Annotated in this window: 52 protein-coding genes and 1 pseudogene (2 of these 53 only partly in view); 22 read left to right on the forward strand and 31 right to left on the reverse strand. The window is 65.9% G+C overall.

Annotated elements, in window-relative coordinates; all coding sequences use genetic code 11:
- Positions 1-895: the 5' portion of an ethanolamine permease gene (gene eat / locus AC1DFE_RS07350; protein WP_476905241.1), read on the reverse strand. The gene continues 545 nt to the left of window position 1, outside the view; the window shows 895 of its 1,440 coding nt (coding positions 1-895); it begins with the start codon at positions 893-895; the stop codon falls past the left edge of the window.
- A gap of 181 nt (positions 896-1,076) precedes the next feature.
- On the opposite strand from eat, the gene AC1DFE_RS07355 reads away from it, so the two are divergent.
- Positions 1,077-1,832 carry a FadR/GntR family transcriptional regulator gene (locus AC1DFE_RS07355; RefSeq protein ID WP_476905242.1) on the forward strand — a complete coding sequence of 252 codons (756 nt, stop codon included), beginning with the start codon at positions 1,077-1,079 and terminating at the stop codon, positions 1,830-1,832.
- Positions 1,833-1,841: 9 nt separating this feature from the next.
- On the opposite strand, the gene AC1DFE_RS07360 is transcribed toward AC1DFE_RS07355, so the two are convergent.
- The gene (locus AC1DFE_RS07360; RefSeq protein WP_476905243.1) at positions 1,842-2,624 is read right to left on the reverse strand and encodes a GntR family transcriptional regulator; all 783 of its coding nucleotides are present in this window, start codon (positions 2,622-2,624) and stop codon (positions 1,842-1,844) included.
- A 380-nt stretch (positions 2,625-3,004) separates the two neighbouring features.
- On the opposite strand from AC1DFE_RS07360, the gene AC1DFE_RS07365 reads away from it, so the two are divergent.
- A complete protein-coding gene (locus AC1DFE_RS07365; protein ID WP_476905244.1) occupies positions 3,005-3,373 on the forward strand; it encodes a hypothetical protein in 369 nt (122 codons plus the stop codon).
- Between the two features lie 102 nt (positions 3,374-3,475).
- Here AC1DFE_RS07365 and xylB read toward each other — a convergent pair.
- Positions 3,476-4,874: pseudogene (gene xylB, locus AC1DFE_RS07370) on the reverse strand (xylulokinase).
- Positions 4,871-5,821 carry a sugar-binding transcriptional regulator gene (locus tag AC1DFE_RS07375; protein WP_476905245.1) on the reverse strand — a complete coding sequence of 317 codons (951 nt, stop codon included), beginning with the start codon at positions 5,819-5,821 and terminating at the stop codon, positions 4,871-4,873. Before AC1DFE_RS07375 ends, xylB begins: the two are co-directional and overlap by 4 nt.
- Before the next feature lie 210 nt (positions 5,822-6,031).
- Here AC1DFE_RS07375 and AC1DFE_RS07380 point away from each other — a divergent pair, with 210 nt between their 5' ends.
- The 5 genes from AC1DFE_RS07380 to AC1DFE_RS07400 are packed head-to-tail and all read left to right on the forward strand — an operon-like array spanning position 6,032 to position 11,942.
- Positions 6,032-7,378 (forward strand): ABC transporter substrate-binding protein, encoded by a 1,347-nt coding sequence (locus AC1DFE_RS07380; RefSeq protein ID WP_476905246.1) that lies wholly within the window; start codon positions 6,032-6,034, stop codon positions 7,376-7,378.
- 26 nt (positions 7,379-7,404) lie between these two features.
- Complete coding sequence (locus tag AC1DFE_RS07385; protein ID WP_476905247.1) at positions 7,405-8,373, forward strand: carbohydrate ABC transporter permease; 969 nt, start codon at positions 7,405-7,407, stop codon at positions 8,371-8,373.
- Positions 8,370-9,305 carry a carbohydrate ABC transporter permease gene (locus tag AC1DFE_RS07390; RefSeq protein WP_476905248.1) on the forward strand — a complete coding sequence of 312 codons (936 nt, stop codon included), beginning with the start codon at positions 8,370-8,372 and terminating at the stop codon, positions 9,303-9,305. Before AC1DFE_RS07385 ends, AC1DFE_RS07390 begins: the two co-directional genes overlap by 4 nt.
- 57 nt (positions 9,306-9,362) lie before the next feature.
- The gene (locus tag AC1DFE_RS07395; protein WP_476905249.1) at positions 9,363-10,442 is read left to right on the forward strand and encodes an NAD(P)-dependent alcohol dehydrogenase; all 1,080 of its coding nucleotides are present in this window, start codon (positions 9,363-9,365) and stop codon (positions 10,440-10,442) included.
- 27 nt (positions 10,443-10,469) lie between these two features.
- Positions 10,470-11,942, forward strand: a complete 1,473-nt coding sequence (locus tag AC1DFE_RS07400; RefSeq protein WP_476905250.1) for a mannitol dehydrogenase family protein — start codon at positions 10,470-10,472, stop codon at positions 11,940-11,942.
- 104 nt (positions 11,943-12,046) lie between these two features.
- Here the strand turns inward: AC1DFE_RS07400 and AC1DFE_RS07405 are convergent, their stop codons facing one another.
- The 6 genes from AC1DFE_RS07405 to AC1DFE_RS07430 all read right to left on the reverse strand — a co-directional run bounded on the left by AC1DFE_RS07405 (position 12,047) and on the right by AC1DFE_RS07430 (position 21,162).
- Positions 12,047-13,006, reverse strand: a complete 960-nt coding sequence (locus AC1DFE_RS07405; protein ID WP_476905251.1) for a 2-hydroxyacid dehydrogenase — start codon at positions 13,004-13,006, stop codon at positions 12,047-12,049.
- Entirely contained in the window at positions 13,003-14,202 is a 1,200-nt protein-coding gene (locus AC1DFE_RS07410) for a pyridoxal phosphate-dependent aminotransferase (protein WP_476905252.1), read from the reverse strand. Before AC1DFE_RS07410 ends, AC1DFE_RS07405 begins: the two co-directional genes overlap by 4 nt.
- Positions 14,203-14,434: 232 nt before the next feature.
- Positions 14,435-15,694, reverse strand: a complete 1,260-nt coding sequence (locus AC1DFE_RS07415; protein WP_476905253.1) for a Wadjet anti-phage system protein JetD domain-containing protein — start codon at positions 15,692-15,694, stop codon at positions 14,435-14,437.
- Positions 15,684-19,079, reverse strand: coding sequence for an ATP-binding protein (locus AC1DFE_RS07420; protein WP_476905254.1), 3,396 nt, complete (start codon positions 19,077-19,079; stop codon positions 15,684-15,686). Before AC1DFE_RS07420 ends, AC1DFE_RS07415 begins: the two co-directional genes overlap by 11 nt.
- Complete coding sequence (locus AC1DFE_RS07425) at positions 19,076-19,720, reverse strand: DUF4194 domain-containing protein (RefSeq protein WP_476905255.1); 645 nt, start codon at positions 19,718-19,720, stop codon at positions 19,076-19,078. Before AC1DFE_RS07425 ends, AC1DFE_RS07420 begins: the two co-directional genes overlap by 4 nt.
- A complete protein-coding gene (locus AC1DFE_RS07430) occupies positions 19,717-21,162 on the reverse strand; it encodes a DUF3375 domain-containing protein (protein WP_476905256.1) in 1,446 nt (481 codons plus the stop codon). Before AC1DFE_RS07430 ends, AC1DFE_RS07425 begins: the two co-directional genes overlap by 4 nt.
- Positions 21,163-21,405: 243 nt before the next feature.
- On the opposite strand from AC1DFE_RS07430, the gene AC1DFE_RS07435 reads away from it, so the two are divergent.
- A complete protein-coding gene (locus AC1DFE_RS07435; RefSeq protein ID WP_476905257.1) occupies positions 21,406-21,834 on the forward strand; it encodes a YybH family protein in 429 nt (142 codons plus the stop codon).
- 83 nt (positions 21,835-21,917) lie between these two features.
- On the opposite strand, the gene AC1DFE_RS07440 is transcribed toward AC1DFE_RS07435, so the two are convergent.
- The 5 genes from AC1DFE_RS07440 to AC1DFE_RS07460 form a co-directional block, all read right to left on the reverse strand.
- A complete protein-coding gene (locus AC1DFE_RS07440; protein WP_476905258.1) occupies positions 21,918-22,532 on the reverse strand; it encodes a hypothetical protein in 615 nt (204 codons plus the stop codon).
- Between the two features lie 432 nt (positions 22,533-22,964).
- Positions 22,965-25,142 carry an amylo-alpha-1,6-glucosidase gene (locus AC1DFE_RS07445; RefSeq protein ID WP_476905259.1) on the reverse strand — a complete coding sequence of 726 codons (2,178 nt, stop codon included), beginning with the start codon at positions 25,140-25,142 and terminating at the stop codon, positions 22,965-22,967.
- A gap of 201 nt (positions 25,143-25,343) precedes the next feature.
- On the reverse strand, positions 25,344-26,072 hold the full coding sequence (locus AC1DFE_RS07450; RefSeq protein ID WP_476905260.1) for an SDR family oxidoreductase: 729 nt from the start codon (positions 26,070-26,072) through the stop codon (positions 25,344-25,346).
- A 98-nt stretch (positions 26,073-26,170) separates the two neighbouring features.
- Positions 26,171-26,845 carry a nitroreductase gene (locus AC1DFE_RS07455; RefSeq protein ID WP_476905261.1) on the reverse strand — a complete coding sequence of 225 codons (675 nt, stop codon included), beginning with the start codon at positions 26,843-26,845 and terminating at the stop codon, positions 26,171-26,173.
- A 402-nt stretch (positions 26,846-27,247) separates the two neighbouring features.
- Positions 27,248-27,733 carry a MarR family winged helix-turn-helix transcriptional regulator gene (locus AC1DFE_RS07460; RefSeq protein ID WP_476905262.1) on the reverse strand — a complete coding sequence of 162 codons (486 nt, stop codon included), beginning with the start codon at positions 27,731-27,733 and terminating at the stop codon, positions 27,248-27,250.
- Positions 27,734-27,928: 195 nt separating this feature from the next.
- Here AC1DFE_RS07460 and AC1DFE_RS07465 point away from each other — a divergent pair, with 195 nt between their 5' ends.
- Complete coding sequence (locus tag AC1DFE_RS07465; RefSeq protein ID WP_476905263.1) at positions 27,929-28,435, forward strand: hypothetical protein; 507 nt, start codon at positions 27,929-27,931, stop codon at positions 28,433-28,435.
- Positions 28,436-28,463: 28 nt separating this feature from the next.
- On the opposite strand, the gene AC1DFE_RS07470 is transcribed toward AC1DFE_RS07465, so the two are convergent.
- The 8 genes from AC1DFE_RS07470 to AC1DFE_RS07505 all read right to left on the reverse strand — a co-directional run bounded on the left by AC1DFE_RS07470 (position 28,464) and on the right by AC1DFE_RS07505 (position 36,879).
- Positions 28,464-29,042 carry a hypothetical protein gene (locus AC1DFE_RS07470; protein ID WP_476905264.1) on the reverse strand — a complete coding sequence of 193 codons (579 nt, stop codon included), beginning with the start codon at positions 29,040-29,042 and terminating at the stop codon, positions 28,464-28,466.
- A 2-nt stretch (positions 29,043-29,044) separates the two neighbouring features.
- Positions 29,045-29,758 carry a hypothetical protein gene (locus AC1DFE_RS07475; RefSeq protein WP_476905265.1) on the reverse strand — a complete coding sequence of 238 codons (714 nt, stop codon included), beginning with the start codon at positions 29,756-29,758 and terminating at the stop codon, positions 29,045-29,047.
- Between the two features lie 259 nt (positions 29,759-30,017).
- A complete protein-coding gene (locus AC1DFE_RS07480) occupies positions 30,018-31,532 on the reverse strand; it encodes a multicopper oxidase family protein (protein WP_476905266.1) in 1,515 nt (504 codons plus the stop codon).
- Positions 31,533-32,003: 471 nt separating this feature from the next.
- Complete coding sequence (locus AC1DFE_RS07485) at positions 32,004-32,171, reverse strand: hypothetical protein (RefSeq protein ID WP_476905267.1); 168 nt, start codon at positions 32,169-32,171, stop codon at positions 32,004-32,006.
- Between the two features lie 487 nt (positions 32,172-32,658).
- A complete protein-coding gene (locus AC1DFE_RS07490) occupies positions 32,659-34,494 on the reverse strand; it encodes a glycoside hydrolase family 15 protein (protein ID WP_476905268.1) in 1,836 nt (611 codons plus the stop codon).
- A gap of 28 nt (positions 34,495-34,522) precedes the next feature.
- Entirely contained in the window at positions 34,523-34,999 is a 477-nt protein-coding gene (locus AC1DFE_RS07495) for a hypothetical protein (protein ID WP_476905269.1), read from the reverse strand.
- A gap of 189 nt (positions 35,000-35,188) precedes the next feature.
- Complete coding sequence (locus AC1DFE_RS07500) at positions 35,189-36,490, reverse strand: flavin-containing monooxygenase (RefSeq protein ID WP_476905270.1); 1,302 nt, start codon at positions 36,488-36,490, stop codon at positions 35,189-35,191.
- Between the two features lie 2 nt (positions 36,491-36,492).
- Positions 36,493-36,879: a TfoX/Sxy family protein gene (locus AC1DFE_RS07505; protein WP_476905271.1), complete on the reverse strand. Its 387-nt coding sequence runs from the start codon at positions 36,877-36,879 to the stop codon at positions 36,493-36,495.
- A gap of 309 nt (positions 36,880-37,188) precedes the next feature.
- On the opposite strand from AC1DFE_RS07505, the gene AC1DFE_RS07510 reads away from it, so the two are divergent.
- From AC1DFE_RS07510 to AC1DFE_RS07535, 6 genes are all read left to right on the forward strand, one after another.
- Positions 37,189-37,635 carry a hypothetical protein gene (locus AC1DFE_RS07510; RefSeq protein WP_476905272.1) on the forward strand — a complete coding sequence of 149 codons (447 nt, stop codon included), beginning with the start codon at positions 37,189-37,191 and terminating at the stop codon, positions 37,633-37,635.
- Positions 37,632-38,858, forward strand: a complete 1,227-nt coding sequence (locus AC1DFE_RS07515) for an Nramp family divalent metal transporter (RefSeq protein ID WP_476905273.1) — start codon at positions 37,632-37,634, stop codon at positions 38,856-38,858. The genes AC1DFE_RS07510 and AC1DFE_RS07515 overlap by 4 nt, the downstream gene beginning before the upstream one ends.
- The gene (locus tag AC1DFE_RS07520; protein ID WP_476905274.1) at positions 38,855-39,286 is read left to right on the forward strand and encodes a hypothetical protein; all 432 of its coding nucleotides are present in this window, start codon (positions 38,855-38,857) and stop codon (positions 39,284-39,286) included. The genes AC1DFE_RS07515 and AC1DFE_RS07520 overlap by 4 nt, the downstream gene beginning before the upstream one ends.
- On the forward strand, positions 39,273-39,620 hold the full coding sequence (locus tag AC1DFE_RS07525; protein ID WP_476905275.1) for a PRC-barrel domain-containing protein: 348 nt from the start codon (positions 39,273-39,275) through the stop codon (positions 39,618-39,620). Before AC1DFE_RS07520 ends, AC1DFE_RS07525 begins: the two co-directional genes overlap by 14 nt.
- Positions 39,621-39,851: 231 nt before the next feature.
- Positions 39,852-40,055: a cold-shock protein gene (locus tag AC1DFE_RS07530; protein WP_190606256.1), complete on the forward strand. Its 204-nt coding sequence runs from the start codon at positions 39,852-39,854 to the stop codon at positions 40,053-40,055.
- A gap of 150 nt (positions 40,056-40,205) precedes the next feature.
- Entirely contained in the window at positions 40,206-41,462 is a 1,257-nt protein-coding gene (locus tag AC1DFE_RS07535) for a plasmid pRiA4b ORF-3 family protein (RefSeq protein ID WP_476905276.1), read from the forward strand.
- 98 nt (positions 41,463-41,560) lie between these two features.
- Here AC1DFE_RS07535 and AC1DFE_RS07540 read toward each other — a convergent pair whose 3' ends face one another.
- A complete protein-coding gene (locus tag AC1DFE_RS07540; RefSeq protein WP_476905277.1) occupies positions 41,561-43,390 on the reverse strand; it encodes an AfsR/SARP family transcriptional regulator in 1,830 nt (609 codons plus the stop codon).
- 118 nt (positions 43,391-43,508) lie between these two features.
- Between AC1DFE_RS07540 and AC1DFE_RS07545 the strand changes: the two genes are divergently transcribed.
- A complete protein-coding gene (locus tag AC1DFE_RS07545; protein WP_476905278.1) occupies positions 43,509-43,676 on the forward strand; it encodes a hypothetical protein in 168 nt (55 codons plus the stop codon).
- 90 nt (positions 43,677-43,766) lie between these two features.
- Here the strand turns inward: AC1DFE_RS07545 and AC1DFE_RS07550 are convergent, their stop codons facing one another.
- Positions 43,767-44,501, reverse strand: a complete 735-nt coding sequence (locus tag AC1DFE_RS07550) for a FadR/GntR family transcriptional regulator (RefSeq protein WP_476905279.1) — start codon at positions 44,499-44,501, stop codon at positions 43,767-43,769.
- A gap of 189 nt (positions 44,502-44,690) precedes the next feature.
- Between AC1DFE_RS07550 and AC1DFE_RS07555 the strand changes: the two genes are divergently transcribed.
- The 3 genes from AC1DFE_RS07555 (at position 44,691) to AC1DFE_RS07565 (ending at position 47,186) form a co-directional block, all read left to right on the forward strand.
- Positions 44,691-45,254: a gluconokinase gene (locus tag AC1DFE_RS07555; RefSeq protein ID WP_476905280.1), complete on the forward strand. Its 564-nt coding sequence runs from the start codon at positions 44,691-44,693 to the stop codon at positions 45,252-45,254.
- 122 nt (positions 45,255-45,376) lie between these two features.
- Complete coding sequence (locus AC1DFE_RS07560; RefSeq protein WP_476905281.1) at positions 45,377-46,780, forward strand: GntP family permease; 1,404 nt, start codon at positions 45,377-45,379, stop codon at positions 46,778-46,780.
- A gap of 124 nt (positions 46,781-46,904) precedes the next feature.
- On the forward strand, positions 46,905-47,186 hold the full coding sequence (locus tag AC1DFE_RS07565; RefSeq protein ID WP_476905282.1) for a hypothetical protein: 282 nt from the start codon (positions 46,905-46,907) through the stop codon (positions 47,184-47,186).
- A gap of 85 nt (positions 47,187-47,271) precedes the next feature.
- Here the strand turns inward: AC1DFE_RS07565 and AC1DFE_RS07570 are convergent, their stop codons facing one another.
- Together AC1DFE_RS07570 and AC1DFE_RS07575 are read right to left on the reverse strand one after the other, a co-directional pair.
- Entirely contained in the window at positions 47,272-48,006 is a 735-nt protein-coding gene (locus AC1DFE_RS07570; RefSeq protein WP_476905283.1) for a type 1 glutamine amidotransferase domain-containing protein, read from the reverse strand.
- A 59-nt stretch (positions 48,007-48,065) separates the two neighbouring features.
- Entirely contained in the window at positions 48,066-49,382 is a 1,317-nt protein-coding gene (locus AC1DFE_RS07575; protein ID WP_476905284.1) for a class I SAM-dependent methyltransferase, read from the reverse strand.
- 226 nt (positions 49,383-49,608) lie between these two features.
- On the opposite strand from AC1DFE_RS07575, the gene AC1DFE_RS07580 reads away from it, so the two are divergent.
- Positions 49,609-50,076: a hypothetical protein gene (locus tag AC1DFE_RS07580; protein WP_476905285.1), complete on the forward strand. Its 468-nt coding sequence runs from the start codon at positions 49,609-49,611 to the stop codon at positions 50,074-50,076.
- 79 nt (positions 50,077-50,155) lie between these two features.
- Here the strand turns inward: AC1DFE_RS07580 and AC1DFE_RS07585 are convergent, their stop codons facing one another.
- Positions 50,156-50,641 (reverse strand): hypothetical protein, encoded by a 486-nt coding sequence (locus AC1DFE_RS07585; protein WP_476905286.1) that lies wholly within the window; start codon positions 50,639-50,641, stop codon positions 50,156-50,158.
- A gap of 376 nt (positions 50,642-51,017) precedes the next feature.
- On the opposite strand from AC1DFE_RS07585, the gene AC1DFE_RS07590 reads away from it, so the two are divergent.
- A complete protein-coding gene (locus AC1DFE_RS07590) occupies positions 51,018-52,895 on the forward strand; it encodes an alkaline phosphatase D family protein (RefSeq protein WP_476905287.1) in 1,878 nt (625 codons plus the stop codon).
- 359 nt (positions 52,896-53,254) lie between these two features.
- On the opposite strand, the gene AC1DFE_RS07595 is transcribed toward AC1DFE_RS07590, so the two are convergent.
- Positions 53,255-53,518: a hypothetical protein gene (locus AC1DFE_RS07595; protein WP_476905288.1), complete on the reverse strand. Its 264-nt coding sequence runs from the start codon at positions 53,516-53,518 to the stop codon at positions 53,255-53,257.
- A gap of 273 nt (positions 53,519-53,791) precedes the next feature.
- Between AC1DFE_RS07595 and AC1DFE_RS07600 the strand changes: the two genes are divergently transcribed.
- Positions 53,792-54,856, forward strand: a complete 1,065-nt coding sequence (locus AC1DFE_RS07600; RefSeq protein WP_476905289.1) for an exonuclease domain-containing protein — start codon at positions 53,792-53,794, stop codon at positions 54,854-54,856.
- A 176-nt stretch (positions 54,857-55,032) separates the two neighbouring features.
- Here the strand turns inward: AC1DFE_RS07600 and AC1DFE_RS07605 are convergent, their stop codons facing one another.
- Complete coding sequence (locus AC1DFE_RS07605; RefSeq protein ID WP_476905290.1) at positions 55,033-55,395, reverse strand: hypothetical protein; 363 nt, start codon at positions 55,393-55,395, stop codon at positions 55,033-55,035.
- Positions 55,396-55,412: 17 nt separating this feature from the next.
- Positions 55,413-55,980 carry the 3' portion of a multicopper oxidase domain-containing protein gene (locus AC1DFE_RS07610; RefSeq protein WP_476905291.1) on the reverse strand. 902 nt of this gene lie beyond the right edge of the window, so 568 of the gene's 1,470 nt are visible here — the last part of the coding sequence; the start codon falls outside the window, past its right edge; the stop codon is at positions 55,413-55,415.

A 55,980-nucleotide genomic window follows, 5' to 3' on the forward strand; every position in this document is an offset into this window, starting at 1 on the left:
GGACAGTATTACCCCCGTACGCCAGGCGGAGTGCTTCCGGAAGTGGATTATTGGAGACACCCATGGCCTCGGATCCGGCTGCGCCGGGAACCAGGACAAGCATCAGTGCTCCGAAGACCACGAGAATCACAACCGCCACGATGATGCCGCGGGGCATGTCCTTCTTGGGGTCCGCTGTCTCTTCGGCGGCCAGCGGAACACCTTCGACTGCCAGAAAAAACCAGATGGCGTATACGAGAGCTGCCACCACGCCGCCGATGCCCATGGGGAGGAAAGCAGTGGAGGTCGGGGAACCATCAGGCACGACATCGAAGAGGTTTGCCGCGTTGAAATGCGGTACGAGCCCGATGACGACGGCGGCCAATGCGATGACGGCGATTGCTGTGATCGCAAAAATCATTTTCAGCGCTTCGCCAACTCCGCGCAGATGGATTCCGACGAAGACAGCGAAGGTCACGAGATAGACGGGCCAGGAGTTGGTGAGGCCGAACAAGCCCAGGGCCTCAATGTAGCCGCCGATGAAGGTCGCGATGGCTGCGGGTGCGACGGCGTACTCGATGAGTACGGCTACGCCGGTGGCAAAGCCTCCAAGTGGGCCGAGCGCCCTGCGTGCGAAGCCGTAACCGGCACCCGTGGTCGGAAGCGCTGAGGACAGTTCGGCCAGTCCGAACACCATGCACGTGTACATGATGCCCATCAGAATGAAGGCAATGAGGAGTCCGCCCCAGCCGCCCTGGGCCAGGCCAAGGTTCCAGCCAGCGAAATCTCCTGAGATGACATAGGCGACGCCGAGGCCCGCCAGCAGGATCCAACCAGCCGCTCCACGTTTGAGTTGACGGTGATGGAGGTAGCCCTCGTCGTCGTTGACGGGGTGCTCCGGGGGACGTGATGACATGGGATTTCCCTTCTTTCAAGGGGCTTAATGGTCTGTAATTAGTCCAAAAGTCTTTAGCCAGTGTGGGGTACGTCACCGGACTTCGTCAATAGAACGCTGGTTTCTTGTAGAAATGGCTCCAGTTTTCGCCCGCTGCCCGGCAGTTCATAGGCATATTTTCAAACCAGACTAGGATGGAGTGATGGAAGAGGCATCACTTGAGGTCCCCACGAGGCTGATACGCCCGGTACGCCACGGAAACGCCTTCGAGGAAACCATCGAACGGCTGCTTCAGCACATCAAGCTGGGACTTTTTGGCGTAGGCCAGAAGTTGCCTGCCGAGCGGGAGCTCTCAGACTTGCTGGGCGTCTCGCGGACCACGCTGCGCGATGCCCTGGCGGAGCTTCAAAAAGCTGGATATGTGGAAGTTCGGCGCGGCAGGTCCGGCGGGACCTACGTCGCAGAACGCAGGCTCGCCGGGCGCGGGGGCTCAGCCGATCTTGATCCTGCTGAAGTGACCGACGTTCTCACCTTCCGTGCCGTGCTGGAACCGGCGGCTGCTTCTCTCGCAGCCAAAGCCGCCCTGTCTCCAAGGCAGCGCCGACATTTGCTGGATTCCCTGGCCGATGTTGCGGCGGCCCCAGTCGAGCTGTACAGGCCGAAGGATGCCCGGTTCCATGTGGCCATTGCAGAAGTGTGCGGATCGCCGAGCCTCGTCGCCGCCGTGGCGGATACCCGCGCCCGAGTCAGCGATCTTCTCGATCGCATCCCGTTCCTGGAACCCAACCTTGAGCATTCCAACCGGCAGCATCAGGAGATTGTCGACGCGATACTCCGCGGTGATGCGGAAGGCGCCTATCAGACCACGCTGGATCACCTGCAGGGAACGGCCTCGCTGCTTCATGGATTCCTGGTCTCGCCCGAGGACTCTTCGGCAGCAGCACCCGGCGCTCCCTGACCCCACCGCCTAGGACTGGAGTGACTGCATCACTGAGAGGTGCCCGGCGCGGTCGGCGATGAGGCACTTGGCCAGGTAGAAGGGCCGGTTCGCGTGCCGCACGTACTGCGTGAGCACGAGGACCGGGTCCGACGCGCGCAGGTCCAGCAGCTTGGCGCGGCTCGGGCCCACCTGGCTCAGGCTGATCTGGCACTCGCCCGGTCCCAGTCCCCGGCCCGCCGCCTTGTTGAGCGCCGTGAGCAAGGTGGTGCCGCCGTCGTCCTTTACCTCCAAAGGCGCCGCGGCGCCGCCGACGAAGCTGACGGGGAGGGCGGAGATGTTTTCCTGGAGGTGGGCGATGGGCTCGCCGTCGCGGCTCAGGACGGACTCCCAGAGCCAGACCTCGGTGCCCGGTTCGACGCCGACGCCCGGGGCGACGAATTCGGAGGCCGGCTGCTTTTCGACTTGGATGCGCTTGATCTGGACCTGGTGTCCGGATCCGCCGAGCACCTCCTCGAAGGGGCGGATGCGTTCGATGCCGATGCGGGGGAGGGTGTCGGAGACGAACCGGCCGACGCCGCGGCGGGCGCGGATGAGGCCGTCCTCCTCGAGCAGCATCAGGGCCTCGCGGACCACGGTGCGGCTGACCTTCATGTCTGTACCCAGCTCGGTCTCGGTGGGGAGCATGGAGCCGGGCCGCAGCAGACTGTTGCGGATGGCTTCGGCGATCCGTGAGTAGACGGCGACCCGGAGCGGTGAGCCGGGCTGGGCCTTAACCGGCTGGGACAGGAACCGGACGGCGTCGTCGTGCACGTTATGCCTCGCTTGCGTTTGGTTGGGGGAGTCCCAGCGTAGCAAGTGGTACGCGCTTGTTGGACAAGCCCCAATGGTAAAAGGGAAAGGCTGTGGCGAGACAACTCGACAGATAACGGGAGCTACTCATACGACGGCTTCCTCCGAAGCTACCGGCTCGCACGAACTGGTTCAGAGGCTCTGAGTTACGAGCCCTAGGGGGGGCCTGTGTGGCGGATAGCGGACCAAGCAATCTCCGCATCTCCTCAGCCAGCGGATTGGCTAGCGTCGCCACCAAGATCTATGGTCCATGACCCTAATCTCATCCGCACAATGCCACTAGTCATCGGGGGGCATCGTAATTTTCGTGATTATGGTGGGGGGGCGTTAGTATTCACGGAATGGGCGGAATCGACATCGATCCGCTAACCGAAATGGGGGAAACTGTGGCAGCTGATTTTAAACTTGGGGAGCTCAAAGGTCTTCTAAACCATTCGGTTCCTCTTTCTCGTCCGGCTGTTGCCGTTGCAATCGGAGTTCCGTTCGCTCTGGTGTTGATAGGTGCGGTTCTCTTCCTCGTCAACAATGACCTGGCAACCCCCATCTTAGTCTTCACTGCCTTAATTACTGCCGTACTGACTATTGCGAGCAAGCTCTGGACAGGAACCAGTGCAGAGCGCGCAAAACCGTTTTTTGATCTCCTAACAATTTCCAGCGCTTTGGCCTTCGCAATCACGACTGCCAGTGGGATTGTGATCAAGGTTCAATGAAGTATGAGGATGCGGTAAGTCTGTAGCTCATGTCCTAAAAGGACCCTTCGCATTTAGGCATGGCGGACTGTTTGAGCGACGAACTCGGAGACGAGCGGCAGCTCACACCCCGTAGAAGCTCTTGCGGGCCTCGGCATAGCGTTCCCGGACGCCGTAGCCCCAGCCGCCGTCGGGTTCGTGGGCAGCCTCGATGCTGCGCTTCCAGCCGGGAAGCTCACCGGTGGCTGCCCATGCGGCCTGTTTCGCTGCACCGAGCGCAACGTACTCCCTGCTTGCCGGCACCTCGACGGGCAGGTTGAAGATGCTTGCTGCTGCTTGGCGCAGGGCCTGCGATTTGGAGCCTCCGCCGATCAGGAGAATTTTGTCGGGGGTGCCGCCGGACTGCCGCAGGACGTCGATGGCATCGGCCAGTGAGTTCAGCACGCCCAGCACGGAGGCGCGGGCCAGATTCTCCGGGGTCATGTTGCTTCTGGTGAGGCCGTCCAGGCTTCCGGTTGCGTGGGGCAGGTTGGGGCTGCGCTCGCCGTCTAGGTAGAGAAGGAAGGTGAGGCCGCCGGCGTCGCTGCCAGCGTCCAGTGCCAGCGAATCCAGGCTTGCCAGGTCGACGTCGAGCATGGCTGCGGTCGCGGCCATGACCCGGCGGAATTCAGCATGGCCAGCAGGGGCAGGTGGCCGCCCGCTGCGTCCGCGAATCCTGCGACGGCGCCGGTAGGACCCGGCATGGGGGAGGGTGAGCTGGTGAAGACGGTTCCTGAGGTGCCGATCGAGACCACCACCTCGCCCGGGCGCAGCCCGAGGCCCAGAGCCGCTGCCGCGTTGTCCCCGGCGCCGGCGGCGAGGACGGCTCCGTCGATGCCCCAGCCGTTCTGTACCGTTCCGGCCGGCTCATTGGACGCCACCACGCGCGGAAGGCGCGGTACGCGTCCGAAGAAGCGTTCCAGCAGGTCGGTCCGGTAGCAGTTGGTGACGGGGGAGAAGTAGCCGGTGCCGGAGGCATCGCTCCGGTCCGTGGTGCATTCGCCACGCAAGGCTCCGTTGAGCCAGTCGTGGGGGAGGACCACCTGGTCCACGCGGCCCGCGCAGTCAGGTTTGTTCTGCGCCAGCCACGCCAGCTTGGAGATGGTGAAGGACGCGACGGGGACGAGGTTGACGGCGTCCACCCACGCTTCGGGCCCCAGTTCAGCCCGGAGCCGTGCCGCGTCCGCCGCACTGCGCGTGTCGTTCCACAGCAGGGCATCGTGGACGGGCGTCCCCGAACTGTCGAGGGCCACCATCCCGTGCTGCTGGGCGGCGATGCCGGCCGCCGCGACGGAACCGCCCAGCCGGTCGCGCCCGCCGCACGCCACGCCACCCGCAGCGCGGAGGTCCAGACGTGCGGGTCCACCGCGGTGAGGTCGGGGTGGGCCGCCGCACCAGTGGTAATCACCTCACGGCTTTGGGCGTCCACGGCAAGGACCTTGCAGGACTGCGTGGAGGAATCCACCCCGATGACTGTGCTCATTGACTCTTCTCCTCGTCGATCAGGTCAGTCAGGGCCTGGGCCAGCGGCGTATCGATGATCAGCGTGGTGACGAAGCCGGCCTTGGCCACGGCCAGCACGGCTTCAGCCCGCGCCTCACCCTGGGCCACGGCAACCACCTTCGGGGTCCGCTGCAGCTGCTTGATGGTGACGGCGATGATCTGCTCGTCCAGCCCCGATTCCACCGCAACGCCTTCTGCATTCAGCAGCCGCCCTGAGCATTCCCCGACGGCGCCGGCCTCCACCGCCGCCTGCCTCACCTCGGCGTCGGCCCGGTCCCAGATGGTGGAGGTGGCGGGCTTCCAGGCGCCGATCGCCACGACGGCCAGGTCGAGTGAGTCCGCCTTGGCCAGGGCCTCGGCGATCTCCGGCTGGCGGCGCAAGCCGGCCGCCGTCGTCGGATCTTCCACCACCAAGGGTGCCCACAGCGGCCAGGTGAGCCCCCCGCTCACATGTCCCAGCCGCTGGATCAGCTCGAGGGGATTGCTCTCGCCTTCTGTGGGGAGGGCACCGGCAAGCTGGACGATGTCGCACCGGGGAAGCTCCCGGACCAGCCGCGAGGCCACATCCAGGGTGCGGGACCAGGAGATGCCGATGGTTCCGCCGGCGGGTGCCTGCCGGGAGATTTCGACGGCGGCCGCCTTGGCCAGGATGCCGCGCGCCTGGATCACGTCCCCGGTGGTCTCCGCAACGATTACCTGGCCAATCCCCAGTGCGGACTCGATGCGCCGGATGTCAGCAGCGGAGACACGGGACGGGAAATGCACCTTGATTTCCACTATGCCCTTCTCGCGGGCCTCCATGAGCAGCCGGGCCACCTGGAACCGTGAGATCTCGTAGGTGGCGCCAATCTCCACCTTGGAACGGTTCTCCAGGTAGTACTCGCTGCTGATGCGCGCCAGAAGCTCTTCATGGGAGTGCTCCGTCATGCTGGTCACCTCTCGCACATCTGATCATTTGAGTATTGCCTCTTGCTCAAACGAGTATATATGACTAGAGTCACATGACAGATGAGCATTAATTAAAGCTCATATGAGCATACTCAACTGAGAACCGACCGGGCCGAGCGGCCCCTGGAGTCCGGGCCCATCACTTCGGGCCGGCCTCGTGTCCCGACTCTTGAGCACAAAGGAGTTCTTATGCGTCCCAACATGCGCGCCGCCTCGCTGGCCGCAGGTGCCCTGTGCATCGCCCTGTCCGCCTCGGCCTGCGCCGGTGCGGGTGGCGGTTCAGCCGCAGGTGACCCGAACACCATCAATGTCCTGATGGTGAACAACCCCCAGATGGAGGACCTGCAGCGGCTCACCGCGGATAACTTCACCAAGGAAACCGGCATCAAGGTCAACTACACCGTGCTGCCGGAGAACGACGTCCGGGCGAAGATCAGCCAGGAGTTCTCCAGCCAGGCCGGCCAGTACGATGTGGCTTCCCTGTCGAACTACGAGATCCCGTTCTTCTCGGCCAACGGCTGGCTGGCGCCTCTGGACAACGTGGCGAAGGATCCCGCGTTCAACCAGGACGACATTCTGCCCGCCTACACGGCGTCCCTCACCGGCAAGGACGGCAAGCTGTACGGTGAGCCGTTCTACGGTGAGTCCTCGTTCCTGATGTACCGCAAGGACACCCTCGAGGTCAAGGGCCTGACCATGCCGGAGAAGCCCACCTGGGATGAGGTCGCTGACATCGCCGCGAAGGTGGACGGCGCAGCGCCGGGGATGAAGGGCATCTGCCTGCGCGGCCAGCCGGGCTGGGGCCAGGTCTTCGCGCCGCTGACCACCGTGGTGAACACCTTCGGCGGGACCTGGTTCGACAAGGACTGGAACGCCCAGGTCAACGGCCCGGAATTCACCGCGGCCACCGAGTTCTACACCAAGCTGGTCCGCGAGCACGGCGAGGCCGGGGCCGCGCAGGCCGGGTTCACGGAGTGCCTGAACAACATGAGCCAGGGCAAGGTGGCCATGTGGTACGACGCCACCTCCGCCGCCGGCGCCCTTGAAGCCGAGGCATCACCGGTGAAGGGGAAGATCGGCTACGCCCAGGCGCCGGTGAAGAACACGAAGTCCTCCGGCTGGCTCTGGACCTGGTCCTGGGCCATGCAGGCCGCGTCGAAAAGGCAGGATGCCGCCGGGAAATTCATCGCCTGGGCCAGCTCGAAGGACTACGAGGAACTGGTCGCTTCCAAGCTTGGCTGGGCGAAGGTGCCGTCCGGCAAGCGCATCTCCACCTACGAGAACGCCGAGTTCCAGCAGGCGGCGCCGTTCTTCAAGGCCGAACGCTTCGCCATTGAGAACGCCGACCCGAAAAACCCCGGCGCCCAGCCGCGCCCCGCCGTCGGCATCCAGTTTGTCGGCATTCCCGAGTTCGCGGCCCTGGGCACGAACGTCTCCCAAGGGGTCAGTTCGGCCATCGCGGGCCAGGGCTCGGTGGCTGACGCGCTGGCCAAGGGCCAGGAAGCCGCCCAAAAAATCGGCAACAAGTACAAGTGACCACAACCGAACCGCAGGAGAATCCCATGACTACCGCAACGGCGCGCATCTCCCGCCCGGGACACCACGCAGCCACTCCTTCACGAAACGCCCGGTCGCGGGAACGCGCCCTGGCGTGGGCTCGGCGTGCACCGCTGCTGCCGGCACTGATCTTCCTCATCATCGTCACCCAGCTCCCGTTCGTGGTGACGCTGATCATCTCGTTCCTGAACTGGAACAGCCTCAGCCCGGACAAGACCGCCTTCGCCGGCCTGGAGAACTACGTCACGGTCCTCACGGACCCGGACCTGCGCCAGGCCATCTTCACCACCATCCTGCTCACGGTCTCGGTGGTCCTGTTCAGCCTGCTCATCGGCCTGGGACTGGCCCTGCTGCTGGACAAGAAGTTCATCGGCCGCGGACTGGCACGCACCCTGCTGATCGCACCGTTCCTGGTGGTCCCCGTGGCTGCGGCCCTGATCTGGAAGCACGCCCTCCTCAATCCCACGTACGGGCTGATCAACGGCATCCTGACCTGGGCCTGGTCACTCTTCGGCAGCGCCACACCGCCGCAACTGGACCTGCTCTCCCAGGCGCCCCTGATGGCGGTCATCGTGTCCCTGGTCTGGCAGTGGACCCCGTTCATGATGCTCATCCTGCTCGCAGGCCTGCAGTCACGTCCCATGGACACCGTGGAAGCGGCCCAGATGGACGGCGCCACGCCGTGGGGCATCTTCCGGCACCTCACGCTGCCGCACCTGCGCCAGTACCTGGAACTCGGCGGCCTGCTCGGAGCCATCTACATCGTGCAGAACTTCGACTCCGTCTTCACCCTTACCGCCGGCGGTCTGGGCACCGCCAACCTGCCCTACGCGATCTACCAGACGTTCTACTTCGCCAACGAATACGGCCTGGCCTCCGCCGCCGGCGTCGTGGTGGTCATCGGCACCATCATTGTGGCGACCTTCGCCCTCCGCACCGTTTTCTCGCTCTTCAAGAAGGAGGCAGCACGATGAGCACCCTCACCCCGGCCGCACCCCAAAGCACACCCTCGGGTCCCACCGCCCTGAACAGCGGCAGTCCCCGCCGCAGTTTCGAAAAGTCAAAGGCCAAGTCCCGGATGGACCCCACCCGGAACAACACCGCGGCCGGCGTCGCCGCCTGGCTGCTGGCCCTGCTCTTCGCCACACCGGTCCTGTGGATGATCCTGACCTCCTTCCACTCCGAGACGGACGCCGCCACGAACCCGCCCTCCATCGCGGCCAACCTCACCCTCGACGCGTACAAGGAGTTCTTCGGCGCGAGCTCCGGGGTGAGCCCGTGGCCGCCAATGATCAACTCGGCCACCGCCTCGATCCTCTCCACGGTCCTCGTCCTGGTCCTGGCCATTCCGGCCGCCTACGCGCTGTCGATCCGGCCGGTGAAGAAGTGGACGGACGTGATGTTCTTCTTCCTCTCCACCAAGATGATGCCAGTGGTGGCCGCGATACTGCCGCTCTACCTCTTCGCCCGGACCGTCGGCGCGCTGGACAACATCTGGTTCCTGATCCTGATGTACACCTCCATGAACCTCCCCATCGCGGTGTGGATGATGCGCTCCTTCCTCGCCGAGGTGCCCGAGGAAATGCTGGAAGCCGCCCAGATCGACGGCGCTGGGCTTCTCCTGACCCTTCGCAAGATCGTCGCCCCCGTGGCCATGCCCGGCATCGCCGCCACAGCGCTGATCTGCTTCATCTTCAGCTGGAACGAACTGCTCCTGGCCCGGGTCCTCACCGGCGTCGTCGCCGGCACCGCCCCGGTGTTCCTGACCGGCTTCGTCTCAGGCCAGGGCCTGTTCCTCGCCAAAGTCTGCGCGGCCGCCGTCGTGATCTCACTGCCCGTGCTGTTCGCCGGCTTCGCCGCCCAGGACAAACTCGTCCAGGGCCTCTCGCTCGGGGCAGTGAAATAACCAGCGCCGTCAAGTAGCCCCGCAAACCCTCATTCCGACTTCCAGAGGATTACTTCGATGACAACATCAACCGCGCAGTCCCCGGCCCCCGGCCAAGGTGAACAGCAAATACAGCCCGACCTGCCCGCCACCATGCGCGCCGCCGTCCTGAAACGGCAGGGCAGCATGGCCCTGGAGACGCAGCCCGTCCCGGACCTCGAGCCCGACCAGGTCCTGGTGCAGGTGGCCGCCGTCGGCGTCTGCGGCAGCGACGTCCACTACTACGAGCACGGCCGCATCGGCGACTACGTGGTGGACCACCCGCTGATCCTCGGCCACGAGCTCTCCGGCCGGATCGCCGCCGTCGGAAGCTCCGTCAGCCCGGAACGCATCGGCAAGCGCGTCGCCGTTGAACCCCAACGCCCCTGCCGCACGTGCAAGCAGTGCAAAGCAGGCCGTTACAACCTTTGCCCGGACATCGATTTCTACGCGACGCCGCCGGTCGACGGTGCCTTCGCCGAATACGTGGCCATCCAGAGCGACTTCGCCTACGACATCCCGGACAGCGTCAGCGACGAAGCCGCCGCCCTCATCGAACCGCTGTCCGTCGGGCTCTGGGCCTGCGAACGCGCCGGCATCCGCCCCGGCAGCCGGGTGCTGATCGCCGGTGCAGGACCGATCGGCATCATCGCCGCCCAGGCCGCCCGCGCTTTCGGCGCAACGGAAATTTACATCAGCGACATCGCCGAGGACCGCCTGGCCTTCGCCTTGGAACACGGCGCAACCCATGCGCTCAACGCGAAGACGGACACCGTGGAAGGGCTCGACGTCGACTCCTTCATTGACGCTTCCGGCGCACCGCAGGCGGTCCGTTCCGGCATCAAAGCCGTGGGCCCTGCCGGCCGGGTGATCCTCGTGGGGCTCGGGGCGGACGACGTCGAACTCCCCGTCTCGTTCATCCAGAACCGGGAGATCTGGCTCTCCGGCGTCTTCCGCTACACCAACACCTGGCCGCTGGCGATCCAGCTCATCGCCGACGGAAAAGTCGACCTGGACATCCTCGTCACCGGCAAGTTCACCCTCGCCGAATCAGAGCAAGCACTCAAAGCCGGCAGGCAGCCCGGCCAGCTCAAAGCCGTCGTCTACCCGGGCCGCTGACATCCCGCCCCGCGAAAGGAACAACACATGGAACAGCTCAGCAACGCGACACTGACGGCCCTCCCGGATACCTTGAGCACACCGTCCTACGCCCGCTCGGCCTTGACGGCGGGGATCGTGCACTTCGGCGTCGGCGGCTTCCACCGCGCGCACCAGGCCATGTACCTGGACCGGCTGATGAACGCGGGCCTCGCCCACGACTGGGCCATCTGCGGAGTGGGCGTCCTGCCCGGCGATGCCCGCATGAAGCAGGTCATGGACAAGCAGGACTGCCTGTACACGCTTGTTGTGAAAAACACCGACGGCACCCGCGAAGGGCGTGTCATCGGCTCGATCATCGAGTACCTCTTCGCCCCGGACGACCCGGAAGCCGTCATCGAGAAAATGGCGTCCGACGCCGTCCGGATCGTTTCGCTGACCGTGACGGAAGGCGGGTACAACTTCCACCACGTCACCGGCGACTTCGACGCGGGGAACCCCGACGTGGTCCACGACCTCCAGCCGGAAGCCGCGCCGCGCACAACCTTCGGTCTGGTCACCGAAGCCCTGCGCCGCCGTCGTGAACGGGGCCTGGAACCCTTCACGGTGATGTCCTGCGACAACATCCAGGGCAACGGCGATGTGGCGCGTGAGATGTTCACGGCCTTTGCTTCGCTTAAGGATCCGGCTCTGGGCGCCTGGGTCACGGAGAACGTGCCCTTCCCCAACAGCATGGTGGACCGGATCACTCCCGTCACCACCGACGAGGACCGCAAGGCAATCGCCGAGGAATTCGGTGTGGAGGACGGATGGCCGGTGGTCTGCGAACCGTTCGAACAGTGGGTGCTCGAGGACCACTTCAGCCTGGGGCGGCCGCCGTTCGAAAAGGCCGGCGTGCAGCTGGTGGAGGACGTGGAGCCGTACGAACTGATGAAGCTGCGGCTGCTCAACGCGAGCCACCAGGGCATGTGCTACTTCGGCTACCTCGCCGGCTACCGCTACGCGCACGAGGTGGCGCAGGACCCGCTGTTTGCGCAGTTCCTGCTGGACTATATGGACAAGGAAGCAACCCCGACGCTGCAGCCCGTTCCCGGCATCGACCTCGACGCCTACAAGCGCACGCTGATCGAGCGCTTCTCCAACGAATACGTGCGCGACACCCTGGCCCGGCTCTGCGCCGAGAGCTCCGACCGGATCCCGAAGTGGCTGCTGCCGGTAGTCCGCACCAACCTTGAGAACGGGGGAGAGGTTCGTCGGTCAGCGGCCATCGTGGCGAGCTGGGCACGGTATGCCGAAGGAACTGACGAGCAGGGTGAGCCGATTGAGGTGGTGGACCGGCTGAAAGACTCCCTCATGGATGCCGCGGCACGTCAGCGGCAGGACCCGCTGTCCTTCATTTCAAACCGGGAAGTCTTTGGTGACCTCATCGATGACGAGTGCTTTGTCGCAGCTTACTCAGAAGCCCTGGCCAGCCTGCACGACCGTGGCGCCACGGAGACGCTTCGCGGGCTGGAAGCGTAAGCGGGTTCCCGGCCGCCGGCTGCCGAACCCGCCCCAGGAAACGGAAACGGCCGCAGGACACCCGAATTTGCGTGTCCTGCGGCCGTTTCTGCGTCCGTCGCCGCCTAATTGATCGGTGCAGGCGGCTGTTCGCCGCTGAGCACGGCGAGGGCGTTGTCCGCGGCGAGCATCGCCATCGCGGTGCGCGTCTCCACCGTGGCGGAGCCCAGATGCGGCAGGAGTACCACGTTCTCGAGCTCGAGCAACTCAGGGTGCACGCGGGGCTCGTGCTCATAGACGTCGAGCCCGGCACCCGCGATCCGTCCCTCGTAAAGCGCCGACGCCAGCGCCGCTTCGTCGACGATCGGTCCGCGCGCGGTGTTGACGAGGTACACCGAGCTCTTCATCGCCGCGAGCTGTTCGGCGCCGATTAGATGATGCGTGGCGGGTCCGTAGGGGCAGTGCAGCGAGACGACGTCGGACACGGCCAGCAGCTCGTCGAGGTCGACCCGCCGGGCGCCCAGCTCGGCGGCGATCCCGGGATCGATCTCGCTGCGGGACTGGTAGACGATGTCCATGCCGAAGGCCTTGGCCCGGCGGGCGGTCGCCTGGCCGATGCCGCCCATGCCGACGACGCCTAGGGTCTTGCCCTGCAGGCTGCTGCCGAGCAGGAAGAACATGCCCCACTTCCAGGCCTGGCCGGCGCGGATGAGCCGTTCCCCTTCGCCGAGCCGGCGGGTTGCCATGAGGATGAGCCCGAACGCGATGTCGGCTGTGGCGTCCGTGAGCACGCCGGGGGTGTTGGTGGCGACCACACCGCGTTCGGTGCAGGCCGGCACGTCGATGTTGTCATAGCCGACGGCGACGTTCGCGACGACCTTGAGCTGCGGGCCCGCGGCGTCGAGCAGTTCGCCGTCGACGCGCTCGGTGAGCAGGCTCACGATCGCATCGGCGCCGGCGACGCGGCGCAGGAGCTCCTCGCGGCTGATGGACTCCGGACCGTCCCAGGCATCGACCTCGTGCTCGGCGCGGAGCTTCTCGATTGCGGTTTCGGGTACGCGTCCCGTGACGACGACCCGGCTCATGCTGTGACGATCCAGTCGCGCAGGCGGCCCAGGCCCTCGCGGATGGCTTCCGCCTCGATGCCCGAGTAGGCGAGCCGGATGTACTGCCGGTCCTCACCGGGCAACCGCCGGCCGAAGTGCTCACGCGTGCAGAAGGAGACGCCGGTCTTGTACAGGGCGTCGGAGGCGAAGTCGCCGACTGCCGTGTAGCCCATGCGCTCCATGACTTCGGTGACGTCGGGGAACAGGTAGAACGTCGATTGCGGTACGGCGACGTGCATGCCGGGGATGGAATTGACGAGCTCGCACGCGATGTCGCGGCGCGTTTGCAGGGTGTCCAGCATCTGCTGCACGGAATCCTGGGGACCGCGGAGCGCTTCGACGCCGGCCCACTGCACGTAGTGGGTGGTGCAGGACTCGTCGTTGGTGTTCAGCGTGCTGAGCACCTGGGCGATCTCACGCGGGGCGACGGCGCAGCCCAGGCGTGAGCCGGTCATGGCGAACTTCTTGCTGAACGTGTAAAGGATGACAGTGCGCTCGGCCATGCCGGGAATCGATGTGATCGAGCTCGAGACTCCTTCATAGCGGGTCTCGAAGTAGGCCTCGTCGGAGAGTACCCAGAGGTCGTGTTCGATCGCGAGCTGTGCGATGGCCTCGCGCTCGGCTGCGGTCGACTCGGCCGAGATGGGGTTCTGCAGGTCGTTGTAGATGATTGCGACGGTGTTCGGGGTGATCGAGGCGCGGATCTGCTCGAGGTCGATCGCGAAGCCCGTGCTCGTGGGTACATAGCGGTACGGCACCGCCGTACCGCCGAGGTACTCGATCTGCGATTCGTAGATAGGGAAGCCTGGGTTGGGGTAGAGCACTTCCTGGCCGGGGTTCATGACGGCCTGGAGGAACTTCGTGATCACGGGCTTGCCGCCTGTCATCACCACCACGTTCTCGGGGGAGAATTCGATGCCGCGGCGCGAGCCGATGTCGTCGGCAAGGGCTTCGCGCAGCTGCGGGATGCCGGGGCCGGGGCAGTAGCCCGTGTACCCGTCGGCGATCGCCCGGTTCATCGCTTCCACGATGTTCGGGGCGGTGGGGATGTTGATGTCGCCGAGATGGAAGGGGTACACCAGGTTCCCCTTAGCCTTCCAAGCGGCGGCGGCTTGGGCGACGCTGAAGGCGGTTTCGGTGCCCAGGCGTTCAAGCCGGTACGCGAGTTGCTGCATGCTGTTCCACTCCTCATCGAGTTGACGATCGATCCTGCGGCGGATTCAAATCTGGATAGCTGACATATCAGACCACGGCATGTGATACCACGCTTTTCCATGTCTCATATATCACTAATGTATCAGAGGGGTTTGAATGTCGTCACGCATCGATTGCGGACGTCGTGGGATGGGAGGTAGCGGAGAGCCGGTCAGGCCACCGGTTGTAGGCGTCTGGTTTCACGAAGCACCGTCACTGCAGCCTCTCCATGGCCCAGTCCCAGCCGATCAGCTCCTGTTCGAGGCGGATGGCTGATCCGTACTTGCCGTTGCCCAGCGCTTCGTAAAGCGCGGACTCGTCTGCAGTGAGTCTGGTCAGGGCAGCCCTGGACGGCGACGGCTCCTGTCCCCAGGCATCGCGGTGGGCGAGCAGCGTTTCTTCGTCCATCAGCACACTTTCCACGTTGGGGTGCACTGCGCGGAGCTGGTCCAGGATCCGGAAACCGTGGGTGTCGATGTCGCCCCAGTAGAGGACCTCGCACTGGAGGAGCCAGCTTGCGTCCCGCAGGGAAGAGAAGCCATAGCCGGCCCCATATAGCGCCAGCGTTCCTGGACGCTCCGGCAGCGCGAGAAAGTTAACCTGGTTCTCCGTCGCAACCACAGTGTGCACTGGCAACTGCATGCTGCTGAACGCTTCAGCGGTGACTGTGATGTCCCGGGCGTCGCCAAGACTAGGAATTTCAGGGTCGAGGATACGAAACCGGACGAGCTCAGGCGGATGCAGGAAACCGTGTCGGCGGGCAAAGCGCGCCGCCGGAGTACGGCCCGCACCGTCATCCAGGGCAACGTCCGGCTCGGCAGCTTCGACGGGGGCTTCCGCGGAACCTGCGGCTTCGGCGAAGAGCTCACCAACATCGGAATCGGAACCGGGTGCAGTGATAGCGGCGAGCAGCTGATCAATGACCTGCCGGTGGCGCTCAATGAACTTCGTGTGCACGCCAGGCAGTCCCAGCTGCCGGACGTAGATTCCCGGCGCAGGATTGTCCCGAAGCCACAACGCCACCCTCGCAGCCGAGAGAACGTCGTCGTCCAGCTCGAGCAGCTTCAGCGGCCGCCGTGCCGCCCAAGCGCCGAACAGCGGATCCAGCTCGCCAAGACCAGCAGTCAGCTCCCGGAACCGCGCCGCCTCCCGGGACTTGCCCACAAACCCGATCTCGTCCTCCACGGTGGTGAACACCACCGCGGCCGGAATCCGGTTGGAGCCCACTGTTCGGCGCCCCACGTCAACGGTTTCCAACGTGTATGGGCCCGCCCCGGCGAACAGCTCAGCCGCCCACCGCTGGGCCGCAGCGTAATCGCTCAACAGGGCTGCCGCCGTCGGACGTTTCAGTGGACGGCGGCGCGGATACGCGCCCGACGGTTCCAGCAGCTCGCGCAGCAGCGCACCGCTGTTCCACGCCCTCAGTGACTGCGCCCGCAGCCCCGCCACCGTGGTCCAGGACTCAGCCGGCACGCCGGTCCCGTTCGTCCCGGTATTCCTGGATGGTCATGTTGCGCAGCTGCGAGTCGTCGCCGTTGGTGTTCGCCACGAAACCCACGTGCGAGACGAACGGCTCGATCACGTGGATCTTCTGCAGCGGCGTGACGATCAGCAGCTGCAGCTTCATCCGCTGGAACAGCTGCAGCCCGTACCGGGCAGACTCGTCGGACCCGCGGCCGAACGCCTCGTCGATCACCACGAACCGGAAACTCCGGCCGCTTTTCGCATTGTTGGAAGCGTTGTTTCCAGACCCCAGCCCGAACTGGAACGCCAGCGCCGCCGCGAGGATGGTGTACGCCAGCTTCTCCTTCTGGCCGCCTGACTTGCCGCCCGAGTCCGTGAAGTGCTCGAACTCCTCACCGGTCTCGGTCCACTTCTCCGACGCCGAGAACGTGAACCAGTTCCGCACGTCCGTGACCTTCGCTGTCCACCGCTCGTCCAGCGTGGTCAGTCCCTCGCGGCCGCGGAAGCGCTCGATCAGCCGCTCCACCTGCAGGTACTTCTGCTCCGAGTACTGGTCCTCGTCGCCGATGGTCCCCTCCGAGCACGCCCGCAGATCCACGCCGAACTCGCGCACGTCCTGGTCCGACGTGTTCTGGTGCTCCAGCTGGATGTGCCGGCCCGGGTTGTACTCGATCCCGGCCAGCGACTGGTTGATCTCGCCGATCCGGTTCACGATGTCCTGCCGCCGGCTGTCCAGGAACGCGTTGAACGCCACCACCTCGTGGATGGTGTTCTGGTTCAGTGACTCCTTGAAGTGCGCCTCGAACCGCGGGAGGTCGTTGCTGACCAGCTGCTCCAGCAGCCGGTTGTAGTCCGGGGCGGCCTCCAGCGCGGCGTCGATGTCCGTGGTTTCGTTCGGGTACCTGTTGCGGAAGTCCGCCATCAGCCGGACGGTGCCCTCCGCCGCCCGGGCGATCCGCTTGGACAGCGCGTCTATGGTGTCCGTCAGCCCCGACCGGACGGCGCTTTCCGCCGTGCCGGTGTTCTTGTACGTCAGCGTCTTGTCCCGGAGCGCCGCTTCGGTGAGATGTTCGACGGCGGCCAGCACCGCGCCGTCGTCCGTCAGGGGAGTCTCGGCGAGAATGCCGCGGCATTCCTCAATCGCCTCGGCGATGTCCCGGGCGTCCTTCTCGTTGGCGCCCAGCCGCTCGCGCAGCTTGCCGGCCCGTTCCTCCAGCCGCTCTAGCTGGTTGGTGACGGCGGATTCCTTGGCGGTCAGTTGCTTCAGCACGTCGCTGGCCGTCTCCAGCTCAACCTTCTCGGCCTTGAGCTCCTCGATCCGCCGGGCCGTGAGTTGCCAGCTGATCTCGCCGAAGTCCGCCACCGAACGGACCGTGCCCAACTGCTGGTTCTGCCGGCCCAGCGCGCCGAGGTTCTGGTTCACCTTGGCCAGTTGCGCTTCAGTGACCTTCAACTGGCCCCTGACCTCGTCCTGCTCGGCGAGGAAGCGGCCGATCTTGTCGTGGTTGTCCCAGCCGAGCACATAGTTGCGGCGGTCCGTGAGCTCGCGCCGGTCGTCCTTCTCGTGCCGGCCGCGGCCGCCCTTGAGCTGCCCGTTGACGGTGAGCGCCTTGGGGTAGCGGCGGAAGTCCTCGAGGGTGTCGCAGCAGTAATGGTCGAACCGGGTGGCGAGCTCGTCCAGCAGGAAGTTGCGGAACAGCGTGCCCGGCTTGATGGCGATCTTCGCGGCCAGCGTCCCTTCGCCTGCCGCCCTGGCCGCGGGGGATTCGCTGATCCGCAGGTAGACCAGCCGGCCTTTCAGGTTGTTGGCATCCACCCAGCTGCTCACGGCCGCGTAGTGTTCGGCCGGCACCAGCAGGGACAGCGCGAAGCCGTGCAGGGTGCGTTCGGCCGCACCCTCCCAGGCGCCCTCGCCGTCGCGGACCCGCAGCAGTTCGCCGGCATACGGCAGCGCCGCTTCCGCGATGCCCGTTCCGTCGCACAGCCGACGGCGGAGCTCCAGTTGGGCGATTGGCAGCAGGTTGGGGCGGGACTGCAGGCTGCGCAGTTCGTTGCCGATCTCGGTCAGCCGCGCGTTGAGTTCGGTGCGGGTGATGGTCAGCTGTGTCCGCGCATCCTGCAGCTCATCGGACTGTTCGCCGAGCTGCGTTTCGACGTCGCCGAGCCTTGCCCGGTTGCCGTCGAAGAGCACCCGGTCCTCGGGCGGCCGCAGCCCCAGGTCCTTCGCGGCCTCCGCGTAAGTGTCGAAGCGCTGCCGCTGGGTCCTTGATTCGACGACGAGCCTGGCGATGTCGGCGTCGATGGCCGCCAGCCGGCCGCCTCCGTTGGTTCTAATGTCCTCCTTGATCGCGTCCAGCTCGTGCTTCTTCCCGGCGACTTCCGTGCGCAGCTTGGTGCTGTCTTCCTGCAGCCGCTCGCCGGTGCGCTCCAGTTCGCTCTGGTGCTCGAGGCTCAGCTGCAGCTTCCGGTCCGTGAACCAGGGGTGCAGCTGGTCGCGCTGCTGCCGGGCCAGCTCGTCCTCGCGGCTCAGCTTCGCGTGCTGGGCAGCGCCCTCCGTGATGGGCGTCAGCAGGGCGATCTGGTCCTTGGCCCGGAGCACGGCGTCGTGGGCCTTTTTCAGGTCGTCGAAGTGGTGGATGAGGTTGCCGATGCGCTCGCCGACGTTGTCCTCCTCCAGCATGTTGGTCCGCACGAAGGAGGTGATGTTCTCCACCTGCTTCATGGACACCGTGCGGTGGAACAGCTCCATGGCCTGGTTGCCGCTGATGCCGAACTGCCGCTTGAAGGCCGCGGCGTAGGGATCGAAGGTGTCGTGGACGGCGGCGCCCGCAGCGCGGAGCTTCTTCTTCAGCTTGGCGGGGTCCTGGCCGAAGTTGGAGAAGTCGGCCGCGATGGACTGGTCCGCCTCGGCGAGCGAGTAGAAGCGGCTGGGCTGGCCCGCCTCCTGCGTGGCCCAGAGCGTGATGGCCAGCGTGACCGACTTGCCCAGCACCGCATTGTGGAAGACGGCGAGCACCACGGTCAGCGCGCCTGTGCTGCGCAGCGCCACGGGCTTAGAGTACTCGCCGCCGGTGCTGCGCGTGCTCTTGTGGAAGCCGCGCACGTACGACATCAGCGAGCGTTCCTTCTTCTGCGCGCCGGCCGCCTTGTTGTACTCGATCTTGTTGGCGGGCAGCAGCAGCGTGGTGATCGCGTCCACCACCGTCGACTTGCCCGAGCCGATGTCGCCGGTGAGCAGGCTGTTGGCGCCGTCCAGCCGGAACGTACGCACGCCCTGGTGGAACGTGCCCCAGTTGAGCAGCTCCAGACGGTGCAGCCGGAAGCCCGGGGGAGTCCCGCCGTCGTCCGTCTTTTCCTCCAGGCTGAACAGGGTGTCCTGCAGTTCGGCTGTCACTTGCTGTCCTCCTCAGCAGCTTTGGTAGCCCCGGCTCCGGTGAGCGTCGCACGGTAGTCCGCCAGCCGCGCGTCGAACTCCTCCAGCCACTGGGCGTCCACGAACGCCTTGAGGATGCGGGCCACCTCGTACGTGCCGGGCTGGCCGCGGAGTTTGCGCAGGAAGCCGAGGTCCACCACCTTCCTGATGTCGGTGGCGAGCCGGTCCATGATCCGGGCCTCGTTGCTGGACTCGGGCAGGAAGACGGCCACCATGTCCGCAATGTCCTGCTCGGTCATGATGAGCCGGAGCTCGCTGCTGTTGGTGTCGAACTCCAGCATGCGGCCGCGCAGGAGGGCCAGCAGCAGGCTGACGTTGAAGGTCAGCTGGCGCCGCGGGATCAGCCGGGGGAGCGTGCCGTCCGGGTCCTCGCGCGACTTCAGGAACGCGTAGCCCTCGGACTCGTCCAGGATCAGGTCCAGCCCCAGCACGGAAACGTAGTCGCGGACCTGGGAGGACAGGCCCAGCAGCGACTGCCAGAGCTTCTCGTCCCCCTCGGCGTACAGCACGCCTTTGAAGAGGCGGGTGACGACGCCGGGAAGTTCCTCGGGCGTGCGGCTTTCCGTTTCCGTGGTGGCTGGGGAATTCGCTGCCGGATTCATGCGGGCCTTCCGAAGATGATCTGTTCGAGGGTGGCTTCGCGGATGCTGCCGTCTTCCAGTTGCCACGCTATTCGCTGCTCGGCGTCCGGGTTGATGATGGCCCAGTCCGACTCCGTGGCCAGCTGGTAGTAGGCCACGATCTCCGCGAGCCCCTGTTCGACGGGGTGCTTCTTTGTGACATCGGCCAGGGTGGCCTGCTCCGCCCCTTCTGCCAGGACGGCGTCGATGTTCGCCCTGAGGCGTTCCTTGTCCACGTGGAACTGGCTGAAGAGGGCGCCGGCGTCCACGTCGGCGTCGTCGGCGGTTTCGATCTGGTCCTCCACCATGACCCGTCGGCTCGGCTCATACAGTGGGCGTTCGAACGGGAGGGTGATGTCCACCGTTGGTGCGGCGATGGCGATGAAGTCCCCTGTTGGGGGCTGTTCCCTTGTTGCGAGGGCGCCGGATTCGACGCTGCGGATGAGCTGCATGATGCGCTTGTTCTCCAGGAACACCTTGTCATCGAGCAGCCGGCGCATCTGCTGGGACAGCTGGCGGACGGTGCCCTGGGTCTGCTCGACGGCGGGCAGCCAGTCCTGGTGCAGGTTGGTGACGGTGTGGAGGTTGTCGGTTTGCGCCAGGGCCTCGATCTGGGTGGCGCGCTGGAGGAGTTCCTGCAGTTTCCTCCGCGACTCCGGCGACATGAGGTAGTCCCAGAAGCCCTGGAACGTCCGGCCCTGCAGGGAGCTGCTGATGTCCTGCTGGTTGGCGAAGATCGATTCCAGCAGCTCGCCCTGGGTGCCGTCCCACGTGGCGATCTGCTCGCGGACCTGGCGGTCCAGCTTGCGGAAGTTCTGTTCGACCTCGCGGAAGTCGCTCAGCAGATCTTTGGCCAGGGCCTGCAGCTGCTGGAAATGGTCCAGGGCCTCGGGCGCCGTCATGACGCGGATGTTGCCGTCACGGATGCGCTGCATCTCGGCGTCGATGCTGTCTCTCTGTTTTTGGAGTTCCTCGAGCCGTTTTTCCGGGTCCGTTTCCGACTGCTGTACCAGGCGCTCGAGGACGGCGAAGATGCTGGTGAGCCGCGACTGGGTGGCCACGAAGTCCCGCCCGCGCAGGCTTTCCACCCAGCGGACCACGTCCTCGGCCGCTGCGGTGAGGTCGTAGCGCGGCTCGTCCTGGCCCTGGATGTAGTACTTCCGCAGCCAGGCTCTTTCGGGGGCGGCCCAGTCGTCCAGGTACTCGGCTGCCTGGCGGGGGAACTTGTCCTCGCCGTAGGCATCCCGCAGGCCGAAGAGCACGTCGTCGAGGCTGTCGATGAGCTGCTGCCGGCCGAGGTTTCTTTGGTTGGGCCCGGTGAAGGCCGCCATGAAGAACGAGACGGCGAGCGGGGCGTTCTGGGCGCGCAGCAGGGACCAGCCTGCATGGTTCTCACGCAGCGCGTTGATTGCGTAGTAATCCATCCGGTCCCTCGGTGTTCCGCGGCTCATTTCCCGTCAGTTCACTCTAAAGGTCGCCGCGCCATCCGAAGAAGCAACGCGGGGTCACTTACCGCCCAATTAAGGCCCCTCATTAGGCGCTAAGTGACCCCGCGTTGCAGTAGAGGTGAGCCGAAAAGCCCACCAACGAGGAGGCGCTATCCGGGACCGTGGGGCGCATACTGGGCTCAGCGCCAGATGGCGCGGCCCGTGGGGATGGTGAGGGTGATGGTTGATTCAAACTTTGATGGCGTGGTGGAGCGTCTGCGCTCCGGGCTTGCCGAAATCCTGAAGGGGGATCCTGCGCCCTGTCAGGCGCTGTTCGCCAAGAACGACGAGGTCACGCTGGCCAATCCTTTCGGCGGCGTTTCCCGGGGGTGGGACGACGTCGCGGCAAGCATCGCCAAGGCAGCGGCGATTTACCGTGACGGTGAGGTGGTGTCCATGGAAAACCAGGCCACCGCCGTCGTTGGTGACCTTGCCTACGTGGTGCTGATCGAGCGGTTCAGGGTTCGCGTTGCGGGACGGGCCGATCTGGACGACGTGGCCCTCCGCACGACGAACATCTACCGGCGGGAGGGCAACGAATGGCTGATTGTCCACCGCCAGGCAGATCCCCGGGTTGGTGAACAGACGCCCGAGTCGGTAGTCCAGTAGGGCGTGTCCCGGCTTACCCGGTCCCCTTGCACCTGCTGGTCAGGGGAGCACCCGGCTTTGCCTGGATCTGCTGGACGGGACCGTCATTGCGGTGTGCTCTCTCTCAATGCCCTGCTGTAGTGCTCGGGGTTGTTCCTGACGTCAGCGGACACCACGAGGTGTCGGTGGCTCAGACGTTGCGCAAAGTACCCGCGGTACGGCAGAACAATGACCGTATCGATTCCGCTCTTCCACGCGGGGACGAGTTCCTGAAGACTTTGACGTTCAGTGGCATGCGGAAATTTAGGGACAAGGCCTTGGTCCCAGGCCTGGTAGGCGTCACGATCCAGGCCTTCCCATTCATACTGCTGGGTCCAAAAGGGCGGAATGAAGGGGCTGAACTCGCCCGGGGCTTCCGCGGCTTCCCGCATTTCTGTGGGGGTGGGGTGGTGCGTCGGGTCTTCGATCTCGTACCAGCTCCAGGCTTGCTCCCAAGCCGCTTTCCAGCGTTTGCCCCACGTAGCGGCATCTGCTGATTGAGGCATCCGAGAATCACCACAGTTGGGTGCAGGATCCAGGGGCGGGATGTTGGCGTCACCAGCAATAGTCCACGCCTCCCGAACAAATAGCAGGAGAGTCAGGTGGTGCGGGTCATCGTTAACCCGAATGACCATGTCATGCGGCCACGAATTTCCCGGTATCAACTTGCTCCATTGCATTCCGCTACCCCCTGTTAGACCACGGCCCAAGTGCGATCAGCATGGCATCGACCCTGGACCCTGTATACGGGGTCAGTCCACTGCGGATCCGTGAGCGGGCACCGGCATCCGCGGGACGGCCGGGATCCTTGCACGGCACGATGGCATCGGCGAGGATGAACGCCATCCACGTGCTGCGAAGAAGGAGTCGACGCAATGACCAAGTATCTGATCTCGTTTCCGAGTGCCGCCATGGCCGTCCGTATGGAATGACCGTTCGCGTTGTTAGGGGCTGTTTTACTGGATCTACACGACCTGCTCTAGAACGCGGCCCGCGGAGGACACGCCTCGAGAGCGGATATGCAGCCGGCGGATAGAAGGCCGCCTGTGGTTGTCGGGGAGCCGGATCCTCGGGGCAGGAACCGCTGCGCTGTTCCAGAGGCAATCACACATTTAGCCAGGAACCTCGGGGCGATGCCGCACACCTGCGAGGTTCGCCTTTTCCGCCAGGTCAGACGCCCAGGGCCGGATTCCGTGGTGGAACAGCATGCCCTCGGGCAGCCCCTGGACGGTAGCGACGGAATCGGAGATGTCTATGGTGATCCGGCTGTTTGCCATGGGCGCGTTGGTGATGTTCACGTCGCCGTAGGATTTCGGGAGAACGGGATCCAGCCATAGGCCGCCGCGGGCAACGTCGGCGTAGTATCCCATCAGGCCCTTCACCAGCATGATCGGTGTGGTGGCGGCCCAGGCTTGCGGCGAGCACGCTGTGGGATAGGGGATGGGTTCGTCGAAGTGCTCGCGGCTGAAGCCGCAGAACAACTCCGGCAACCGTCCTTCCGAGTACTCGGCCGCTTCAAGCAGGGCTGTGGAAATACGCTGGGCCTGCTCGACGAAGCCGTAGCGCAGTAGGCCGGCCATGATGATCGCATTGTCATGGGGCCACACTGATCCGTTGTGGTAGCTTGCGGGGTTGTAGGCGCCCATGTCGCTTGCCAAGGTTCGGACGCCCCAGCCGCTGAACATTTCCGGGGACATGAGCCGTTCGGCCACCAGTGGGGCCTTGTCCTCGTCGATGATGCCGAACAACAGGCATTGCCCCATGTTGGAAGCGCAGGCATCCACTGGCCGTTTGCGGCCGTCCAGGGCGACGGCGTAGTAGCCGCGGTCGGGCAGCCAGAACTGTTCGTTGAACTGTCTCTTTAGCTGTGCCCCACGGTCCCGGTACTCGGCCGACAGAGCCGTGTCGCCGGCGTCGTAGGCTATCCAAGACCGCGCCATGTACGCGCTGTAGACGTAGGCCTGCACCTCGCACAAGGCGATGGGCGGCTCGGCTAGGGTCCCGTCGGCAAAGTTGATGCCATCCCAGGAGTCCTTCCAGCCCTGATTAATCAACCCGCGGTCGTTGAGCCGTGCATACTCGACAAAGCCGTCTCCGTCCTTGTCGCCGTAGTCACGGATCCAGTCCAGCGCCCGGTCAACGTGTGGCAGAAGGGCTGAGATGGTTTCGGCGCCGAAACCCCAGCGGCTGACTTCACCGAACAGAGCCACGAACAGCGGGGTGGCATCGACGCTGCCGAAGTAGGCGGACTTGCCGCCCAGCGCCAGACCGCTGGAGACGTCGAACCGGACCTCGTGCAGGATCTTGCCCGGTTCCTCCTCGCTCATTAAATCCACCACACGGCCCTGACGGTCTGCGAGGGTCTGGATGGTGCCGAAGGCCAGGGACGGGTCCACCGGAAGTGCCATGAGGGATGCCCAGAGCGAGTCGCGTCCGAACAGGGCCATGAACCAGGGGGCGCCGGCGGCCACCACGATCCGGTCCGGGTGGTCAGGATCTTCAATGCGAAGGGCGCCAAGGTCGTCGTAGCTGCGCCGAAGCGTCCGCTCGATCGAGCGGTTGCCGATGTGCAGCACCGGAATTTTGGACACCCATTCCTGGCGGCGCCGGTCGCGACGCGACGTTTCTCCCGCGTTCGGCCGAACGAACCGAGCCACGGCAGTGCTCTCGTCGGCGAGCGGCACCACGCTGACCGTGGTGCTCCATTGTCCGTGCGGCGGCACGGTGATGCGGTAGGTGACATCCTCCGGGGTGATGTCCGCGCCGTCGGCTGACACCACAACACCCTTCCGCACCTCCTGCCAGGCGGCCCGGATGGTTAGTGAGTCCCCTTTCACTTCACGGGACTCATCCCAGCGCCGCTGGATGCGCGCCTCCTTCACCTCGAAAAGGTCGGCGAAGTCCGCCTCGATTTGGAGGGTGACCACGCACTCGGCCGCGACCGGCGAGTAGTTCAGGACAGTGATCTGCTCCAGGAGGCCGGCATCTACCTCGCGGAGGCGTTCAACGATCAGGGGGCTGTCCGCATGCCCGTCCGGGCGCGGGACGCGGCCGACAAACAGGGCCCGGTACGGTTCCTTAGACTTCGCCCCCAGCGCCTCCAACGGTGCGCCGTTAACGAGCGCATCCCAGCGGGACAGGATGCGGGTGTCCTCCACGAAAACTCCATGCGGGTACTCCGGGCGGATATCGCCGTTAGCCGCGGAGATGCAAAATGACGAGCCCTCCACCAAGGTGACCGAGCCCGCCCCCGGCGAACCTGCAGCAGTGTCTGCATTCCATCCAGCCATCCCTGCTCCTTCAAAGGATCGACTTCAACGGCTCAACACCGGACAGCGCCGAGCGGATCCTCCGGCGATCGCCTGCTCAAACAGACGGTACGCCTGCGCGGCAACGGACACCAGTGCCCGCAGCACAGGGGCCAGCACGTGGGTTCTGCAAGGTTGGTCGTGACCGTGCCGCGTCGACGGGTGTGAGGGCCTTGAGACGCGTCAGGAGAGCCAGTCGGTGTAGCGGGTGGGGGCGAGGCGGGCGTCCTTGTCGGTGAGGACGTCGCCCTTGATGACGGCGAACATGCCGGCGGTGGGGTCGGTGACGATGGTCCGGTTGTCGCCCTTGCGGGACAGGGTGATCCGGCCCAGTTCGTCCAGGGTGAAGATCTCGGGGCCGGCGATGTTGCGAATGCCATTGAGTGGGGCCCCCGCGGCGACCTCCGCCACCGCATTGGCAACGTCCTTGGAGGCGATCGGCTGGATCGGTGTGGCGGGCAACCGGACGGTGTCGCCGTCGGCGGTCCAGGACAGGACGGCGTCCATGAACTCCATGAACTGCGTCGCCCGGACGATGGAGTAGGGGATGGGCCCGGCTGCGAGGATGTCCTCCTGGAGCGCCTTGGCCCGGTAGTAGTCCAGCTCCGGCACTTGGTCCGTGCCGACGATAGAGAGGATGACGAAGTGGCCGACGCCGCCCTTCCGGGCCGAGGCCAGAAGGTTGTCCATCGAGGTCTGGAAGAAGGCTGGGGAGGCTTCGTCGAAGGTCGGGGAGTTTGTTAGGTTAACGACGACGTCGGCTCCCGCCACCGCCTCGTCCAGTCCCTGGCCGCTGATGACGTCGACGCCGGTGGACTGTGAGTGCGGTACCGCCTGGTGTCCGGCGGCGTTCAGGTTCTTGACGACCTGGGACCCGATCAGCCCGGTACCGCCGATGACTGCGATCTTCATGACATGCCTTTCGTTGGGGTTTTCGTGCGCAATATGACATATGAGCCGCTATTGGGGCGCGGCAGGAACGGCGCCTTGACCGGCTGGGAATGGCCGCGTTAGAGACCATCATCGACGAACGTGACCGTCTCGTCGAGCGGCGCCCGGCCTATGCGGGCGTCAGCTACCGTGACGTCTTCGAACCCGATCGACATGCCTGTGAAGAGGATCAGATCGTCCGGGGGCGAAAGGACCTCCGCGACGGTCTTGTGGTACTTCGCCCATGCCATCTGCGTGCAGCTGTGCAGCCCTTCGGCGCGGAGTACCATCATGACGGTCTGCAGATACATGCCAACGTCGGACCATTGAGGCCGGCCCATGTCGCGGTGGAGGTAGCAGAACAGGGCAGCGGGTGCACCGAAGCAGTCCCAGTTCGCGGCAGCGGCCCTCTGGCGCGCCTCTATGTCCTCGCGCGGAATGCCGAGTGCTCCGTAGCGCTGCTCGCCGAAGGCGGATCGGCGCTCACGGTAGCGGGACTTCAGTTCGGGCGGGTACATCTCGTACTCCGGCTCATCCCAGGGGTCACCTGTGGCCACCCGCTCGGCGGCGCGCTCCTTGAGCTCTGCCAGCGGCCCACCGGTCAACACGTAGGTGTGCCACGGCTGGATGTTTGATCCGGACGGCGCCCAGGCTGCGGCAGAGAGCACGCGCTCCAGTGTCTCCCTCGGGACGGGCCGGTCAGTGAATCCGCGCACAGCCCGCCGGCTCGTGGCCGCCTCATAGACGTCCATCATTCGCCCACCTCCATCTGCTCAAGGGCTTAATTCGTTACATCCAAGATGGTATCACTCGATACAATATCGTGTGCAATCATTGGATCAAGCCCTTGGTTTCCGTGCCTCAAGCAGTTAAACCTAAGAAGTTCGGCTAAACCTAAGAAGTTCGGCCGGTCGGCGGAGGGCGCATCAGACGATGGGAGATGCGGGTGATGGTGAAGTTCGCAGCGCCGATCAGATACGCGGTGCGGCAGCCGCGCGAATAACTCGGAACCTGTTGACGACGAAGCCCCGACAGGCGGATGTAACCAGGGCCGACGCGTAGCAACGATGGCCGCAGCGCTCAACGCGCGTTGGCAGTGGAAGCCGCATGAGACGAAGCCCTCCGGCGTGGCAGGCAACCGGTGCGCGTGGGCGCGCCTATGCGCCGTCGTCTGCAGGATGGGCGAACCGGGTCAGCAGATCCGTCAGCTGCTCGGGCTCGCCGGGCGCCAGTTCGGCAACCAGTCGCTTGGCCAGCGGCTCCGCCGCCACATGGGCGGCATCGAAAAGCTCGACACCCCGAGGTGTGATCTCCACAGCCCGCACCCGCCGGTCCCCCGGAACGGTCTTCCGTAGGGCCAGCCCCATGCGCTCCAGGTCGTCCACGACCCGCATGATTCCGGCCTTGTCCGACCCTGTCGCCGTCGCCAGGTCTCGTTGCACCGTGGACCCGCGGTTGACCAGAACGATCAGCACGGCGAAATGCCGCAACTCGATACCGAGCGGTCCCAGCGCCTCCGCCATCACCGCGGCCGCACGCCAGTGCGCCCGGCGCAGCAGCAGGCCGAGAGCGAATGGCGAGGTATCCCCGGGCCGGTCAGTCGCGCGCGAAGTGGTGGTTTTGTGAGGAACGTCGGCGGCCATAGGGACACATTACCAGCGGCCCGCTCATCCGATACGGTATCGTCTGAAACTATAAGTTGCGGCCACGTGCAACCCAGGATCCGTTGAAGGTCTCAGCCCGCCGGATTACCGTCCAAAGAATCTATGATTTTCCCTGAGTAGCTACAGGGACCGTTGCGGCGACCTTCATGACATCCGAACATAAGGAACATTTCATTGCAGTTCAACAGGCAGACGCTGGAAGCCGACGGGTTCACCGGATTCAGATCACTTGGTCAGCTGGATATCAACAGGGTTCCACGGGCCCCCGGAATCTACGCAGTGCTTAGACCCGAGGGCTTCGAGCGCGTGTTCCTTGCGAAGAGCTTGGGAGCCCGATTCAAGAAGCGGGATCCATCCCTGCCCCAACCCGCATTGGAAGCGGAGTGGATCGAGAACGCGGATGTCCTCTACATCGGAAAAGCCGGCCCAGGAAGCACCGGCAACCGCGGACTGCGAAAGCATATTCAAGAGTTCACTGACTTCGGCCGGGGGAAGCCCGTCGGCCATTGGGACGGCCGGCTCATTTGGCAACTCGCCGACTCCCAATCGCTGGTCATTGCGTGGAAGGAGCTGGCAGCAGAGGAAGTGAATCATGCCGAAGCCGCGTACCACGCGGAGTTCGTCAGCATTTACGGAAAGCTGCCCTTCGCCAACTTGGTCCAAGCCAGGACAAAGGGATGATTGCCTCCGTGGCTGCATAGCACCTGTGCTACGCCGTGGCCGAATTGAATCCGGGGTCGGTGGTCGCCGTCTCCAGCAGTCGGTCGAAGCTGCGTATGCCGTAATCCGGTGGCGTGGCCGCGATAACGATCCGCGTCGTGGTGACTGCATCGGCTTTCGGCTCGGCGTTCTGCCGCGGCTTCGGCGAGGGCAGCGGGACGACCTTCAGGTGCAGGCCGGACACCCCGTTCACCAGCAGCGGGAGGCTCCCCCCTTCGACGAGAAGTGAGCGGAGCCCCTCCGGCGAGAGCTGGCTGGTCCGGTCCGCCGTCAGTTCAAGAATCACGTCGTTGACAGTGCCGGTGATCCGCTGCAGGAACGCCCGCTCACTCGAATTCTTGCCCAGGATGGCCAGGACGGTAAACGCTGAAGCGAATACTGCGACGAACAGCATTGTGGCGCCGACATCCCTCAGGGCAGGTGTGAAGGTCATCAGGAGCAGGCAGAGGACGAAGCCGATGACGGAAAACCCGCCGAATGTGGCGCCTGCGCCGTCGGCCGGCCTGCCGCTCCATTGCTTGGAGGTGAAGCTGCAGACTTCCCGGGACTCGGTCCGTGGAGATGGCATGATCAGTTCCCTTTCACTTCCAGCAGGGCCTCGGCCAGAATGATTGCTTCCCGCGCTTCCCGAAGACTTTCCCGAAGGCCCGCATCCGGGAAACCGAGGCTGACGCCCTCCGGGGAGAGGGAAAGATCATCGGCCACTTTCCGGAGATTTTCCCGCTCCAGCGCGAGCATCCGGGACGACGTCAGTTTGACTCTGTTCTTCTCCAGCTCAAACAGCGACGTGTTGATCCGGTCCCGGCGCGCCCGGATCGAGCGGCAGACGTCCTGGACTCGCTGCGTGCGGCTGGTGAACATCCGCTCCATCTTGGCTGCAACGTCATGCAGTTCCCGCAGAGTGTTGTATCTTCGCGCCTCATGGCTTCCGCTGTGCCGGGCCAGGAGCTGACTGATGAGCGAGAGGCGCTGACCCCACAGCTCGAGCCCTGCCTGGTTCTGCGTGAAGAGCAGTTCCGCAGCGCCAAGGGCCGTGGTGAGGGCATCCCGCCGGGGAGTGAGGTTGCCCGCCGCCACGTCCAGCCGTGCGACGAACTCTGCATAGTTGTCGAGCGCCGGCGCGGGACTTTCCTCCCTGCTCGCCACCCGCATGGTGGGCGGGGCAGGCGGCCCGTTGGCCGCCGTCGAACTTTCCTTCGGTTTTCCGATGCGCGGAGGATTCGCGGGCCTTCGCGGCGGGACGGCGCGGGGTCCTGGTCCTGAGTCAAATGCGCCGTCACTCATGATCAGTCATCCCCGTTCATGGTCCGTCCAGGGCGGCTCTTCACCGTCCACGAACCAAGCAGGAGCACCCGCGCACCTGCCTGTGAACGCTCATTCTAAAGCCCGGGACTGACGTTGTCTGCGGGCCCGGTTTGGGCGGGCTCCATCATCGGCTCCCCGCGACCTCCCACCCCGAGTTTTTGTGCAGATAATCCATGCTTGGCACGATGCACCTCGCGATATCTGTCCAAAAACTCGGGGCTCCGGTCATGGATCCATCTCAGGTCCCCGGCGGGAACAGTGGCCGGTACACGGGCGGGAAGGCGTTCGCGGGCAGCGGGTCATGCTTGGGTGGGTCGGCGGTGATGGGATCGTTGGTCCGCAGATTAGCCACTGCATACTGAAACATCATGTCGTGGTCCTCGTGCACCAGGTTGTGGCAGTGGATCATGTACCGCCCTCCCTCCTGTGCCGTGGCGTCGAACTGCATCAGCGTGGTGATGGACTCGTTCTCGCCGGCGTAGAAGACGTCCTTGGGGCCGAGCTCCCAGGCGAACGGTTTGCCGCCGTTGGTGTTGCGGGCGATGATTTTGGCGTCGATCAGGTGGATGTGTACCGGGTGGAACCATCCGCCGGATTTGTTGATGATGGTCCACTGCTCGACGGCGAAGGGCTGCGGGTTGCCGAACAATTTGGTGAACCCGGACCTTTCGACGTCGTCCCACAGGACCCCGTTGATGGCCCATTGGCCGTTCTGCCGCTCGAACCTGAGCTGCCTCTTCACCGTGGCCATCTGCGGGGTCAGGCTCATCGTGTCGATGCCGCCCCGGGCCGCGTCGGGTGAGCCGCCGGCGTCGAGCCTCGCCGGGATGGCGGTGATGGACCCTGCTCTGGAGCCCGAGTCGGCGACAACCTGGAACCGCATGATCTTGTCCGTGTTGGCAAAGTCGATGTTGTTCTTGTTGCTGAGGTTGCGCAGGTCAACGGTCTGCCCGGGCCCGTACTTGCGGAAGTCGATCAGGATTTCGGTGCGCTCCGCAGTGCCCATTCGCCATGACGAGACGGCCTGCACCACCGGCGTCATGCCGGCATCGGTGGCAACGATGTGGACGGGTTCACCGTTGGAGAGGGTAGGCCGGTAGGAGCGTGAGATCGATGCGTCGAGCACCCGGAAACGATAGATGCGTGGCTTGACCTTCATGGTGGGCCAGGGCACCCCGTTGACCAGGATCACGTCACCCCACAGCCCCTTTTGGCCGTTGTCGTTGTACCCGAGCGAGCCGTCCGACTGGAACAGTGCGTCGGAAAGCATCAGCGGCACGTCGAACTCCCCTTGGGGCAGCTGCGCCCGCTCAAAACGGTCCGTCAGCGGGTAGAACCCGGCCAGTCCGGAGTACACATTCTGGGCAGTGATGTGGTGCTTGTGGTCGTGGTACCAAAGCGTGCGGGCTGCCTGCTTGTTGGGATAGTGGTAATTCTTGAAGAAGCCGGGAAGGGTGATGTCATTGGCATAGCCGTCATACTGGGGCAGCGATGCCGAGCCGTGCAGGTGCGTGGAGGTGCTGAATGTCCCCGGTTGGACCAGGCCGGTCTGCGGGAACGCGTTGCGGATCCGCACCTCGGTCCGGGTGCCCTGCTTCGCCCGGATGGTGGGGCCCGGGAAGATTCCGTTGTACCCCGCCACTGTGGTGGTGAGGCCCGGCAGCATGTGAGCCTGTCCCAGCTTCTGGGTGAGGGCGTAGCGCTCGAAAGGTCGCTTCGGGTCACCGCCGTCGAAGCCCTTTTGAAACGGCACCAGCTCCGGGGGCCGCCGGAAGACCCCCCTGTAAGGGACTGGGGTGTTCTTCGGTGCAAGCTGACTCCGACTTATGGGCACTGGGGTGGCCGCCGCCGCGCTGCCTGCCAACGCTCCGGTCATGGCAGCGCCGACCACACCCAGTTTCAGTACTTCCCTGCGAGACGTCATTGTCTCCTCCAGACATTGGGATCCTATGTATTGACATACAGCGGACTCGCGACCGACAGCCGCGAGTCCGTTTCTCCCCCTTGGAGATGCAGAGACCTGAGGTGCAACGACGTTAGTGTCCGCCGGACACGCTGGGAAAATCTTGAAGACGCTGCCGGCCTGGACTGCGCATCCACCCATATGGGGCGTTGGCACAACGGTGCCGGGAAATAACAGCGGTCCCCGCCGGAAAAAACCGGGCGGGGACCACTGTTTTGGTGCTGCTTCCTTCTAGCTGGTTCGGCGTGGTGGGGGAACTGATCAGAAGATGTTCTTCATCCCGTTGCAGCCCCGGCCGATCTGCTTCTTCGGCGTCACGTGACCGTCGACCTTGCCCGCGTAGAGCCACAGGTTGCCGGCCTTGTCGCGGGCCGCCAGGTCGTTGTTGCCGTCGCCGCTGAAGTCGCCGGGTCCCATCAGGAGGGTCATGCCGTTCCAGCCGAACCGGGTCCAGCCCCTTGGCTTCGTCTCCGCCGTCGACGTACCAGTACGGATAGCCGTTGGTGGGGTCTATCGGTCCCACGTCTGCGGGGCCGGCGGGCAGGGCCGCGGGCAGCATGCCCGAGACTGCCGACTGCGATAGTCCGGGACCGCCCGCCGGCAACGCTGCAACGGCAGGCGGCAGAGCGTTCAGCCCTGACGCCAGCACCGCGCCCAAAGCCACTATCCCCCACGGTCCGCCGGCGCAGCGCGCGGCGGCCCTTCAACCGCTCTTTTGGTCCTGTTTTTTCACACTCATCAGGTCCCCCCTGATGGCAAATGTCATGTCCGAGGGCACGCGGTGCGAGTGTTTAATTGAGTCCCCACGACGACCCTGCCGCCAGGACCTTGGGATTTCTTAGCGCGGCCCCCGTGGCAGGGCCCCGGGACGTGAACCGTCGCCATGGCCGGGCCGGACGGGCAAGCCACGGGAGAGCTAAGCTTCCTTCGGGCCCATGGCTTGCGGGAGCGGCGTCAATTCCCGCGCAGCGACGTCGCGGAGGGCCAGCGCTGCCTGGACCAGCGCGGCGTGGGTCATGGCCTGGGGATAGTTTCCGAGCAGGGCCCCGCTGGAGGGATCGATCTCCTCGCTGAACAGGCCCAATGGACCGGCGACGCCCAGAAGAGCCTCGAACACCTCGGCGGCCACTGCTGGCCTTCCCGTCAGGGCGAGGGCCTGGGCGAGCCAGAAGGAGCAGGGGAGAAACGCCCCCTCGTCCCCGGGCAGCCCGTCCTGCCCAGGCGGGTAGCGGTAGAGGAACGGGTAGCCGGCCGACAACTCCGACCACACCGCATCCACCGTGCCCCGCAACCGCGGCGAGTCCGGCGGCTCGAAGCCGGTCACGGGCAGGATCAGCAGAGCGGAGTCAAGGTCACCCGATCCGTACGAGCGCGTGTACGTGTTCCTATCTGAGTCGAATCCCCGGGCCCGGATGTCGACGGCGATCGCGTCCCGCGCGCTTTCCCACCGGCGCCGCCGCCGGGCGCTGGTGCGGTGGGTCTCGGCAATGCGCAAGGCCCGGTCCAGGGCGAGCCAGGCCATGATCTTGGAGTGCACGTGGTGTGCGGCATCAGCGCGGATTTCCCAGATGCCGGCGTCCGGCTCCGGCCAGCGGCGCGCCACGAGATCCGTGAAGCCGCGCATCGCCCGCCAGGTCTCGGAATTGAGCCGGTGCCCCTGCCGGACGAGGTTCCACGCCGCGTCTATGACCCAGCCGTAGCCGTCGAGCTGGTGCTGGTGAGCGGCCCCGTTGCCCATCCGCACGGGCGCGCTTCCCGCGTAGCCCGGCCAGTTCTCCAGGGTGTGCTCGCGGGGGACATGCCCGCCGGTCAGGGTCAGCAGTGCCGGCAACCGCGGGCGCTGCAGCCTGCTCGCATGCAGGAGCCAGTTCAGGAAGTTCAGGGCCTCCGCGTCCTTGCCGAGGCCGAGGAAGGCGGCGATGCCGATGCTGGCGTCCCGCGGCCAGGCGTATCTGTAGTCCCAGTTCCGGATGCCGCCCGGATCCTCGGGCAGGGACGTGGTGGGGGCCGCCACCGGCGCGCCCGAGGGGGAGTAGGTCAGCAGCTTTAGCGTCAGCAGGCTGCGCAGGACTGCTTCGCGGAACGGGACGTCGTCGCTGATGCCTGAAGCCCACTCCCGCCAGAGTGCCTCGTCGGCCTCCACCAAATCCCACGCGGTCTCGGGATCGACCCAGATCAGCGGTTCGGCGTACGCCAACGCAAGCACCATGACGACGGGACGCCCGGGCTCAACGGTGATTGCCGTCGTCGTACCAGGCTCGACGCGCAACCCGCCGCTGCAGCCGAGCGACATGGCCAGGGCGCCCCATTCGCAGACCAGGTGCCGCCCCTGCCGGACACGGGGGAGGAGATGGCGTTCGCCGAAGCGCGGGTCAAAAACGACGGCGGCCTCCGCCGGAGCTCCGTCGGCCTCCAGCCGCCGGACCAGGAGAGTCGTGGGCAGCAGGCGGCCGGACACCTCCGCCACCATCGCTTCGGTGAGTGTCAGCGTGCCGCCGTCGGTGGGCCAGACCGTCTCAAGCGTCGCGGTATGCGGCCGGTATCGGCGGGCGAGGGGTTCGGTGGGATGGGACGGGCCCATCCGGAACGTGCCCGCTTCCGGGCCGCCGAGCAGCGCACCGAAAACGGGATCGCCGTCGAAGGTTGGCGCGCAGAGCCAGTCGATGCCGCCGTCGGCCGAGACCAGGGCGGCCGTGCGCGTGTCACCAAGCAGCCCGTAGCCGGCGAGGGCGGGGGACTGTGCGTTGGCCATGTTGCGTTCACCTTCTTTCGCGGATGCCTCAACTGGCCGTGAGGAGCAGCCCGAGCAGCGAGCCGTAGACCACGTGGGCTGCCACGGCCACTGCCGGCGTCTGGATTCCGTAGTTCAGGCCCAGCAGGCCGGGAGGCTCAAGGGCTGCGCGGCTGGCCGGTCCGGCCCTGGTGCTCGCCATCCTGGGGTGGATGCCGGGCAGCAGTGGCAGGATGACGGTCAGCGCGACGGCGACGTGCAGCAGCCCCAGCAGCGCGCCTATCCACCACGTGGCCCTGCCCAGCAGCGCAAAAACCGCCGCGTAGCCGAGGGCGAAAACCTGCCCTGCCGCGAGGTGGATGAAGAAGCCGGCGATCCGCGCCTTGTCCGGATCGGGCGTGACCAGGCTGCCGAGGACCAGCGGCAGGTCGAGCCGGGTCCAGCCGGCCATCTGGAAGGCAATCATCACGGCGGTCAGGGCTGTGGTGGCGAGCAGCCCGAACAGCGCCCAGCCTTGCCAGTCCATCTCAGCCTCCATCCCGCTGCGTGCGGGCGGGACCCGTTTGTGCTGCTTCCATGACGCACCTTCTAAAAGTAGGTTTTTCTATTTTAGAAGCCGACCGACCGGCAATCAAGGCCCACCGAACCACAACGCGGGGTCAGTTGGCGCCCAATGGAGGCCTCGAATTGGGCGGTAAGTGACCCCGCGTTGCTGTTAGGTTCCCCGCCCGGCGAGGTGACCCACCACGTACTCCGCGTCCGACCCCACCAGCGCCACCGTGGACGACGCGTGCCGGGTGAGCCAGGGGAGACCCACGGCGTAGAGGCCGGGGACCTCGGTGACGCCCCGCACATGGCGCGGGTAGTTCCACCCGTCGAGCACGGGGATGTCCAGGAAGCCGAAGTCCAGCCCGTAGCCGGTGCTCCAGATGACGGACGTGATGCCCTCGGCGTCGAGGTCCAGCCGCGACCCGGAGGAAAAAGGCTGCCAGTCATCCGCCGGCACTTCTTCAGCAACAGGCGCCTCGATCCCGGCCGCGGCGATGAACGCGTCAAGCATCACCTGCATCCGCTGCCCGAATCCCGCCTCCGCCAGTGCCATGCGGGCGGCGAGGTCGTCGCTGAAGGTGAGTACGCCGTCGTCCGTTCCCTCAAAGTGGCCGTGCAGCCGGACGCCCCTGCGGCCAAGCTCCCGCAGGCGGATGCTGTGCCCGCCGTCGTTGCCGGAGATCAGCGGATTGCACATGAAGCGCGCGGCGGGCGACGGGAGCTGCTCCGCCTGCAGGGCGTTGATGCCGAAGTCCGGCCCGTGCAGGTTGACCTGCAGGAGCCAGTAAAACGTGTCCTGGCCGCGGTAACGCCGGGGCGCCTCGGGGCAGGCCGACACGGACAGGTGCACCTCCCGGCCGGCGCCCAGCAGGTCCTCGGTGATCTGGCCGCCCGACTGCCCGGTCCCCACCACCAGCACCGCGCCGTCGGGCAGCTGCGCCGGGTTGCGGTAGTCATGGCTGTGCAGCTGGGCGATGTGCCGGGGGAGTTTGGCGGCCGACGGCGGAATCCGCGGCCGCTGGTAGGCCCCGTTCGCCAGGACGACGTTCCGTGCCAGCCAGCGTCCGTGGTTTGTGTCGACGGCGAACCCGCCGCCCGCTGTCGGCCCGCCGTCCGCTGTCCCGCCATCCGCCCGCGCAACCCGGGTGACCTCGGTCCCCAGCTGCACCGGCGCGGCGATCCGCCGGGCGTACTCCCGGAAGAGCTCGATCACCTCGTCGCGGGGCAGGAAGGCGTCCGGCTCAGGCCCGCTGTACGTCATCCCCGGCAGCAGGAACGCGAAGTTCGGCGTATTCAAATAGAACGAGTCCCAGCGGTCCTGCCATGCGCCGCCCAGTTCCGTGCGCTGCTCCAGCAGCTGGTGTTCGACGCCGGCCCGGCTGAGCCAACAGCTCGTGGCCAGTCCGGCCTGCCCCGCCCCGATCACCAGGGTGTCGACTTCCCGCGCGGCGGCCGGAGAGGAGGACATGGCTACTTCTTGGCGGCCTTGGGTTTGGGTTCCTTCGCGGCATTCGGCGGCAGGCTGGCGACGTACGCGAACGCCTTCTCCGTCCAGGCCCGGGCCCGCGCGTCATCGCCGTCGCCCTCTTCATTCCACATCTCCGGCAGGCCGGTGTACCCGCCCATCGGACGCTCGGGCGGACCGAAGGGAACCGTGCGCTCCCCGGACTCGAGCGCCTCACGGTCCTCGTCGGAAAGCTTGATGCCGATGGTGGGCCCGAACAGCCCGGCGAACATGTTGCCGTTGACGAAGGCGCCCAGGTTTCCGAACATGGGCTTGATGACCACCTCGGGATGGTCAGGCACCACGGCCCGGAAGCGTTCCTTGTCAGCCTCGGTCGGTTTGGGCATTTCCATTGGTGCACCTCCGGATAGCAGGGCTCAGGCAGCATGACATGGGCGCGGCTGCATGCCGTTCCATGCCGGGATCATACGCCCGCCCGGCGCCCCCGGCCAGCGCTTCCAGCCGGCCCGCCCGGCGGCCCGGCCACCGTTTCGGACACCGTTTTAGACAGTGGCGCAATTTCCCCCCCGGCGGCGCTCTAAAGTTTCCCCGCGCGTAGTGCTATACCTAGCTCAAGGCAACTAAATGCAGTGGCGTTTCGGACGAGCCGGGCCTGCCCGGAGGCTGGAGGAAAGGTGCGGACCAGGCCAGCCGGAGCGGGGATGGGCCGCCAAGCACTCCAAGCCGTTGCCTGCCTCGGGGCGCTCGCCGTCCTCACCTCCTGCTCCGCCGGCGGGGCCGTCACGGACACCGTGTCCACGGCCGGGCAGAACAGCTCCTCCGCCATCGCCACGGCCAAGCTTGCCGTCGGCCTGGACTCCGGCGGCAAGCTCACCAAGGCCGCCACCTCCACCACGCTCGACGACGCACTCAAGGAAGTCCAGACCAGCCGCGACACCGTCCTGCGGCTCTCACCCACCTCGCCCGAGGACCGGCAGGTGCGGGAGGACGCGCTGAAGGTTCTGGACGGCTCGGCCGCCAACCTCACCACGGCGCGGAACGCCGTATCGTCCGACGACGGCGGCCCGTCCCTTTCCGACGGGGCCCGGGCGCTCGCCGCGGCTGAGGACGCGTTGGCCCAGCTCACGTCCAAGGTGGGCAAGAAATGAAGCGCCTCCTCGGCGTCGCGCTCGGCATCCTGACCGCCATCGGTGGCTTCGTGGACATCGGCGACCTCGTGACCAACGCCGTCGTCGGGTCCCGGTTTGGGATGTCGCTCGTGTGGGTGGTGCTGGTCGGCGTCGTGGGCATCTGCGTGTTCGCCAACATGTCCGGGCGGGTTGCCGCCGCCTCAGGCCGGGCCACCTTCGAGGTGATCCGCGAAAGGCTGGGGCCGCGTGCCGGGCTCGCCAACCTGTCCGCATCCTTCCTCATTAATCTGATGACGGTGACCGCCGAAATCGGCGGCATCGCGCTGGCCCTGCAGCTGGCCAGCAGCGTGAATTACCTGCTCTGGATACCGCTGGCGGCGGTGGCGGTATGGCTGGTGATCTGGCGGGTCAAGTTCTCCATCATGGAAAACGTCACCGGGCTCCTGGGCCTGACCCTGGTCGTCTTCGCCGTGGCGCTGTTCCTGCTCAAGCCGGACTGGGGCAACCTGGCCAGCCAGGCCATCCCCGCCATCCCGGCCGAGGAAACCGGCGCCACGTACTGGTACTTCGCCATCGCCCTGTTCGGCGCCGCCATGACGCCGTACGAGGTGTTCTTCTTTTCCTCCGGCGCTGTGGAGGAGGGGTGGAAGATCAAGGACCTGATCCAGTCCCGGATCAACGTCCTGGTGGGCTTCCCGCTCGGCGGGCTGCTGTCCGTCGCGATCGCCGCGTGCGCCGCCGTGGTGCTTCTCCCTGCCGGGATCGCCGTCACCTCCCTCTCCCAGGTGATCCTCCCGGTGGCGGCGGGCGCCGGAAAACTGGGGCTCGCCGTCGTACTTATTGGCGTTATGGCCGCGACGTTCGGGGCGGCGCTGGAGACGACGCTTTCCAGCGGCTACACGCTGGCGCAGTTCTTCGGCTGGTCCTGGGGCAAGTTCCGCAAGCCCGCGGAGGCCGCCCGGTTCCACCTGTCGATGATCATCTGCCTGCTGGTGGGGCTTGCGGTGCTGGCCACGGGCGTGGATCCGGTGCTGGTGACCGAATACTCCGTGGTGTTCTCCGCCGTGGCGCTGCCGCTGACGTACCTGCCCATCCTGATCGTGGCCAACGATCCCCAATACATGGGCAAGCACGTCAACGGCCGGGGCGTGAATGTGGCGGCGATGATCTATCTCGTGGTGATCCTCGTGGCCTCACTGGCGGCCATACCCCTGATGATCGTGACAGGAGCCGGCGCATGAAAACGTCCCGCCCGATGCCCTCCGTTCCTCCCGTCGCGGGGCAGACCCTGGACGCCCAGCTGCACCTGCTGGACCGCCAGGTTTTAGACAGCGACGGCGTTCCCGTCACCACGGTGGACGACCTCGAACTCGGCGTCCCCGAGGGTGCACCCGAGCTTCCGTTGGGGACGGACATTCCCGAGGGAACGCCGGCGCCGGTGCTCACCGCGCTGCTGACCGGACCCGTGCTGGGGACGCGCATTTTCGGCGGCAGGCCGCCGTCGTCCCGGCTGATCCGGATCCCGTGGACGGACGTTGCCGACGTCGGCGTGGTGGTCCGGCTCGGCGTCAGCAGCCAGGGACTGGACGCCGACTGGGTGGAGCGCTGGATCCGCGACAAGATCATCGTCCGGATCCCGGGATCCGGAGGCCGCCGTGATTCTCGGTGACCTGCTGGGCACTCCGGTGCACGACGACGACGGCGCGCGGCTGGGGCGCGTGGCCGACGCGCGGTTCGTGGTGGACGGCGCCCCGCACCGGCTGATGGCCGACGCCCGCCTGCTGGGGCTGGTGGTCAGCCCGCACAGCTGGTCGTCGTTCCTGGGCTACGAGCGGAACAGCCTCACGCAGCCGTGGCCGCTGCCCAAGCTGCTGCGGTGGCGGCACCGCGGATCCTTCTTTGTGATGTGGGAGGACATCGCGGTGCTCGGCGATGGGTCCGTCCGCCTGCGGCCCGGGTACACGGCGTACAGTCCCGCGCTGGACGGAAACGGGCAGGAGTAGGGCTTCAGCCGGGGACCCCGGCTTGGTCTTAAAAGGTTGTTGCGTCAACTTTGTCGCCCAGCCGTGAAATTGTCCTGTACAGTTGATTTCGTTGTTGTGTTTGCATTGTGTAGTTCAGGCAGTACGCGCGGTCGAAAGTCCGCGTTCTTCTGAAGTAGCGGTTTTGAACACCCCACACCGGAGGACCCGAAAGTCGGGACAGTTCCTCCACCTTCACGAAGGACAAAAATAATGGCTACTGGTACCGTCAAATGGTTTAACGCTGAAAAGGGCTTCGGCTTCATTTCCCCCGATGACTCCTCGCAGGACGTGTTCGCGCACTACTCCGCGATCAACTCCGGCGGCTTCCGCTCCCTCGAAGAGAACCAGAAGGTTTCCTTCGAAACCGAGCAGGGCCCCAAGGGTCCCCAGGCCGTCAACATCCAGGCTCTCTAATTTCCTAGAGAACCGGGACCGTTAGGTTTCGAGCAGGGCCCGTCCTCGTGACGGGCCCTGCTTTTGTTAACCCGGTTGTGCTGATTGAGCCTGTCGAAATCAGGGGGGAGCGCTCGGTGGAAGCCTCCCCGCTCTGGAACAATGGCAATCATGCACCCAACCGACGCCGTCCCTGCCTTCGACCTGCGCATCAGCATCGAGGGCACCGAACCCGAGATCTGGCGGCGGCTGCAGTTCCCGGAGACCATCACCGTTCCGGAATTCCACCGCGCCCTTCAGGCCGCCTTCGGCTGGGAAAACCGGCACCTCTACGGGATCCGCTGTACTGACCTCCGCGGGGAAGGTCGCATCGTCATTGGCCCGGACGAAGCGGTCGAGGACAGCTACGCCGAGCCGGCGTCCGGCGTCGCGCTTGTGGAACTTCTGGATGCACACGGGACCGGGCCCGCCGACTTCCAATACGAGTACGACTTCGGCGATGCCTGGACGCACACCGTCGAGTTGATGGGACCCGCCGAGCTTCCGAAAAAGGCTCTGCATTGCACAGGCGGCGCCAACCGCGGCCCGGTGGAGGACTCCGGCGGTTCACACGGCTACCGGCGGATCATTGAAGTCCTGGGCGATCCCGGGCACCCGGAATACGAGGACACGGCCGGCTGGTACAAGTTCGCCACCGGCCAGGACGCCACAACCTTCGCGCCGACCGTATTCGACGCCAGCGCGCTCAACGCCCGGCTGGACGAGCTCGCGCTACAGCTATGGCCCGAGCCGCCCACGGACGGCGAGATCGACGCCGTCGTCCATGCTGTCCACTGGTTCCTGTCCCAGGTTCCCGCCGATGGGCTGCCGCTGACCCAGGACGGCTACCTGAAACCAGCCTTCGTCAGGGAAACCTTTGACGCCCTCGGCCTGGCCGACAGATGGCCCGGCAAAGCCAACCGCGAGGTCCAGACTCGGCCCGTCCTGCAACTCCGGGAGCAGCTGCAGGCCTGGAAACTGCTCCGGAAGTCCAAGGGGCGGCTGCTGCTCTCGCCCGCCGGTCGCAAAATGTCCGACGGCGGCCAGCCCCTCTGGGATTACCTCGCCAACGCCGTCGGCAACCCTCCGGAGGAAGCGACAGCCACGGTGAACGGCCTCCTGGTGCAGTGGTTGCTCGACGGCACCACGCCGCGTTGGGATGAGCGGGCACGGATCATTGCCGACACCCTCAACGTCGAAGGTTTCCGCACCAGGACCGGGGCGCCCATTCCGCTGGACCTTGGCCGAGACATGTATCTCCGCAGCCGCTGGACCCTGGAATGCCTGCAGCTGACTGTTCCCAGCGGCCGCTTCACGGACCCTCCCGTGCTGACCGACGGGGGCCGAAAGTTCCTGCTTCAGCTGCACGGGTTGCTCAACGAGCACTGATGCCATTGGGGCCTGCCGAAATCACGGAGGCTCGGTTTCGGGAGGCTCGGTTTCGATGGGCTCAACCAGCGGACAGGCTCAACCAGCGGGCTTGGCTGTCAGAGCTGGCCGCGGGCCGCCAGGAACGCCGTCAGCGCTGGGCTGTCGATCTCTTTCGCCAGCCAGGGAACGGCCAGGGCTGCGGCCTGGTCGCCCAGCACGGCGCGGTGCGACTGCGCCCGCACCACGAACTCCCGCATGCCGCTCCGGCTCGCAAGCGCCCCCAGCCGATCCACCACTCCCGCTGCCCGCTCCGACCCTGCCGCGATGGCCACCTCCGCCGCAACGTCCAGCAGCCGGGCCGAATACCAGAGGTACCAGGGCTTGGGCTCCATCCCCCTGCCGACCCAGTGCTGTGCCGCGGCGAGGTCACCGTGCGCCAGGAAGAGGCGCGCTTCCGCCCCCGCCGCGAGAGCCATATAGCAATGGTCGCCGGCCAGATCCGCCATCACCCACGACCGGTCGATCATTTCGGCAGCAGCCTCGAGATCGCCGGCCGCGAGGTACGTTTCGCCGCGCACTCCGGCCACAAAGGGCTCGAACGCTGTCCAGTGTTCAGCGAGAATCCAATGCAGGGCGTGGTCGAGGGTCTCGGCTGCCGGTTCCAGCTCCCCGCGCAACAGCCAGACGCGGCCAAGGAGCGCGCTGCTGAACGCCAGCTGCCGTCGGTTCCGCACTTCCCGCGCCAGCCTAATGGATGCAGTCAAGGCATCCACGGCGTCCTCGTAGCGGGCGGTATCCGATGCCAGCATGCCCTGGATCGCCAGGACCCGTGCCCGCTCGTCGGGGAACCCGGCGGCTGCCGCGCTGGCCCGCTCCAGCCAGCCGGCCGCCCGGTCCGGGACGCCCCGCTGAACGGATAGGTACCCCAGCTCGCGGTAAGCGGCCGCGGCAGTGGAGGACCCGGCGTCGTACTTTTCCCCCGGCGCTTCGGCCGACGGCGCCTCAGCAGACAGCGCCCGGTGCAGGAAGTCCGCCACCTCCGCGCCCCGGCCGCCCGCCTGGTGGATCATCGCCCCGGCAAGATTGACCAGCGACTCGGCGAGGAGGTGCCGGTCAGGGGTGCGCTGGGCCAGGACGACGGCGAGCCGCAGCTGGTCCAGCCCCCGGTCCACGGCGCCGGCCGAGAGCGAGGCGCCGCCGGCGTCGAGATAGGACCGGACGGTGGCCACGGTGGCCGGGATCCCCGGGTCGGCCTCCGGAGCAGCGCCCGACAGGGCACGCCGGATTTCCGGCGGCAACGGCAGGCCCAGTTCGTCGCGGTAAAGGTTGGCGCACTTGGTCACGTGCTCGCGCGCATGCCGGTGCTCACCGATCGCCACCAGCGCCCGGACCAGCACCGCGTTGCAGTCGCTATGAAACGGGTCCCGCTGGAGCGCCCGTGATGCCAGCTCCGCCGCCTCCCGCGGATCGCCCGAAGCCAGGGCGGACACCGACGACTCGTACAGCAGGGACTGCGCGCAGTTCTCCAGCCGGTAGCGCTGGTCCGCCAGCCAGGAATCGAAAACCGGGCAATCGGCGAAGGACAAACCCTCCAGCAGTTGGCCATTCAGACTGTGCGGGTCGGGGCTGGGGACTGTCCCTGACCCGACCAGTTCGACGGCGTCGCAGCGCCAGGGCGGCTGGAGCGCGAGCCGCAGGGGATCGCCGTCGAGCATCACGCCGCTGAGCGTCCGGCGCAGCTCGGAGAGGTTCCAGCGCAGCGCACCGAGTGGATCCGCCGCGTCGGGGAACAGCAGCGTTGCCAGCCGTGACCGTCCGGTGCCGTCCGGCTGAAGCGCAAGGTAGGCCAGCACGGCCCAGGCCTTGCGGCCTCTGGGCTGCGGGGGAGTGCTGCCGGTGGACTCGATCGCCGGCGGACCGAGGAGCCGAATGATGCTTTCGGCCATACGCGCCATTTTAGCCCCGGCCATCCCCGGAGTCAGGGGCTTTCACACGCCTGCTCACACGGCGGGTTTGCACACTGAATTCATCCCATCCGCACACAACCACCGAGGCACAAACACCATGGCACTGCTCGTTATCCTGCTTCTCACCGGAGTCTGGGTTGTCACCGCCACCGTCCGATCCGTCCTCAGCGACGGCCGGGGACGCAACCCCAGCGTCCGCTCCACGGCGCCGTGGGAGGCCGGGGACCTGCCCAGCGTCCCCTACTCCAGTGCACGGTTCTGGTAGGGACCGCGTTCCACAGGCCCGACCGGCGGGAAACCGCTGGCCGGGCCTGCTGGGTTTAAGGTGGTCACGGTTTCGACAGGCTCAACCGGCCTAGTGCAGCCCCATCGCTTCGCGCACTTCGTTCAGGATATGGTGCATGGCGCTCTCCGCTGCCGTGGCGTCCCCGGCGGCAACCGCGGCCGCCGCTTCCTCATGGGCGTCCAGGGCCTCGGCCCGCGGCTTGAACGGCATGAGTCCCTGATGGGTTCGGCTGGTGAGAACCTCGGCCACCATCCCTTCGAGGGACGAGAACATCTCGTTGCCGCAGCACTTCAGCAGCAGCCGGTGGTAGGCGATGTCGGCCTCCAGGAACCCCTCGAGCTCTCCCGCCTCACCCAGCCGCCGCAGGTCCGCGGCCAAGGATACGAGCTGGCTGCGTTCCGCGGCACTGGCCCGGCGGGCGGCACCCGCCGCGGCAATAGGTTCGACGGCGATGCGGAGCTCCGTAAGGCTGGCGTACTGTTCGGCCCGGCGTTCAGACGCCAGACGCCACCGCACCAGCTTGGGATCATAGACGTTCCAGAGGTCCGGGCTCTGAACCACGATCCCCACCCGGCGGCGTGAGTAGACCAGATTCATCGATTCGAGGACCTTCATGGTGTCCCGCGCCACCGTCCGGGACACGCCGTACTCCTGCTGCAGGCCTTCCAGGGTCAGGCGGCTTCCCGGCGCGAGGGCGCCGGACGCGATAGCCACGCCCACAGCGTCAAGGACGCGCTCATGCATGGCGGGTGAGAACCCGCCGTCGTTCGCGTTATCCGCGCGGTCTTCTGTCGCCGTCGACATGATCCTGCCTTCCTCTGCGCTGAGCGCACCTCAAGCGTACCGGAAGATGAAGACAAAGGTATGACCTGTGACACGGAAAGATAGTATCTTTGGTGCTGATTGGTGATACCTTATCTCCAGCGCAGTTCGAGTCGGGCTGCAGATTGAGCTTCTTCCACAAGCCAAAGACGTCTTCTTCGGAGGTAAAACATGCAGTATCCAGCCACGCATCTGGTGGTGATGGGCGTTGCCGGTTCGGGCAAGTCCACGATTGCCGCGGCCCTGTCCAAGCACCTGGGGTGGGCATGCGCGGAGGCGGATGAATTCCACCCGCAGTCCAACATCGACAAGATGAGCCAAGGCATCCCGCTGCAGGACGGGGACCGCTGGCCCTGGCTGCAGCAGATCCAGAACTGGATGACCGCGCAGGCCCGCGCCGGCCACAGCACTGTGCTCACCTGCTCGGCGCTCAAGCAGAGCTACCGCAAGCTGCTGGCCGAAGCCGAAGGCCGCGTGCTCTTCATCCACCTGCACGGCGAGGCCGGCCTGCTCAGCCAGCGCATGCAGGGCCGCGAGGGGCACTTCATGCCGCCCACGCTCCTGCCCAGCCAGCTGGCCACCCTGGAACCGCTGTCCGCGGAGGAGTTGGAAGCCGGAAGCCTCCGCCTGGACATCACCCGCTCCCCGGAGGAACTCATCGGGGCCATCCTGGCCGCGCTGCAGCTCTCCGCGAACCACGAGCTCCCCACGAACCACGAGCTCCCCGCCAACTAGGAGCTCCCCCAACCCGGCGCCCTGCGCCGACTAGCTGCACCAACAAGCTGCACCACCCGGGTGCCGTGCCTATTGACGCGCGGTACCCACACCCCCCAAGAAATCTGCTTCAAAGGAGAACCATGACCATCGAAGGATGGACACAAACGCTGGGCGCAGGACCGCTGCTGCTCATCGCGGCGGTAGCGATCGGCGTCCTGCTGTTCCTGATCATCAGGCTGCGCATGCACGCGCTGCTTGCGCTGATCCTGGTCAGCCTCGCCACGGCCTTCGCCACCGGAATCCCCGCCAACCAGGTTGTCCCGGTGCTCATCAACGGCTTCGGGACAACCCTCGGAACCGTGGCGCTGCTCGTCGGCCTGGGCGCCATGCTCGGCCGGATCGTGGAAACCAGCGGCGGCGCGAAGGTGCTGGCCGACTACATGATCGGCATCTTCGGCGAGAAGCGTGCACCCTTCGCGCTGGGCGTGGCCTCGCTCATCTTCGGCTTTCCCATCTTCTTCGACGCCGGCCTAGTGGTCATGCTTCCGGTGGTCTTCGCCGTGGCCCACCGCCTGGGCGGGGGAGTGCTGCGGTACGGCCTCCCCGCCGCCGGCGCGTTCTCGGTGATGCACATCTACCTGCCCCCGCACCCGGGCCCGGTCTCGGCGTCGGCCTTCTTTGAAGCGAACATCGGCCTGGTGACCATCGCCGGCCTCCTCACCGCCATCCCCACCTGGTACCTCACCGCCTACCTGTACGGCCTGTGGACCGGCAAGAAGCTGCACCTCCCGGTTCCGGAACTCCTCGGCCACGCCACCCCCGCGGCGGAAGCCCATCCTCCGCGCTTCCGCACCATCATGGGTCTGCTGCTCCTGCCGCTGGTCTTCATCTTCATCAACACCGGCCTGAACACCGCGGCAGCCTCCGGCGCGCTGCCCGCATCCGCAAAGAACGAACAGTGGTTCCAGGTGCTGCGCACATTGGGCGAGACCCCGGTGGCGCTGCTCATCACGGTCTGCGTCGCCATGTTCGTCCTCGGCGCCCGTCGCGGGGTCCACAACGGCATCCTCGAGAACCTGCTCGAATCCTCCCTGGGCCCGGTCTGTTCGGTCATCCTCATCACCGGCGCCGGCGGCATGTTCGGCGGGGTGCTGCGGACCTCCGGCATCGGCGACGCGCTGGCCGACGTGCTGGGGCACATGGGCATCCCGCTCATCCTGGCCGGCTTCCTGATCGCATCCATCCTGCGCATCGCCCAGGGCTCCGCCACCGTGGCCCTCACCACCACCGCCGGCCTCATCGCCCCAGGTGTTGCTGCCGCCGGAATGAACGGCATGCAGGTGGCTGCCCTGGTCATCGCCGCGGCCGCCGGCTCAGTCGTTGCCTCGCACGTGAACGACGCCGGGTTCTGGATGGTGGGCCGCTTCTTCGGCATGGACGTCAAGACCACACTGAAGACCTGGACCGTCATGGAAACCCTCATCGGCGTGATGGGCTTCGGCGTCTCCGCGGCCATCTTCGCAGTGGCCGGGCTCGCAGGTTAGCTACATCTTTCTCAAGTACGACGGCGGGAGCCGGCAGATCTGCCGGCTCCCGCTGTCGTACTTATGTACGTTGATCCCTGAAAGTGCGGGAGACTGGAACTCCTCGAACAGAAGGCGGACCACCTTGATCAATCTGCAGCAGGATGCCGAAGGCTTCATCCGGATGAACCGGCATTTCCCGGAGAGCATCCGCGTCTCCGTCACCTTTTCCGACGGCACAGTGGAGGAGGTCTCCGGCCAGCGGCTCAACCAGGCCTACGACGAAGCCCTCGCCGAGTTCCGCGCACAGAACCACCTGGACGCGAAAGGATTCTCGCGATACCAGAAGAGCCGGACCAACCCCGGAAACACGGTCGACTTCGTGCGCGTCCAGCCCGGCATGGGGACTGAGCCTGCAGACCGCTGATCGAACCGGCAGCCGCTGATCGAGCTCGTCGAGGTCAAGGTGCCTGGTCTCGGCAGGCTCAACCGGCGGCGCGTCTCGGCAGGCTTTAACCGGCGGCTGCTTCGCCTGCCAATTCGGCGTCTTCGGCGAGGGCCTTGATGACTTCCTTGGCCACGTCCTCGCTGGATTGCGGGTTCTGGCCGCTGATCAGGTTGCCCTCCCGCACCACGTGGCTGGCCCAGTCCGGGCCGGTCTCCACGTTGGCGCCCTTCTCCTGCAGCGCCGTCTCCACAAACCACGGGGTGTTTTCCCCGGTGCCGGCGCCCAGTTCCTCCGAGTTGGCGAACACCGTCAGCTTGCGGCCCGTAAAGGCGAACGCGCCGTCTTCGGCTTGTGCGCTGAGCAGCCCAGCTGGCCCGTGGCAGAAGGGCGCGATGATCTTGCCGACGCCGTTGGCCTCCACGAGGATCCGGCCGAGGTCCTCGTCCTGGAAGAGATCCGCCATGGGCGCGTGGCCGCCCGGCAGGACGACGGCGTCGTACCCGGACATGTCGACGTCGGCCAGCACCAGCGGCGCGAACAGGTCGACGTCGATCATGTCCAGGTAGGTGCGGAAGTCTTCCGCCCGCTCCTCGCTGCCCACCGTCTCGGGCTGCAGGCTGAGCTTGTCCACGGTGGGCTTGACGCCGCCGGGAGTGGCGAAGTCCACCGAGTGTCCGGCCTGCTGCAGGGTCCGGTGCGCCACCACCAACTCCTCGGCCCAGAAACCGGTGGGGTGCTGGCTGCCATCCTTCATAGTCAGCGAATCGGCGGCCGAGACGACCATCAGAATGTTAGCCATTGTCCTTGCTCCTTATGTGGTTTTCTTGGTTTTAGACGTGCTCAACCAGCGCCGAGCGCTCAGCCGGCCCAGTTCCTCAGCCGCAGCGGCGGCTCCTCGCCGCCGGCCTTTTGCAGCAGCACCTGGTTCACGCCCGTCAGGCCGCCCTCGAAGCCGAGCGCGCTGGCTGCCATGTACAGCCGCCAAATGCGGGCGCGGCCGTCGGACGTCAGCCGGACGGCCTCGTCCCACTGCTCCTCGAGGTTCTTCACCCAGGCCCGCAGCGTCAGCGCGTAATGCTGGCGGAGGGCTTCGACGTCGAGCACTTCAAAGCCGCCGCCCTCCAGCGCCACCACCATCTCACCCAGGCTGAGCATCTCGCCGTCGGGGAAGACGTAGCGGGGGATGAACGAATCGGGATCGTCTTCGGTGGGCCCGGCGTTCCAGGAGATGGCGTGATTGAGGAGCCGGCCGCCGGGCCGCAGCAGGCCGTGCAGCTGCGAGACGTAGCGGCCCAGCTGTTCGCGGCCGACGTGCTCGGACATGCCGATGGAGCTGATCGCGTCATACGGCCCGTCATTTACGTCGCGGTAGTCCTGGACACGGATCTCCACGAGTTCCGTCAGCCCGGCTTCGGCCACCCGCTTGCGGGCAAGTTCGGCCTGCTCGGTGGACAGCGTGATGCCGATGACGCTCACCCCGTACCGCCCGGCCGCATGCAGCGCAAAGCTTCCCCAGCCGCAGCCCACGTCCAGCACCCGCATGCCCGGCGCCAGGCCGAGCTTCCGGCAGACCAGATCGAGTTTCTCCTCCTGGGCCGCGTCCAGGCCGGTGTTCTCATCGGACCAGACGGCACACGAGTAGACCAGCGACGGACCAAGGACCAGCCGGTAAAAGTCGTTGCCGACGTCGTAATGGTGTGAGATCGCGGCGGCGTCCCGCTTCTTGGAGTGCCGGCGGCCGTGCTTCTCCACCTTCGCCTCCTCCGGCGGGGGAGCCGGGTTGGGGCCCAGTGCTCCGAGCCGGATGCCGGTCTTTACCAGAGTCCACACTTCCCGGGGCGACAGCGGACGGAACGGACCGGGCTCGGCGAATTTCCCTGCGGAGCTGAGTGCGGCGAAGGCGGCGAAGATGTCGCCGTGTGCGCTTATTTCGCCAGCCACGTACGCGCGGCTCAGGCCCAACTGTCCCGGAGACCAAAGCATCCGGCGCAGTGCCCGGCGGGAGGCGAACTCGATGAGCGGCGCACCTTCTGGGCCTGCTTCCGAGCCGTCCCACGCGCGCAGCCGGATCGGTATCCGGTCAGTCCCCGACTCCCCGCTGCCCACCTGCCCGGTGCCGAGAACGATGGCCAATGCCTTGGCCAGTTTTGGTGCCGCTCCGGTCGTCTTTGCCATCCTTAGTCGCCTCTCGTCCGCTGCCGAATTCGACGGTCTGCGCCATTGCACTCCCGTGGGATTAACGTACACAAGCCTGCCTGCAGCGGACAGGGAGACAGACCTGTCTCGGTCGGTCCCTGGGCTGGCGCGGGCTGGCCGTCCCCGAACCTCTCCACTCTGGACCGGATTCCGGGGCGGTGGGATCCTGATCGGAACACCGTCGGAGAGGGAGGCTGATACCGCCATGGACGACTCGCCGGAGACGCGCCAGAGGCTGTCCGACCGCATCGAAGAAAAACAGTCGGCGCTCCGCTCCTACCTTGAACGGTTACGGCCGCGCCGGCACAAGCTCACGGAATTCAGCGTGGTCGGAAGTGTGCTGGCCGCCGTGCTCACAGCCGGTCCGGCGTTCGGGGGCACCGGGTTCACCGCGGCAGTCCAAGGCATGTTCGCACTGGACGACTCTTCCGTGGTGTGGCGAGTCCTTTGCCTGGGAGCGGTAATTCTGTCCGTCGGGGCCGGGCTCGCCACGAACTTCGCCAATTCCCAGGCTCTGGCCGAAAAGGTCACCGCAGCGGAGACGGCAATAGCGCAACTCGAAGGGCTGCAACTGTCCCTGGGCTTCGGCCACATAGCGATTGACGAAGCCGCGATGCTGTACAAGCAATACGTCTCCCACGTCCCGTTCGTGGAAGGGGTCCCGTCCCGCTGACCTGCTTTTCAGGAAACGTACGACGGCGGGTGGCTGGCAGGAGTGCCAGCCACCCGTTGTCACGATGCGCTAACAGCCTTTAGCGCGCTAGGACAGCACAGACGTCTGTGACTTGCCCGATACCGCTAAAAGGCTGGACTTCGGCGCCCGTGGACGTCAATTCAAAGCTGAAAGTGCCGACGAGAAGGAAGATGCCCTGCTTTTTGGACGTCTCATCGTTCAGGACGACGTTTCGACCGGTCAGTGTGGAAACAACATTACCGCTAGTCAATGTTTGGTTATGCGTTGCGCCCGTGATGACGTAGCTTACTGTCGCCCCGGTCAAATTGTTCGTGAACGTCACCTTTTGCCCAGGTGCTGGAACGATCGTGCTATTCCCGGGCAGGTCGATTTTTTCCTTTCCGGTGAGTACTAGGTGGATGGGAAATTCGCAGAACCCGGTTAAGTTTGGGAAGTCCCGGATGACCCCAGGCTTACCAGGAGGCAACGCGGGTGCAGCGGCCACAGGTCCAACATTGAGTACGGGGACAAACAAAAGGGCAATAAGAATTAGCAGCTTTTTCATGTCGAACTCCATTCAAGTGCGAAGCAAGCGCGCGCGGCAGAAGAAGGCCATAGCAGGCGCGCGAAGAAGTGCGGGGCATTGAATATTCGCAGAGGCAAGTATTCCTAAAGGCGGTTCCCGAAATGAGGCCCGCAAATGAGTTGCCACGGGAAAAGCGTCGCGTGTCTAGTTCCCACTCATTTACCCTTGCCCGAAAGTAAGGGTCAGCTCTCGACATATCTTCTTTGATTAATGCCTAGATGCAGGATATTAGACCCAACTTCTCGCGCTTGGGAAGATAATTTCATTGTTTGTCAAGGAATTCGATCTGATTGTCACCGGAGTGCTTTACCCGGTTCACCCCGCCGTCGCTGCCCCGTAACCCGGCCGAACAACCATGGGCCTCATGACTCCTCTCTCCCGCCGAAACGTCCTCAAAGGTGCCATCGCCGCTGCCGGTGCTGCCGCCGTCGCACCTTCGCTGGTTGTCCCCGCCCACGCCGCACGCCCCGCTGCCGTTCCCCTGGTCCGCAACCGCCTGACGCTTCCCTCCGGCATTTCCACCGGAGACGTCACCACCAGCTCTGGCGTCCTGTGGTCGCGGGCGTCGGGTGCCGGCCGGCTCGTGGCCAACCTGCTGGCCGTCGACGACGGAGGGTCCCCGCTCCGCGGCAGCCGCGCCTTCAGCAGGGTTCTGCGTGGCACCACTGCCAGCGACGCCACCGACTTCACCTCTAAGATCCACGCCCGCGACCTCCCGTCGGGAACCCGCTTCGCGCTCACGATGCGCTTCGAGGACCCGGACGGCAACGCGGGCGAAGCTGCCCGCGGCTCATTCAGCACCGCGCCGGGCTCGAAGGCCAGCAGCCCGTGGTCCCGCAGTGCTGGGACCAGGCGCGGCCAGAGCTTCGTCTGGACCGGTGACACCGCAGGCCAAGGCTGGGGCATCAACGAGGAGATCGGCGGCATGCGCGGATACGCGGCCATGCACGCCACCAAGCCGGACTTCTTCATCCACTCCGGCGACACCATCTACGCCGACGGCCCCATCGCCGCACAGGTCACCGAGCCCGGCGGTCAGATCTCGCACAACCTCGTCACCGAAGAGGTCTCCAAGGTGGCCGAAACCCTCAAGGAATTCCGCGGCCGGCACCGCTACAACATGATGGACAGGAACATCCGCGCTCTCTACGCCGAGGTCCCGGTCATCGCCCAGTGGGACGACCACGAAACCCACAACAACTGGTACCCCGGCCAGATCCTCACCGACGACAGGTACACCGAGCGCCGCGTGGACGTCCTCTCCGCCCGCGGCCGCCAGGCCTGGCAGGAATACCAGCCGATCGCCCAGCTCAGTGACGGCAGCACCGGGTTCGAGCCGGCCCGCGTCTACCGCAAGATCACCCGCGGGCCTCAGTTGGACGTCTTCTGCCTGGACATGCGCACCTTCAAGGACCCCAACACGGACGGCAAGGAAACCAACCTCACCCACATCCTCGGCCAGGAACAGGCCGACTGGCTCATCCGCGAAGTCAGCACGTCCAAAGCCACGTGGAAGGTCATTGCCAACGACCTCCCGCTCGGCATCATCGTCCCAGACGGCCCGGTGAATGAGGAATCCCTCTCCAACCGCGACGCCGGCGCCCCTTTGGGCAAGGAACTCGAGATCGCGCGCGTGCTGTCCGCGTTCAAGCGCAACCGGGTTAAAAACGTCGTGTGGCTCACCGCGGACGTGCACTACTGCGCCGCCCACCACTACTCGCCCGAGCGCGCCGCCTTCCAGGACTTCGATCCCTTCTGGGAGTTCGTCGGGGGACCCATCAACGCCGGAAGCTTCGGCCCCAACCAAATGGATGGCACCTTCGGCCCGGAAGTGGTCTTCTCCAAGGCCGGCGCATACGCCGGCGAATCCCCGCGCAGCGGCGAAAGCCAGTACTTCGGCCACGTTGACCTCGGCGAGGACGACGTCTTCTCCGTCACCCTCCGCAACGCCAACGGCACGGTGATCTTCCGCAAGGACCTGAACCCGAGCGCTGAGCCCGCTCCCCACCGGCACCCTGACCCCGCAAGCTCGGCCAGGGGAGGTAGCCACCGGGCCGGTCCGGTGGGACGATTCCACTATGAGCGAGAATTTTCTGGATCATGGGCCGCACCTGCACGCGCATGCGGCACCCACCACCCAGCAGATGCGCACCGTTGGCCAGCGCCGGCGGGACGCGGAAGAGAAGCTGGAACAGCATCTTCAGGAAGCCCGCCACAAGGATCCGCACGATGAGTCAGTCACGCAGGCCGGCATTCCGACGGCGGACGGTGCGGGCGTTGTTGGCTTCCAGAACGACGCAGGCCTGCCCGATGGGGAGAGCGTCGATCCGAACCCGGGGCGGTAGTCCCCACCGGCACCCTAACCTCGCAAGCTCGACCAGGGAACCCAGCCGGCGTGGGCCCACCCACCGGCACCCTAACCTCGCAGGCTCGGCCAGGGAACCCAGTCGGCGTAGGCCCACCCACCGGCACCCTAACCTCGCAGGCTCGGCCAGGGAACCCCAGCCGGCGTGGGCTCACGCTCGACCCAAGACGGCGGGTGGCCGGCAGACATTGCCGCCCACCCGCCGTCGGGCTTTCCTGAAAGCGCGCCTATTCGAAGTACTCGATGCGCGGTTCGCCCTGGACGCCGGCACGCTGCATGGCGTCCTTCAAATCCGGGCTGGCGAAGAACGCCTTTGCGGTGTCCACAGTGTCGAAATGGTGGATGACCAGAACGTTGTCCGGATCATCGGCCATCCGGTGGACCGACTGCTGGGTGACGCCGCCGTCTTTCTGCATATCGGCGACGGATTCGTAGACCTTACGCCATGCGTCGTAATCGGCCACACGGTGGAGGACAAGTGAAACGGCCATGATACTTCTCCTTTGAAGCGGGACATCGGCTTACACCTCAGGGCCAGCGGGCGGGGTCCTGTAGGCGGGGGCCCGGGGATTGGACCGCCCAAGGCCGTGGTACTCCGGCCCGGGCAGGCTGTCAACGGTTTTTCCATTGACCGAATGATGCACGTCACATTCACGCGGAGAACGTAATCCGGCATCTCGTCTGCAAGAATAGCGACGTCATGTGCGGGAGGTCACAAGCAAAGGCGCTTGAGGCCTCCCGTGCAATGCCCTGGGGAGGCAAGGATGTCAGAAATCAGTTTTACGGCCATCGACTTCGAAACGGCCAACAGCCACCGCGGCTCGGCGTGCGCCGTTGGCCTGGTGAAGGTCCGGGACGGGCGCATTGTGGACACGGCGTCGTGGCTCATCAAGCCGCCGCCCGGCATCGACGACTTTGATCCCATCAACGTGGAGCTCCACGGCATCGCGGAACAGGACGTCCAGAGCGCTGCCGATTGGGAAATGTCCCTCGAAGGCATCCTGCAGTTCGTCAACGAGGACTCGCTCGTGGCGTTCGACGCCGCCTACGACGTCTCCGTGATGCGCAAAGCCACGGAGCACCAGCACCTCGACCTGCCGGCCAAGGACTTCTACTGCGCACAGCACCTCGCCCAGGACCACCTGACCCTGCCGCGGCACCGCCTCAGCGACGTGCTGGAGGCCCTCGATCTTCCGCCCATTGAGCGGCACGAGCCCCGATCGCACGCGCTGGCCTCCGCCCAGATAGTGCTGGCCATCGCCGCTCAGCGGGGCTCCGCCACTTTGAGTGAACTCTGGGAAGGTCCGACGACGGCGGTCGGCAAGCGCCGCCGTGGCCGGCGGGCCCGCACCGACGCCGACCCGGAGGCTGAGACACCCGGCGCCGACGCCGAGGGCCTTGATGAGCCTGGGGGAACGGGGGAGCCCGACGCCACCTTCGCCGTGGTGGCGCCCGACGCCGGTCCGCACCTCTTTGCCGAAAGTGCCGGTACCGCTGAGACGGGCAGGGCTAACCTTCTGCAGCTGAGCGGGACCGATTTTGCACTCGGTGAAGACAACGGCAGCGAGCCAGACAGCACCGGCGGCCCGGGCCCTGAACACCACAGCACCCCGAAGCGAGCCTTCCGCACCGCAGCAGGCCTGGTGCTGTTCATGGTGGGTGTGGCGGCCGCCGTCGGACTCGCCCACCTCACCGGACTGACGGTCCGGTCCTTCGCCGCGGGCCGGACCGTCGCCGCTGCCACGGATGTCGCGGCCGGACTGGCAACAGCCTGGGCGGTCTGGGCAGCTGTCACGGGCGGGTGGCGCCGGCTCCGGCCCGGCAAGTAGCCCCGCAACCTCACGGGCCCGGTGGCTGCCGTGGGTTTCCTTTCGGCCTTCACCATCCACCGCGTCGGCGGCTGACTTTCACCGAGAGGGATGCCAAGGTGACCCCGACGACGGGCGGGCGGCGACGCTGCCGTCCCCCCGCCGTCGAGCTTTAGCGAACGGTCCCTGGGAACCGCTCAGGCGGCATTTACCGTAACCGTCCGGGTGGCGAGCACCTCCTGTGTGACCCAGTGCAGGAAGCTGATGCTAATGGTGTACTTCCCGGGAGCCGGCGGGCGCAGCAGGAAGTCGAACTTTTCCGCGGCGCCGGATTTGATGATGTTGGTCAGGAGCGGCTGGCCGGCCAGGGAAGGTGGCACCGCCGGGCCGGTGGGGCTCGGGGTGGTCCAGAACGGCCGGCCGTCGTGCGCGATCAGCTCCGCGATCTTGGCCGGCCTGCCCGCTGCGTCCGTGATCGTGGTGCGGGTGGGAAAGTAGTCCACGTTCAGCATGCGAACCAGCGTGGGGTATTTGCCGTTCCGGACCACGTTGGCCCGCATCTGCGAGACTGCCCAGACTATGTCGTCACCCTTCGGCCGGCCCGGGATGTTGCCGCCCAGGAGGAAAAGTGCTTCGGCTCGAAGCGGTTGAGCCCCGCATCCTCACCGTTGAGTCCCGCAGCATGGTTCAGTTCGTGCCACCTCGGGTCAGGGGAGTAGGGCGCAATGAGCGTCTCCGTGGCGATGTCATACAGCGGCCCCTCAACCGAATGACGGCGGGTACCGGCCGGCGCCGGTGCAGCGGAATTTGCTGGAGGGTCGACGACGATCGGTCCGAACATGCCCATCTGGACGTGGAGCGGCGTGTTGACGTGGCAGTGATAGAAGTAGGTTCCCGCACCCCCGCGGTTGGGGTTGCCGCGTTCGCCGACGTCGGGCCTCCACTGGTAGGTGTAGTGCCCCGTGACCTCGAAGGAGGTGTGGCCCACGCCGTCGTTCCGCGGGTCCGGTTCGATGCCGTGCCAGTGGATGATATGAACCCTCTTGCTGGGCTTGACTGTGCCCTGGAACATTTGGCCCTCCTGCAGCCGCACAGTCGTCCCGGGGATTTGGCGCCCGAATTTGTTGCCCTCGAAGCTCCACATT

The sequence above is a fragment of the Arthrobacter sp. 05T423 genome, from assembly GCF_056396245.1.

Bases quoted from the DNA above. Each gene is read 5' to 3' on its own strand.
- AC1DFE_RS07485 (WP_476905267.1), bottom strand. From the start codon at position 32,171: ATGACCCTCCTGATGGGACCCGGCGACTTCAGCGGCGACGGCAACAAC.
- AC1DFE_RS07445 (WP_476905259.1), bottom strand. From the start codon at position 25,142: ATGGCTGGATGGAATGCAGACACTGCTGCAGGTTCGCCGGGGGCGGGC.
- AC1DFE_RS07550 (WP_476905279.1), bottom strand. From the start codon at position 44,501: ATGTCGACGGCGACAGAAGACCGCGCGGATAACGCGAACGACGGCGGG.
- AC1DFE_RS07595 (WP_476905288.1), bottom strand. From the start codon at position 53,518: ATGGCCGTTTCACTTGTCCTCCACCGTGTGGCCGATTACGACGCATGG.
- AC1DFE_RS07425 (WP_476905255.1), bottom strand. From the start codon at position 19,720: ATGAATCCGGCAGCGAATTCCCCAGCCACCACGGAAACGGAAAGCCGC.
- AC1DFE_RS07375 (WP_476905245.1), bottom strand. From the start codon at position 5,821: ATGACGGAGCACTCCCATGAAGAGCTTCTGGCGCGCATCAGCAGCGAG.
- AC1DFE_RS07400 (WP_476905250.1), top strand. From the start codon at position 10,470: ATGGAACAGCTCAGCAACGCGACACTGACGGCCCTCCCGGATACCTTG.
- AC1DFE_RS07605 (WP_476905290.1), bottom strand. From the start codon at position 55,395: ATGCGGGCCAACGTGGTCCGGAACGGCAAATACCCCACGCTGGTTCGC.
- AC1DFE_RS07440 (WP_476905258.1), bottom strand. From the start codon at position 22,532: ATGCAATGGAGCAAGTTGATACCGGGAAATTCGTGGCCGCATGACATG.
- AC1DFE_RS07570 (WP_476905283.1), bottom strand. From the start codon at position 48,006: ATGGCTAACATTCTGATGGTCGTCTCGGCCGCCGATTCGCTGACTATG.
- AC1DFE_RS07510 (WP_476905272.1), top strand. From the start codon at position 37,189: ATGGGCCGCCAAGCACTCCAAGCCGTTGCCTGCCTCGGGGCGCTCGCC.
- AC1DFE_RS07515 (WP_476905273.1), top strand. From the start codon at position 37,632: ATGAAGCGCCTCCTCGGCGTCGCGCTCGGCATCCTGACCGCCATCGGT.
- AC1DFE_RS07520 (WP_476905274.1), top strand. From the start codon at position 38,855: ATGAAAACGTCCCGCCCGATGCCCTCCGTTCCTCCCGTCGCGGGGCAG.
- AC1DFE_RS07495 (WP_476905269.1), bottom strand. From the start codon at position 34,999: ATGGACTGGCAAGGCTGGGCGCTGTTCGGGCTGCTCGCCACCACAGCC.
- AC1DFE_RS07540 (WP_476905277.1), bottom strand. From the start codon at position 43,390: ATGGCCGAAAGCATCATTCGGCTCCTCGGTCCGCCGGCGATCGAGTCC.
- AC1DFE_RS07505 (WP_476905271.1), bottom strand. From the start codon at position 36,879: ATGGAAATGCCCAAACCGACCGAGGCTGACAAGGAACGCTTCCGGGCC.
- AC1DFE_RS07600 (WP_476905289.1), top strand. From the start codon at position 53,792: ATGTCAGAAATCAGTTTTACGGCCATCGACTTCGAAACGGCCAACAGC.
- AC1DFE_RS07490 (WP_476905268.1), bottom strand. From the start codon at position 34,494: ATGGCCAACGCACAGTCCCCCGCCCTCGCCGGCTACGGGCTGCTTGGT.
- AC1DFE_RS07355 (WP_476905242.1), top strand. From the start codon at position 1,077: ATGGAAGAGGCATCACTTGAGGTCCCCACGAGGCTGATACGCCCGGTA.
- AC1DFE_RS07405 (WP_476905251.1), bottom strand. From the start codon at position 13,006: ATGAGCCGGGTCGTCGTCACGGGACGCGTACCCGAAACCGCAATCGAG.
- AC1DFE_RS07575 (WP_476905284.1), bottom strand. From the start codon at position 49,382: ATGGCAAAGACGACCGGAGCGGCACCAAAACTGGCCAAGGCATTGGCC.
- AC1DFE_RS07390 (WP_476905248.1), top strand. From the start codon at position 8,370: ATGAGCACCCTCACCCCGGCCGCACCCCAAAGCACACCCTCGGGTCCC.
- AC1DFE_RS07560 (WP_476905281.1), top strand. From the start codon at position 45,377: ATGACCATCGAAGGATGGACACAAACGCTGGGCGCAGGACCGCTGCTG.
- AC1DFE_RS07435 (WP_476905257.1), top strand. From the start codon at position 21,406: ATGGTTGATTCAAACTTTGATGGCGTGGTGGAGCGTCTGCGCTCCGGG.
- AC1DFE_RS07535 (WP_476905276.1), top strand. From the start codon at position 40,206: ATGCACCCAACCGACGCCGTCCCTGCCTTCGACCTGCGCATCAGCATC.
- AC1DFE_RS07385 (WP_476905247.1), top strand. From the start codon at position 7,405: ATGACTACCGCAACGGCGCGCATCTCCCGCCCGGGACACCACGCAGCC.
- AC1DFE_RS07365 (WP_476905244.1), top strand. From the start codon at position 3,005: ATGGGCGGAATCGACATCGATCCGCTAACCGAAATGGGGGAAACTGTG.
- AC1DFE_RS07460 (WP_476905262.1), bottom strand. From the start codon at position 27,733: ATGGCCGCCGACGTTCCTCACAAAACCACCACTTCGCGCGCGACTGAC.
- AC1DFE_RS07530 (WP_190606256.1), top strand. From the start codon at position 39,852: ATGGCTACTGGTACCGTCAAATGGTTTAACGCTGAAAAGGGCTTCGGC.
- AC1DFE_RS07455 (WP_476905261.1), bottom strand. From the start codon at position 26,845: ATGATGGACGTCTATGAGGCGGCCACGAGCCGGCGGGCTGTGCGCGGA.
- AC1DFE_RS07450 (WP_476905260.1), bottom strand. From the start codon at position 26,072: ATGAAGATCGCAGTCATCGGCGGTACCGGGCTGATCGGGTCCCAGGTC.
- AC1DFE_RS07590 (WP_476905287.1), top strand. From the start codon at position 51,018: ATGGGCCTCATGACTCCTCTCTCCCGCCGAAACGTCCTCAAAGGTGCC.
- AC1DFE_RS07580 (WP_476905285.1), top strand. From the start codon at position 49,609: ATGGACGACTCGCCGGAGACGCGCCAGAGGCTGTCCGACCGCATCGAA.
- AC1DFE_RS07430 (WP_476905256.1), bottom strand. From the start codon at position 21,162: ATGGATTACTACGCAATCAACGCGCTGCGTGAGAACCATGCAGGCTGG.
- AC1DFE_RS07380 (WP_476905246.1), top strand. From the start codon at position 6,032: ATGCGTCCCAACATGCGCGCCGCCTCGCTGGCCGCAGGTGCCCTGTGC.
- AC1DFE_RS07470 (WP_476905264.1), bottom strand. From the start codon at position 29,042: ATGCCATCTCCACGGACCGAGTCCCGGGAAGTCTGCAGCTTCACCTCC.
- AC1DFE_RS07555 (WP_476905280.1), top strand. From the start codon at position 44,691: ATGCAGTATCCAGCCACGCATCTGGTGGTGATGGGCGTTGCCGGTTCG.
- AC1DFE_RS07395 (WP_476905249.1), top strand. From the start codon at position 9,363: ATGACAACATCAACCGCGCAGTCCCCGGCCCCCGGCCAAGGTGAACAG.
- AC1DFE_RS07585 (WP_476905286.1), bottom strand. From the start codon at position 50,641: ATGAAAAAGCTGCTAATTCTTATTGCCCTTTTGTTTGTCCCCGTACTC.
- AC1DFE_RS07410 (WP_476905252.1), bottom strand. From the start codon at position 14,202: ATGCAGCAACTCGCGTACCGGCTTGAACGCCTGGGCACCGAAACCGCC.
- AC1DFE_RS07500 (WP_476905270.1), bottom strand. From the start codon at position 36,490: ATGTCCTCCTCTCCGGCCGCCGCGCGGGAAGTCGACACCCTGGTGATC.
- AC1DFE_RS07545 (WP_476905278.1), top strand. From the start codon at position 43,509: ATGGCACTGCTCGTTATCCTGCTTCTCACCGGAGTCTGGGTTGTCACC.
- AC1DFE_RS07475 (WP_476905265.1), bottom strand. From the start codon at position 29,758: ATGAGTGACGGCGCATTTGACTCAGGACCAGGACCCCGCGCCGTCCCG.